Origin of the sequence: Streptomyces sp. NPDC003036, assembly GCF_040611175.1 — a bacterium.
In the GTDB taxonomy this organism is placed as follows: Bacteria; Actinomycetota; Actinomycetes; order Streptomycetales; family Streptomycetaceae; genus Streptomyces.
In genome coordinates, this window is sequence record NZ_JBEXNO010000007.1 from 113,988 (window position 1) to 170,227 (window position 56,240).

Here is a 56,240-nt window from a genome sequence, read left to right on the forward strand (position 1 = left end):
ATGGCGAGGACCAGGCCGTGGCGCAGCGGGAAGCCGCGGCCCGGGCGGCCCCGGTTGGGGACGTGCGGGTCCTCGTGCATGGTGCGGCCGATGCCGTGGCCACCGAAGTCCGCGGGCATGCCGCAGCGGGCCGCGCGGGCGACGGCGCCGATGGCGTGGCCGATGTCGCCGATGCGGTTGCCCGGGACGGCCGCGGCGATGCCGGCGTCGAGGGCGCGCCGGGTGGCGTCGATGAGGGCCACGTCGGCGGGGCGCGGCGTGCCGACGGTGAAGCTGATCGCGGCGTCGCCGGCCCAGCCGTCGAGGACCGCGCCGCAGTCGACGCTGACGAGGTCGCCGTCGCGCAGGCGGTAGTCGGTGGGTACGCCGTGGACGACGGCGTCGTTGACCGACGTGCAGATGACCGCCGGGAACGGCGTGGGGGCGAAGGACGGCTGGTAGCCGAGGAAGGGCGAGCGGGCGCCCGCCTTGTCGAGGACCGCGCGGGCCGCCTCGTCCAGTTCCCGCAGCGACACGCCGATGCCCGCCGCTTCTCGTACGGCGGCGAGGGCGTGCGCCACGACCCGCCCGGCCTCCCGCATCGCGTCCAGGGCCGCGTCACTCTTGATCTCCACCATGTTCCGGCGCCTCCCCTTCCCATTCTTATACCGGTATTAGTATCACGGGCATGGTGAGAACTCCTTTGACCCCGTGGGAACGGCAGCGCGGAGAGCGGTTCGGCGCGCTGCTGCGCGAGGCGCGCGGCGAGCGCAGCATGGTGGAGGTCGCGGCGGCGGCCGGGGTGTCCGCGGAGACGCTGCGGAAGATCGAGACGGGCCGGGCACCGACACCCGCGTTCTTCACGGTGGCGGCACTGGCGGGCGCGCTCGGGCTGTCCCTGGACGAGCTGGCGGTGGCGTGCGCGCCCGACGACCAGGGCGAGGGCGAGTGGCGCCAAGCGCTCTCCGCCTGACCGGACCGCCGGGCAGGCCGTCGGGCAGGCCGTCGGGCGGGCCGTGCCCTACTTCAGCTCGTGCCGCCCACCCTCCCGCTCCTCGATCGCGACCTCCGTCCTCAGCGCCCGCGCCAGCACCACCCCGATCACCATCAGCGCGATCGCGAACCACCTCGGCGCCGCGCCGAAGACCAGGACGAGGACGCCCATCGGGATCAGCAGCCCCACGAAGGGCATCAGGAGGCTGGACACGCGCGGCCTCGCCTCGGCGCCGGGGGCGAGGCGGGCGCGCACCAGGGCGGGGTACCACTCGGTGAAGCGCGCGGCGGTGACGAGCGCCCAGACCTGGACGATCCAGCCGGTCCACAGGTTCTCGGGGTTGCGCAGCAGCAGGTCGCCGACCCCGCCCGCGAGGGCCGCGGCCAGGAAGGCGAGGCCCCACGCCGCCGTGATGACGACGTTGGTGCGCAGGAAGTCCGGGGTCCGCCAGAACTCCCGGGGCACTTTCCTGCGCGCGTACGGAGTCGTCAGCGGCGCCCGCACCGCGAGGGAACCGGCCGCGAGGGCGACGAGGGTGAGGTCGGCGAGCTCGTCCGCGTACGTCTCCAGCCAGCGCAGCGTGGGCGGCAGGACGATCAGGCCGATGATGGTGAGGGCGGCGAAGAGGACGAGACCGGCCACTTCGAGGAACGCGGGCCGTTCTCGTACGAGGACGAGCGCGAGGGCCGCCGCGGCGGCGAGCGCGGCGGCCAGTCCGTACCGGCCGGGGCCGCTCAGCAGCGAGAAGAGCATCCACGGCGCCATGCCGGTGATGGAGCTGTTCATCAGTCTGGCGCCCCAGCCCGCTCCACCGTTCATACCTCCAGCGTGGCGCGATCCATACACGAAGGCGAGAGTCCCCATAAGCCCGGCTTATGGGGTCATAGGCGGGGGGCGGGTACCGAGGTGAGGTGAGCCTTACTTAGAGTGCGGTGAGCAGTGGTGTCGCAGCCACAGCTCAGACCACCCACCGCTCGAAGGGAATCCTCATGCCCCGCCCCCTGCGGGTCGCGATCGTCGGCGCCGGCCCCGCCGGTATCTACGCCGCGGACGCGCTGCTGAAGTCCGAGGCCGCCACCGACCCGGGCGTCTCCATCGACCTCTTCGAGCGGATGCCCGCGCCGTTCGGCCTGATCCGGTACGGCGTGGCCCCGGACCACCCGCGGATCAAGGGCATCATCACCGCCCTCCACCAGGTGCTCGACAAGCCGCAGATACGTCTCTTCGGCAATGTCGACTACCCCTCCGACATCACCCTCGACGACCTACGCGCCTTCTACGACGCGGTGATCTTCTCGACGGGCGCGACGGCGGACCGGGAGCTGAGGATCCCGGGCATCGATCTCGACGGCTCGTACGGCGCCGCCGACTTCGTCTCCTGGTACGACGGCCACCCGGACGTACCGCGCACCTGGCCGCTGGAGGCCGAGAAGGTCGCGGTCCTCGGCGTGGGCAACGTGGCGCTGGACGTGGCCCGCATCCTCGCCAAGACCGCCGACGAGCTGCTGCCGACCGAGATCCCGCCGAACGTCTACGACGGCCTCAAGGCGAACCGCGCCAAGGAGATCCACGTCTTCGGGCGGCGCGGCCCGGCACAGGCGAAGTTCAGCCCGATGGAACTGCGCGAGCTGGACCACTCCCCGAACATCGAGGTCATCGTCAACCCCGAGGACATCGACTACGACAGCGGCTCGATCGAGGCGCGGCGCTCCAACAAGCAGGTCGACATGGTCGCCAAGACGCTGGAGAACTGGGCGATCCGCGACATCGGCGACCGGCCGCACAAGCTGTTCCTGCACTTCTTCGAGTCACCGACCGAGATCGTCGGCGAGGACGGCAAGGTCACCGGCCTGCGCACCGAGCGCACCGAGCTGGACGGCACGGGCAACGTGAAGGGCACGGGCGAGTTCACCACCTGGGACGTCCAGGCGGTCTACCGCGCGGTCGGCTACCTCTCCGACGAACTGCCCAAGCTGCCGTGGGACGCCGTCTCCGGCACCGTCCCGGACGAGGGCGGCCGCGTGATGCAGGGCGACGAGCCGATGCCGTCGACGTACGTCACCGGCTGGATCCGCCGCGGCCCCATCGGCCTCATCGGCCACACCAAGGGTGACGCCAACGAGACGGTCTCCCACCTCCTGGAGGACCACCGCGAGGGCCGCCTGCTCACGCCGGAGGCGCCGGGCAAGGACGCCGTCGTCGACTTCCTGCGCGGCAAGGGCGTCGAGTACACGACGTGGGAGGGCTGGTACCGGCTGGACGCCGCCGAGCGCGCGCTGGGCGAGGCCGAGGGCCGCGAGCGCGTGAAGATCGTCGAGCGTGAGGGCATGCTGCGCGCGAGCGCCGAGCAGTAGGCGTACAGCCTGAGGCGTACGGCCCGTAGGCGTACGCCGGTGGCCCGGGTCCGTGGGGACCCGGGCCACCGGCGTGTTCACGCCTCCAGCAGCGGAATCAGCTGCTCCTCCTCGTACCGGAGGTGCTCCTCCAGTTCCTCGGTGAGCCGCTCGACCTCCGCGAGGACCCGCGGGCCGTCCGCCCCCTCGTCGGAGACGACGTCCCGCAACGCGCCGAGCAGGGCGGCTATCCGCTCGTGCTCCCGCTTGAGCCGGTCCATCACCGGGGCGAGGCCGGGATGGCGGTCGGCGAGCATCGGGAAGAGCATCGCGTCCTCCCCGGTGTGGTGGTTGTGCAGGCCCTGGCAGACGGTGAGGCAGTTGACGCGCAGCTGGGTGCCGAGGCCACCGGCGGTCCCGGACTCCGCTATCTCCTTGCGGATGAGGCCCAGTTCGCGCCGGAACGCGTCGTGGACGACCTTGATGGCCTCCCCGAAGGACTTCGCGTTGATGTTCGGCGGGCCGGGGACCTCCGTGAGGGCGACCACGGGAATGACGCGGGCCGTCTTGGCCTGGTAGTCGGCCCATCCGGAGTCGGCCTCGACGGCGCGGGCGAAGGCGCGGTCGCGTGCGTCGCCCGTCAGGACGGTGGCGTCGGCCTCGTACGTGAAGGCGCCGCTCTCGACGGTCACACGGGGGTTGGCCAGGAGGTTGTGGTACCAGGCGGGATGCCTGGGCGCGCCGCCGGCCGAGGCGATGACCAGGACGCGGCCGTCGCCGTCGGGGTAGTAGCCGACGGGGGTGGTGTGGGGCTTGCCGGACCGGGCGCCGGTCGTGGTCAGGAGGAGGAGCCGGGCTCCCTCGAACATCCCGCCGACGCGGCCGTGATGGGCGCGGAACTCGTCGATGACCGTCTGGTTGAAATCGTTGGGCAATTCTCTGCTTTCTGCTCCAGGGTGAAGGACTGCTCGTACGCGCAGAGCTCGTTCGCGCGTACGCGGAGAGAAAACAGAAGAAGGCGGGGCTCTGGCCCGCCCCGGCGTCACGCCGAGGCCGGGTGCCCTACTCGTGTGTGGCCCATGGCCGACCCGGCAGTCACCGCGTCAACGTACCGGCACGCTTTCACCCGTCGCAACGACGAAAACCGGCCAAGCGACCGGCCAGGTGACGACCGGCGAGACGGCCAGATGACCGCCGTCAGCCCAGGTCGATCCGTTCCCCGACCGACCGGTCCCGCGCCGCGCGCACCACGAGCGCCGCGGCCACCGCGTCCTGGACGGCGACGCCGACGGACTTGTAGAGGGTGATCTGGTCGGCGGAGGTACGCCCGGGCATGCTGCCCGCGACCAGCTCGCCGAGCTCGGCGTGGATGTGGTCCGGGGTGATGACGCCGTCCCGGATCGGGTAGAGCAGGTCGTTGCTCCCGGCGGGAAACGGCGCCAGCGCGGCCCGCCGGGACTCCACGCAGACGAGCGCGTCGGCGACGGTGGCGTCGTCGACCTCGCGGCCGCCCCGGCTGAAGCCGACGGACGCGATGTGCACGCCGGGGGTGAGCCAGGCCCGGCGTACCACCGGGTCGACGGGGTGGGTGGCGGCGACGACGAGGTCCGCGCCGTCGAGCGCGGCGGCGTAGTGGGGCGCCGCCACCGCGTCCACGCCGAGCTCCGCCGACAGCTCCTCGGCCAGCACTCCGGCCCGTACCGCGTCCCGCCCGGCCACCCGGATCTCCCGGACGGGCCGCACCCTGCACATCGCCCGGGCGTGGGTACGCGCCTGCACTCCGGTGCCGAGCAGCGCGAGGACCGCCGCGTCCTCCCGCGCCAGCAGCCGCGCCGACAGCGCCGAACCGGCGGCCGTGCGGGCGGCGGTGATGGCGGTCCCGTCCAGCAGCGCGGTCGGCTCGCCGGTCTTCGGGTCGAACACCACGATCAGCGCCTGGTGCGTCGGCAACGGCTGCCCGGCCGCACCGGTCACACCGGCCCGGCCGGCCTTGCCGTCCCTGCCCGGCTTCCCGGCCTTCCCTGTGTTGTGCGGGAACACCGACACCAGCTTGCTCAGCAGCACCCCTGCCGACGGCACGTACCCCGGCATGGCGGCGAGGAAGGCGTCCTGCTCGGACACGACGGCCGCCACCCGGTCGGGCACCGAGGCCCGCCCCTCGCTGAGGTCGACCATCGCCGGACCGAGCCCGTCGATCAGCGCGTCCATGTCGAGCAACGCCTCGACCTGCGACCGTCCCAGTAGCAGCATCCGTCCAGCGTCGGCCACGCCGTTCCGGCTCAGGGCACCGACACGCTAGAACGGCGCGCGCGCCGCCTCCATCAGGCGGACGGTGTCGTCCGCGCACAGCCGCAGCGCGTTGCCCACGGTCGTCAGGACCTCGCGCTCGGCCTGGGTGTACGCGCCGTCCGCGAGCGCGATCCGCGCGCCCTGGAGGAGGATCGACTCGCGGCCCGCCGGGGCGAGGTGCGGGGTGAGCGGTTCCAGCGCCTCGTGGAGTTCGATGGCGAGCGCGGCGCCGCAGGGCCCGTCGGTGTCGGTGACGAAGCGGCCCGTGTCGGCTTCGAGGGCCTCGATGAGCGAGGCGAGGCTGTCGGCGGTGCAGTCCTCGTACCCGGCCGCGCGGACCGTGGTGACGGCGGTCTGGAGGACCGTACGGGACGAGGCGCCGCCGGCCGCGAGGACGGCGAGGGCGACGGTGTGGACGGCGTCGCGCAGCATCGCCGAGAAGCGGGCGGTGGTCGGGTGGTCGAGGGCGTCCATGCCGAAGTGCGCGTGGCAGGCCGCGCATTCGACGACGGGCCCGGCGACGCCCCGCGGCAGCAGCGGGACACCGAAAAGAGTGAACCGGCGGCGGCCGGTGCGGCGCCGGTAGTTGCGGTCGCCGCCGCAGCCGGGGCAGAAGAACTCGCCGTCGCCGACGGTGTTCCACGTGGTGGAGATGGAGCAGATGCGCAATTTCCGGCCGCGTGATCCTCGTGCTGGCAGCACGTCGCACCTCCATCTAGCCTCGGCCACCTTGCCGCGTGGGCGTGATGTTAGCCACATCGGTGATGCCGCGTCAGCACCTCGTCCAGAGAACGCCACCAGACATGGCCGAACCCCGCCCGCGGGCGGCGGGCGGGGTTCGGCGTACGGAGATCAGCGCGCGGCGCGGTTCACGGCGGAGATGACCGCCTTCAGCGAGGCGCGGGTGGTGTTGGCGTCGATGCCGATACCCCACAGGACCTTGCCGTCAATGGCGCATTCGATGTACGAGGCGGCCTGCGCGGAGGCGCCCTCGCTCATCGTGTGCTCCTGGTAGTCCAGCAGGCGGACGTCGATGCCGATCGACTGGAGCGCGTCGAAGAAGGCCGAGATCGGACCGTTGCCGGAACCGGTCAGGACGACGTCCTGGCCGTCGACGACCGCCTCGACGGTCAGCGTGTCCGTGCCGTCCTTGTCGGTCGTGGTCTGGCCGGAACGCAGCTGGATGCGGCCCCAGCGCGCCGCGGCGTCGTCCGGGTGGGGCAGGTACTCGTCCTGGAAGACGGCCCAGATGTCCTTCGGCGTGACCTCTCCGCCCTCGGCGTCGGTCTTCGCCTGGATGATCTTCGAGAACTCGATCTGCATGCGGCGCGGCAGGTCCAGCTTGTGGTCGTTCTTCAGGACGTACGCGATGCCGCCCTTGCCCGACTGCGAGTTGACGCGGATGACCGCCTCGTACGACCGGCCGACGTCCTTGGGGTCGATCGGCAGGTACGGCACGGCCCACTCGATCTCGTCGACGGTCTTGCCGGCCGCGGCGGCGGTGGCCTCCATCGCGTCGAAGCCCTTCTTGATGGCGTCCTGGTGGGAGCCGGAGAAGGCGGTGTAGACCAGGTCGCCCGCGTAGGGGTGGCGGGGGTGGACCTCCATCTGGTTGCAGTACTCGGAGGTGCGGCGCACCTCGTCGATCTGCGAGAAGTCGATCTGCGGGTCGACACCCTGCGAGAACAGGTTCATGCCCAGGGTGACCAGGTCGACGTTGCCGGTGCGCTCGCCCTGCCCGAACAGGCAGCCCTCGATGCGGTCGGCGCCCGCCATGATGGCCAGCTCGGCCGCCGCCACCGCCGTACCGCGGTCGTTGTGCGGGTGGACGGAGAGGCAGACGAACTCGCGGCGCGACAGGTTGCGCGACATCCACTCGAACCGGTCCGCGTGCGTGGAGGGCGTGGAGCGCTCCACCGTGGCGGGCAGGTTCAGGATGATCTCGCGGCCCTCCTCGGGCTGCCAGACGTCCATGACCGCCTCGCAGACCTCCAGTGCGAAGTCCAGCTCGGTGTCGGTGAAGATCTCGGGGCTGTACTGGTAGCCGAAGGTGGTCTCGTCGCCCAGGATCTTGTCGGCGTACTCCATCACCAGACGGGTGCCGTCGACCGCGATCCGCTTGACGTCGTCCTTGGAGCCGCGGAAGACGACCCGGCGGAAGACCGGCGCGGTGGCGTTGTACAGGTGCACGGTGGCGCGGTGCGCGCCGCGCAGCGACTCGACGGTCCGCTCGATCAGGTCCTCGCGCGCCTGCGTCAGGACGGAGATCGTCACGTCCTCGGGGATCGCGCCCTCTTCGATGATGGAGCGTACGAACGCGAAGTCGGTCTCGCCGGAGGACGGGAAGCCGACCTCGATCTCCTTGTAGCCCATGCGTACGAGCAGGTCGAACATCTCGCGCTTGCGGGCGGGGGACATCGGGTCGATCAGCGCCTGGTTGCCGTCCCGCAGGTCGGTCGACAGCCAGCGCGGTGCCTTGGTGATGCGCTGGTCCGGCCAGGTGCGGTCGGGGATGTCGACGGCGTCGTACGGGCGGTACTTGTGGATGGGCATCCCGGACGCCTGCTGGGTGTGCGTCGCGTTGGTGATGGGCGTGGGACGGCCGATCCACTGGGACTGAGACATTGCGTAGGGCTCCTGGGATGTCCTGATCTGGGGGTCCCCCATGTCCGAAGGGCTATGGGGGAGGCCGACAGGGTCGAACGCAGCACCAGACTCCGCGGGGAGGGGGTCGGCCTACGACTACAGGCCCTCGCCGCGGCAGCTAAGGAGAAGCAGCCCGAAACGCATGATGCGAAGCAGCCTAGCCGAGGGGCGCGGTGGGCGGGGGGTCCGTTTCAGTATGCGGGATTCCGTGCCGTAACCACGAGACCGTGAGGAATCACTCCTTTTCAGGAATCGCCGTCGCTCCTCGTGACAGGTACGTAACGGGCTGCGACATTGCGGAACATGACCACCGCACCTGCCACGCGCACCTCCGCACCCCGCTCCTCCTCCGCACCCTGCTCGCCGGCGTTCTGCTCCGTCGTCCCGCCGCACCTGCTGGACCGGCTGACCCGCGCCGCCGACCCGCTGATCGCCGCGGCCGCCCGCCGGACCCTCGTCACGGACGCCGCCAACCGCACCGCCCGCCGCCTGACCACGGTCGCCGGCGCCGCCCCCGTACCGTCGCCGGACGACGGGGCAGCCGCCGGCGCACCGCGGCGCACGATCTACGACGCCGAGCACAAGACCGCCCTGCCGGGCAGAAAGGTGCGCGAGGAGGGCGGGCAGCCGACGGGTGACGCGACCGTCAACCGCGCGTACGCCGGTCTCGGCGCGACCTTCGAGCTGTTCCGGGACGCGTACGAGCGCGACTCGATCAACGGGTCCGGCCTGCCGCTGGACGCGACGGTCCACTACAGCCGGGAGTACAACAACGCCTTCTGGAACGGCGAGCAGATGGTCTTCGGCGACGGCGACGGCCGGATCTTCCTCGACTTCACCCTCGCGGTGGACGTCATCGGCCACGAGCTGGCGCACGGCGTCACGCAGTACACGGCGAACCTGGCGTACTTCGGCCAGCCGGGCGCGCTCAACGAGTCGATGTCGGACGTCTTCGGCTCGCTGGTCAAGCAGTACGCGCTGAAGCAGACGGCCGAGCAGGCGGACTGGCTCATCGGGGCCGGGCTGCTGGCCAAGGACGTCCAGGGCGTGGCGCTGCGCTCGATGAAGGCCCCCGGCACGGCGTACGACGACGATGTCCTCGGCAAGGACCCGCAACCCGCGACGATGGACGACTACGTCCACACGGGCGCGGACAACGGCGGCGTGCACATCAACTCCGGCATCCCGAACCACGCCTTCTACCTGGTGGCCACCCGGCTGGGCGGCAACGCGTGGGAGCGGGCCGGGCGCATCTGGTACGACGTGCTGACCGGCGGCGAGCTGGCGGTGGACGCGGAGTTCGCGGACTTCGCCAAGCTGACGGTGGCGGCGGCGAGCGAGCGGTACGGCGCGGGGGGCGCGGAGCACGACGCGGTGACCAAGGCGTGGTCGACGGTGGGGGTGCCGACGGAGTAGACATGGCCCATGCGGATTCGGGTGACACGCACGGGCGGTTTCGCCGGCATCGAGCGGCGGGCCGAGGTGGACACCTCGGGTCTCCCCGACGCCGACGAGTGGCACGCCCTGGCCGAGGCGGCGCTCGCCACGGGCCGGGACGCGCCGCCGCCCGGGGTGCCGGACGGCTTCCAGTACGAGATCAGCGTGGACGGCCGTACGGTGCGATGCGCGGACCCGCACCTGTCGGAGGCGCAGCGTGAGCTGGTGAGCCGGGTGCTCAGGGAAGGCGCCTGAGCCCGGTGGCGATGGAGCTCCGCGCAGCTTCCGGGCGGTCCCCGGCGGCCACGGCGAAGTCGCGCAGGGCGCCGGTGAGGATCTGGTCGGGGGTGTAGCCGCCCATGATGTAGCCCGCGCGGGTCAGGTGGGCGATGCCGTGCATCTGGGTGAAGAGCTGGCGGACCAGGAGGTCGGGGTCCGCGTCGGCGCGGAAGCGGCCGGCGGCGACGGCGCGGCGGATGGCGTCGCGCGGGAAGCGGAGCATGGACACGCCCATGCGGCGGTCGTCGTCGGTCAGCTCGAAGCCGGCGAGCTCGGAGCCGCCGAAGAGCACGGCGTAGACGTGCGGTTCGGCGGCGGCGAAGTCCTGGTAGCAGCGGCAGAGGGCTGCGATGTCGGCCACCGGGTCGGCAGGGTTCATGACAAGGGCTTCGGCGCGGGCGCGGAAGCGGTCGTAGCCCTCGCGCATCAGGGCACGGACGAGCTCCGGCATGGACCCGAAGTGGGTGTAGACGGCCATGGTCGAGGCGCCGACGGCCTTGACGAGCCGGCGGGCGCTGAGGGCCGCGGGGCCCTGTTCGGCGAGGACGCGGGCGGCTTCGTCGAGAAGTCGCCGACGGATGGACTCTCCCGCCTCGCCTGATTCCGGTGTTGACACGGCAGCAGCATAACGCTGTTATGGATATAACAGCGTTATGGCGAGCGGCGGGGGTACGGCATGCTGCTGACGAAGCGGGTGCTGCGCGCACGGGTGGTCCGGCTGCCGGAGGCGGAGGGCGACAGCCGTACGACGCGACCAGGACGCCGCGACCGGCGGTGACGGGCGGGGCGGGCGGGCCGGGCCGCCGGGACGGCGGTGCCGGCGCTGAACGCGCCGCGCATCGCCCCATGACACCCGGCCGGGCGGGTGTGGACGGGGGTCTCACCCGCCCGGCCGGGGCCCTTGGTCGTCTGCTGCGGTCGCCCTTGCGTCAGAAGCCGAGCTTGCGGAGCTGCTTGGGGTCGCGCTGCCAGTCCTTGGCGACCTTCACGTGCAGGTCGAGGAAGACCGGCGTACCGAGCAGCGCCTCGATGTGCTTGCGCGACTTGGTGCCGACTTCCTTCAGGCGCTGGCCCTTGGGGCCGATGATGATGCCCTTCTGGCTGGGGCGCTCGATGTAGACGTTGGCGTGGATGTCCAGCAGCGGCTTGTCCGCCGGGCGGTTCTCGCGCGGGATCATCTCCTCGACGACGACCGCGATGGAGTGCGGCAGCTCGTCCCGTACGCCTTCCAGCGCGGCCTCGCGGATCAGCTCGGCCACCATGACCTGCTCCGGCTCGTCCGTCAGGTCGCCCTCGGGGTAGAGCGGCGGGGACTCGGGCAGCAGCGGGACGAGCAGGTCCGCCACCAGCTGGACCTGCTTGCCGCCGACCGCCGACACCGGGACGATCTCCTGCCACTCCATGCCCAGCTCCGTGCCGAGCCGGTCGATCGCGATGAGCTGCTCGGCGAGGGTCTTGGAGTCGACGAGGTCGGTCTTGGTGACGATCGCCACCTTCGGGGTCTTCTTGATCCCGGCGAGCTCCTTGGCGATGAACCGGTCGCCGGGGCCGAGCTTCTCGTCCGCCGGGAGGCAGAAGCCGATGACGTCGACCTCGGCCCAGGTGGTGCGGACGACGTCGTTGAGCCGCTCGCCCAGCAGGGTGCGCGGCTTGTGCAGCCCGGGGGTGTCGACGAGCACGAGCTGTGCGTCCGGGCGGTGCACGATGCCGCGCACGGTGTGGCGGGTGGTCTGCGGCCGGTTGGAGGTGATCGCCACCTTCTGTCCGACCAGAGCGTTCGTGAGGGTGGACTTGCCCGCGTTGGGGCGGCCGACGAAGCAGGCGAAACCGGCCCTGTGGGCGGTTTCGGTTTCTGGATTACGAGCGCTCATAGGGGCCATTCTCCCCGATGCGGGCGCCCTCACGTACCGCTGCCCTTCCGCCGCCCTTCCGCACGGCCAGCGCGGAGGCCCCCGCCAGCGCGTAGAGGACGACGAGCACGCCCAGGATCAGGTCCAGCCAGTCGAACGGTTCGCCGCGTACAAGTGCGGCGGCGGCCGGGATGCCCACGGCGAGCCCGGCCGCGCAGAGCAGCACCGCGGCGGTCCCCCGCATGGCCCGCGCGGCGGCCGGCCGGGGCCTCTTCAGCAGGTCGCCCGCCGCCCACAGCACGAGCAGCAGCGGGAACACGTCGTACGGCTGCGGCCGGCCGTCGCCGACGAACCAGTCGGCGACGTTGATGACGACGCCGATGGCGCCGACCGCCAGCACGATCCGGGGGTAGGTCATGGCCCCCGTCTTCCGCCCGGTCTTCTCAGTCTTCACGGTCTTCCCGGGCTCCTGCCCGGTCTTCTCCCCCGTGTGCGCCATCAGCCGGCGCTCACCGTGGCGCGCAGCGCGCCGTCCGGGCCGACCACCAGCACGGGAGTGTCCGGGCCGCCCAGGTCGCGGACGGCGGCGCGGTCCGCGTCCGAGGCGGCGTCGGCCTCGGTGACGACGGCCGCGGCCTCCAGCGACTTCGCGCCGCTGGCCACGGCCATCGCGACCGCCGTCTGGAGCGCGCTGAGGTTCAGCGACTCCAGGGCGACGGTCCCGGCGACGTACGTACGCCCCGTCTCGTCCCGCACCGCCGCGCCCTCGGGCACACCGTTGCGGGCACGGGCGCTGCGCGCCAGCGTGATGATCTTGCGGTCCTCGGGGCCGAGGTCGGATGTCGTCTGCGTCATGCCCCGAGGATAAGTCCGCGATCAGCGTCAGCCCTGGGCGGCCTTGACGAACTTGTCACCGGCGCGCTGGGCGATGTCGTTCACGTTCTTCGCGGCGTCCGCAGAGCCGGGGACGTACACGACGCGGCTCACGCCCGCGCCCTGGCGGACGAGAACGATGTTGGCCGCGAACTCCATCGCGCCGCCGAGGTCCATGCTCAGGCGGACGCCCACGGACTCCTCGCCCTGCTTCGGCGTGTCCAGCTTCTGGACCTTGAGCGTCATCGGGGTGCCCTCCATGTCCGAGGAGAAGGAGGTGCACTTGTCCGCGGCGGTGATGACGGGCTTCATGAAGTCCGCGGCACCGGTGCCCGAGAAGCCCATGATCTGGTGGGTGAGCTGGTTCGCGCCGTCGCCGCCGACGAAGTCCTCCTCGGCACCCACCGTCGCGCCGGTGATCTTCTGCTGCAGCAGGCCGGCGAGCGGCTGGCACTCCGGCTTGTCCGCCTTGTACGTGTCGGTGCTCGGGGTGCCCGGAGCGTCGGCCCAGCCCTTGGGCAGGTCCGCGACGGCGAGGACGCCCGCCTTCATCTGCGCCTCGGTGAGCGGCTTCGCGGCGGCCTCCGCCGGCTTCTCCGCCGGCTTGCCGGGCGCCTCGGAGGTCTTGGCCTTGTCCGAGCCGCCCTTGTCGGCGGAGCCACCGCACGCGGCGGTGAAGGTGAGCGCGGAAACGGTGAGCGCGACGGCAGCGCCGCGACGTATGCGGGTACGCATGAAGATGTGTTCTCCCCTTGGGATGTGGATGTTCCTGGGGAGCACGGTTCCCCCCTCCCCGCCGGTGATCGGCCGGGCTGAGGATACACACAATGGAGGCACAGCCTCCGCGCATTTACGGCTGGTCGAGGCGCAGGCGGGCGGCGCGGGGCAGGCCCGCGACGACGAGGTCGTACGAATCCTCGACGAGTTCGCGCAGGAGGCGGTCGGGCAGGCCGGAGACCGTGACGGTGTTCCAGTGGCGCTTGTTCATGTGCCAGCCCGGCACGATCGCGGCGTGCTCCGCGCGCAGCCGCACCGCGATCTCCGGGTCGCACTTGAGGTTGACGGTCAGCGGGCGGGCGTCCAGGGCCGTGAGGGCGAACATCTTGCCCTCGACCTTGAAGACCGAGAACTCCGGGCCGAAGGGGAAGTCCTCCACCGCGGCGTTGAAGGAGAGGCAGAACGCCCGCAGCTGCTCCGCGTTCATGCGGCCTCCTGCTCCGCGTTCATGCGGCCTCCTGCTCGGGATCCGGCTCCGGGGCCGGTTCCGCGAGGACCGTGACGATCTTGTTGCGGCGGCCCGCCGGGGACTCGGCCGTCAGCCGCAGGGCGCGGCCGTCCGGCAGCTCGACCACGGCGCTCGCCCCGGCGATGGGGACCCGGCCGAGGGCCTTGGCGAGCAGTCCGCCGACGGTCTCGACGTCCTCGTCGTCGTACGCGTCGAGGCCGAAGAGCTCGCCGAGGTCGCCGATGTCGAGGCGGGCGGTGACGCGGTAGCGGCCGTCGCCGAGCGGTTCCACGGGCGGCAGTTCGCGGTCGTACTCGTCGGTGATCTCTCCGACGATCTCCTCCAGGATGTCCTCGATCGTGACGATCCCGGCGGTGCCGCCGTACTCGTCGATCACCACCGCGCAGTGGTTGCGGTCCTTCTGCATCTCGCGCAGCAGGTCGCCGGCGTTCTTGGTGTCGGGGACGAAGGCGGCGGGCCGCATCGCCGTGGAGACCAGGTCGCTCTCCGCGTCGCGGTTGATGTGGGTGCGGCGGACCAGGTCCTTCAGGTAGACGATGCCGACGATGTCGTCCTCGTTCTCCCCGGTCACCGGGATGCGGGAGAAGCCGGAGCGCAGCGCCAGCGTCAGGGCCTGGCGGATGGTCTTGAAGCGCTCGATGGAGACCAGGTCGGTGCGCGGGACCATCACCTCGCGTACGAGGGTGTCGCCGAGCTCGAAGACGGAGTGGACCATGCGCCGCTCGTCGTCCTCGATGAGGGACTCCTGCTCGGCGAGGTCGACCATCGCGCGCAGCTCGGCCTCGGAGGCGAAGGGGCCCTTGCGGAAGCCCTTGCCGGGGGTGAGGGCGTTGCCGATGAGGATCAGCAGCTGCGGGACCGGGCCCATGACCCGGGCCAGCGGCAGCAGGACGTACGCGGCGGCGGTGGCGGTGTTCAGCGGGTGCTGGCGGCCGATGGTGCGGGGCGACACGCCGACGGCGACGTACGACACGAGCACCATCACGCCTATCGCGACGAGCAGCGCGGACCAGGTCTCGGCGAACTCGTTCAGGCAGACGTACGTCACCAGGACGCCGGCCGCCATCTCGCAGGCGACGCGCACCAGCAGCGCCACGTTCAGGTACCGGACCGGGTCGGAGGCGACCTGCGCCAGCTTGGCCGCGCCGCGCCGCCCGGCCCGTACCGCCTCGGCGGCGCGGAAACTGGACACGCGCGCGATGCCGGCCTCCGCGCAGGCGGCGAGCCACGCGACCACGACCAGCGCGACCGCGCCGAGGAGCAGTTGGGCGGTCATGAGACGGTCGGCGCCGGGGACGGGCCGGTCAGGCCCTTCTCCGCCCGCCAGCCGTCGACGATCGCCGCCTGGAGCCCGAACATCTCCGCCTTCTCGTCCGGTTCCTCGTGGTCGTAACCGAGCAGGTGCAGCACTCCGTGGACGGTGAGCAGTTGGAGCTCCTCGTCCATGGAGTGCTGCGTGGGGGCGTCCTGGCCCTGCTGGGTGGCGACCTCGGGGCAGAGCACGATGTCGCCGAGGAGGCCCTGCGGGGGCTCCTCGTCGTCCTTGGACGGCGGGCGCAGCTCGTCCATCGGGAAGGACATGACATCCGTCGGGCCCGGCAGGTCCATCCACTGGAGGTGCAGCTGCTCCATCGCCTCGGCGTCCACCAGGATCACCGAGAGCTCGGAGAGCGGGTGGATGCGCATGCGCCCCAAGGCGTAGCGGGCGACGTCGAGGATCGCCTGCTCGTCGACCTCGGTGCCGGACTCGTTGTTGACGTCGATCGACATGGTGCTGGTGCGCTCTTCTTCCCGTTACGTGTCGCTACTTGCCGTTTTTGTTGTCGTACTTCTCGTACGCGTCGACGATACGGCCGACGAGCTTGTGCCGGACGACGTCGTTGGACGTGAGCATCGAGAAGTGGACGTCGTCGACGCCGTCCAGGATCTCGCGGACCTGGCGCAGACCGCTCTTGGTGCCGCCCGGCAGGTCGATCTGGGTGATGTCACCGGTGATGACGATCTTGGAGTCGAAGCCGAGCCGGGTGAGGAACATCTTCATCTGCTCGGGGTTCGTGTTCTGCGCCTCGTCCAGGATGATGAAGGCGTCGTTGAGCGTCCGGCCGCGCATGTACGCCAGCGGCGCGACCTCGATCGTGCCCGCCGCCATCAGGCGGGGGATCGAGTCGGGGTCGAGCATGTCGTGCAGCGCGTCGTACAGCGGCCGCAGGTACGGGTCGATCTTCTCGTAGAGCGTGCCGGGCAGGAAGCCGAGGCGCTCGCCCGCCTCCACGGCCGGCCGGGTCAGGATGATCCGGGTGACCTGCTTGGACTGCAGGGCCTGGACGGCCTTCGCCATGGCCAGGTACGTCTTGCCGGTGCCCGCCGGGCCGATGCCGAAGACCACCGTGTGCTTGTCGATGGCGTCGACGTACCGCTTCTGGTTGAGGGTCTTGGGGCGGATGGTGCGGCCACGGCTGGAGAGGATGTTCTGGGTGAGGACCTCCGACGGCGTCTCGACGCCCCGTCCCCCCGTCTCTTCCTTGAGCATGGCGATGGAGCGTTCCACTGCGTCCTCCGTCATCGGCTGCCCGGTGCGGAGCACCAGCATCATCTCGTCGAACAGGCGCTGGATGAGGGCGACTTCCGCCGCGTCACCGACCGCGCTGATCTGGTTGCCCCGGACGTGGATATCGGCCGCCGGGAACGCCTTCTCGATGACGCGCAGCAGCGCGTCTCCCGAGCCGAGCACCGTCACCATGGGGTGCTTGGCAGGCACGGTGAAGTGGGCTCGGACCTGGTCCTGGTCTGTGGGTGTGTGAGTCATGGGCCGGCTCTCTGGCCTGCACATACCTCCTGTTGCAGGGTTCTCGCCAGTCGAGACCCTCTGGACTGTCCAGCGTACGTCGTGCGACTGACAGGACCGAAGGCTTTTCCCGTACGCCCGGGTCAGTCCGGGCGGCGGAAGCCGATCGTCGGCACGGCCCGCCGCAGCGGCCAGGGCCGGATCGGGGCCGGCAGCAGGGCCTCCAGGAACGCGTACCGGCGCAGCGCCTCCGGGTCCTGGTCGCCGTACTCCTGCACGTACTCCCACCAGGCCGCCACCTCCACCCAGCCCGGTGCGGACAGCGACCCGCCGAACTCCTGCACCGACAGCGCGGCGGTCAGCCCGGCGAAGGCCAGCCGGTCGGCGAGCGGCCAGCCCGCGAGCGTGCCGGTCACGAACCCGGCCACGAAGACGTCTCCGGCGCCGGTCGGGTCGAGCGCCTCCACCTCGATGGCCGGGACCTCGGCGGTCTCCCCGGTGCGGGAGTCCACGGCGTACGCGCCCTCCGCGCCGAGCGTGACGACCGCCAGCGGCACCTTGTCGGCGAGCGCGCGGGCGGCGGCGCGGGGGCAGGAGGTCCGGGTGTAGCGCATCGCCTCCTCGGCGTTGGGCAGGAACGCCTCGCAGTGCTCCAGGTCCGGCAGCGCCGCCAGGTCCCAGAGGCCGGTCTCGTCCCAGCCGACGTCGGCGAAGATGCGGGTGGCGTGGCGGGCGGCGTCGGCGACCCACGGCTCGGGGCGGCCGGGGACGAGCGAGGCGACGGCGGCACGCGCGCGGGGCGGGTACTCCGGGAGGTGACCCAGGGCGGCTTCCGGGGGCGGGGCCTCGTGGCCGTGGGAGACCATGGTCCGTTCGCCGTCGTACGCCATGGAGACAGTGACCGGGGAGTGCCAGCCGGGGACGGTGCGCGACCGGGAGAGGTCGATGCCCTCGCCCTGCGCCAGGGCGTCCCAGCAGTAGTCGCCGTAGTGGTCGTCGCCGAAGGCGGCGGCGAGGGAGGTGCGCAGGCCGAGGCGGGCGAGGGCGGTGGCCATGTTGGCGACGCCGCCGGGGCTGGAGCCCATGCCGCGGGCCCAGGTCTCGGTGCCGCGCACGGGGGCGGAGTCGAGGCCGGTGAAGATGATGTCGAGGAAGACCGTGCCGGTGAGGAAGACGTCGCACTCCGGGTCGCCGGGGGCGCGCAGGGGGCTCAAGGGGTCGATGCCGGCGGTGTGTTGGAGCTGCTGCTGCTCTCCTCTGGGTGTGGTCACGGCGGGCTCCCCGGTCGCGGTGCGGATCTGGCCAGTGTGCCTGAACTCCGGCGCTCGGCGGGGGCGAACGGCGCACGGAGAGCCCCGGCTACCCGGTCTTCGCGCCGCCAAACGCTTTGTGATGCGGATCACATATTCTCGGCTTCTCGCCCGCCTCGCCCGCTTGATACAAATTGGCGCGCGTACCCGTGCGACCTCTCCGTACGACACCGGGCGCTTCCCCCTCCCCCTTTCTGTTCGCTGGAACGCCCATGCCCTCGCGCCCGCGCGCCCCGTGGCCCCTCGTCGCGCTCTTCACCGCCGGCTACCTCGCCTCGTACCTCCTGCCGACCGTCGTCGGCCGCCTCTCCGCCGGACTGGGCCTCTCCCCCTCCGAGGCCGGAGTCGTCGGCTCGACCCTGCTCCTGTGCTCCGCCACCGCCGGGTTCACGCTCGCGGCGCGCGTGGAGCGGTACGGGCCCCGGCGGCTCGCCCGGGCCGGCCTGGCGCTGGCCGTGGCCGGCTACGGCGGCGCGGCCCTCACCTCGTACGTCCCGCTCGTCGTGGCGGGCGCCGCGGTCGGCGGCTTCGGCTCGGGTACGGCGCTGGCGGTCGCGGCGGCCGGGATCGCGGGCCGCCCCGACCCGCACCGCACCTCCACGCTGGGCCTGCTGTCGGTCTCGGCGACCGCGGGGGCGCTGTACCTGACGCTGCCGCACCTGGGCGGCGGGCACGTGCTGCCGTTCGCGTCGCTGGCGCTCGCCGCGGCGGCGGTGTGGCCCGCGACCGCCCGGCTGGAGACCGGCCACGACACCGGTGAGGTACGCGAGAAGGGCGCGCCGCTGCCGCGCCTGCGCGCCGGGGTGGTGCTGGCCGGCGCGATGGTGTGCTGGTCCATGGCGCAGAACGCCCTGTGGGGCGTCAGCGGCCGCATCGGCCTCACCCAGGCCGGGCTGAGCGAGGTCACGGTCGGCGCGGTCTTCGCGGCCGCCCTCGGCGCCGGGCTGCTGGGCGTCACGACGGCCGGAGCCCTCGGTTCCCGGCTCGGCCGGGCGGTGCCGATCGGTCTCGGCACGGTCGCCATCGCGGGCTGCATCGCGCTGAGCTCCTCCGCCGAGGGGCTGGCGTCCTTCGCGACCGGCGAGATCCTCTGGAACGCCTGCTACCCGGTCGTCCTGTCGTACGTGATCGGCCTGGCCGCCTCGCTCGACCCGCGCGGCCGCTGGGCCGTGCTCGTCGGCTCGGCGTCCTCGCTGGGCACGGCCTGCGGCCCGGTCACTGGGAGCCTCCTGTCGGAGCGGGCGGGCTATCCGGCCATGGGCCTGGTCCTCGGCGGGCTCCTGCTGCTGCTCGCCGTGCCGATGACCGCCGTGGCCCTGCACACCTCGGGACGCCCGCTGGTGCCGGGCGCGATCCGGCGCCGGGGCGGCGCGCCCGCGGCCGTGGTCGCGGCCACCGCGGCGCCCACGGCCCTGGCGCCCCAGGTCGGCGCCCCGGAGCAGGCGGTCGCGGAGATCCCGGTCGCCGACCTCGCCGACCTGCGCGGGCCGGCCGCCGCGACGCGGCGGGCCTACGGCCTCGCCGAGTCGACCGCGTCAGCCGATTCGGGCGAGCCGAAGTCGTACGCCTCCACCTCGGCGAGGTAGCGCGCCCTGCGCTCCTCGTCGTGGTCGAGGAAGGACGCCGTGAAGGAGTTGCGGGCGAGCGCGCGCAGCTGCTCCTGGTCCAGGCCGAGGGCCTCGTGGACCGCGTGGAAGGTGTCGCCGACGTAGCCGCCGAAGTAGGCGGGGTCGTCGGAGTTGACGGTGACCAGGAGCCCGGCCTCCAGCATGGCCTTCAGCGGGTGCTGCTCCAGGATGTCGATGGCGCGCAGCCGTACGTTCGACAGGGGGCACAGCGTCAGCGGCACCCGCTCCCGCACCAGCCGCTCCACCAGCTCCGGGTCCTCCACCGCGCGCAGCCCGTGGTCGATCCGCTCGACGCCGAGCACGTCCAGGGCCTCGCGGATGTACGCCGGCGGGCCCTCCTCGCCCGCGTGGGCGACCTTCCGCAGCCCGAGCCGGGCCGCCGCCTCGTACACCTCGGCGAACTTCGACGGCGGGTTGCCCACCTCCGCCGAGTCCAGCCCGACGCCCGCGATCCGGTTCAGGTACGGCTTCGCCGTCCGGAGCGTCTCCATCGCCGACTCGGCCGACAAGTCGCGCAGGAAGCACATGATGAGCTGCGTGGAAATGCCGTGCCGCTCCACGCTGTGGTCCAGGGCCCTGGCCAGCCCCTCCACCACCGTGCCGAAGGGGATGCCGCGGCCGGTGTGCGCCTGGGGGTCGAAGAAGATCTCGGCGTGGCGCACGCCCTGCGCGGCGGCGCGCGCCAGGTAGGCGTCGGCGAGCTCGGCGAAGTCGTCGGCGGTGCGGAGCACCGCCATCAGCTCGTAGTACAGGTCCAGGAAGGACTGCAGGTCGCTGAAGAGGTACGCCTTGCGCAGCTCGTCGGTGTCGGCGTAGGGCAGCTTGACGCCGTTGCGGGCGGCGAGGGCGAAGGCGAGCTCGGGTTCGAGGGTGCCTTCGATGTGGAGGTGGAGTTCGGCTTTGGGGAGGGGTGCCATGGTGCGTGCCTCGATCACTTTCCGGGAGTCCGCGCAGCGTAACGCGCGACGTCACACGCTCAGCAGACCACACGCTCAGCAGACCACGCGCTGACCAGACCACGCGCTCAGCGGACCCCGCGCTTGGGCAGGGGCACCCGGACGAGGTCGTGGGCGACGGTCAGCTCGCCGTCGAAGCCGGCCGCGCGGGCCTGGGGTTCGAAGACGGCGGGGTCGCCGTAGCGCTGCGAGAAGTGCGTGAGCACCAGGTGCCGTACGCCCGCCTCGCGCGCCACCGAGGCCGCCTGGCCGACGGTGAGGTGGCCGTGTTCGAGGGCGAGGGACTCGTCCTCGTCGAGGAACGTCGACTCGATGACGAGCAGGTCGCTGCCCTCGGCGAGCGCGTGGACGCCGTCGCACAGCCGGGTGTCCATGATGAACGCGAACCTCTGCCCGCGCCGCACCTCGCTGACGTCCTCCAGGCGTACGCCGCCGACCTCGCCCTCGCGCTGCAGGCGGCCCACGTCCGGGCCCTTGATGCCGTGCTCGGCGAGCAGCTCGGGCAACATGCGGCGCCCGTCGGGCTCGGTCAGCCGGTAGCCGAAGGACTCGACGGGGTGCGAGAGCCGGCGCGCCTCCAGCGTGTAGGCCGGGGTCTGGGCGAGCACGCCGTCGTCGGCGACGGGGACCTGCTTCAGCCGCACGGTCTCGCGGTAGGCGGTGGCGTACCGCAGGCGGTCGAAGAAGCGCTGCCCGCTCCCCGGGTAGTGCGCGATGACGGGGTGCGGGACCTTGTCGAGGTTGATGCGCTGGATGACGCCGGCGAGGCCGAGGGAGTGGTCGCCGTGGAAGTGCGTGACGCAGATCCGGTTGATGTCGTGCGCGGCGACCCCGGCGCGCAGCATCTGGCGCTGCGTGCCCTCGCCGGGGTCGAAGAGCAGGCCCTCGCCGTCCCAGCGCAGGAAGTAGCCGTTGTGGTTGCGGTGGCGTGTGGGCACCTGGCTGGCGGTGCCCAGCACGACGAGTTCACGGACCGACATCGACGCCGATTACCCGGGGGGCCAGTTGAGGCCGCGGCCGCCGAGGACGTGGGCGTGCGCGTGCCAGACGGTCTGCCCGGCGCCGGTGCCGGTGTTGAAGACGATGCGGTAGCCGGTGGAGTCGACCTTCTCCTGCGCGGCGACCTCACCGGCCTCGCGCAGCACGTCGGCGGCGATCTCGGGCGCTGCGGCCGCGAGCGCGGCGGCGTCGCGGTGGTGCGCCTTGGGGATCACCAGGACGTGGGTGGGCGCCTGCGGGTTGATGTCGCGGAAGGCGACGGTGGTCTCGCTCTCACGCACGATCGTGGCCGGGACCTCCCCCGACACGATCTTGCAGAACAGACAGTCGCTCTGCGGCTCTCCGGCCATGCTCCGGCCCCTTCTCGAATCGGATCGTCACCATCGGATCATCACTATCGGATCGTCACTACGGACGCAGCTTATCCGCGACGATCACGACCAGCGGCCGGTCCTCCCCAGGAGCAGCGCCGTGGCGGCCGTCCCCGCGGTGGAGGTGCGCAGCACGCTGCGCCCCAGCCGGTACGGCCGCGCCCCCGCCTCCGCGAAGGCGGCCAGCTCGTCGGGCGACACACCGCCCTCGGGTCCGACCACGAGGACGATCTCGCCGGTCGCGGGCAGTTCCGCGGTGGCCAGCGGCTCGGCGCCCTCCTCGTGCAGGACGGCCGCGAAGGCGGCGGCGGCGAGCAGCTGCGCGACCTGCTTGGTCGACGCGGCTTCGGCCACCTCCGGGAAGCGCAGGCGGCGCGACTGCTTGCCGGCCTCCCGGGCGGTGGCGCGCCACTTGGCGAGGGACTTGGCGCCCCGCTCGCCCTTCCACTGGGTGATGCAGCGGGACGCGGCCCACGGGACGATCGCGTCGACGCCGGTCTCGGTCATGGTTTCGACGGCGAGCTCGCCGCGGTCGCCCTTGGGCAGGGCCTGTACGACGGTGATCCGAGGGCTCGGCTCGGGCTCGGCCCGTACCTCGCTCACCGCCACGTCGAGGCGGTCCTTGCCCTCGACGGCGGCGACGGTGCCGTACACGCCGGTACCGGCGCCGTCGGTCAGGACGATCTCCTCGCCGACGCGCAGGCGCCGTACGGAGACGGCGTGCCGCCCCTCGGGCCCGTCGAGGGTCACCGTCCCGCCGGTGGTCCGGTCCAGGTGCTCGACGACGAAGACGGGCGCGGTCATGCGGGCCCCCGCAGCGCGAGCATGGCCGCCGCGGCCTGGAGCTCGGTGTTGAGCACCTCGACCAGCTGGGCGGCGGGCAGCTCGCGGGCGAGCCGGTGGCCCTGGCCCGCCCACAGCGCCATGCCCTGCGGGTCGCCGGCGGCGGCCGCGGCCTTGCGCAGGCCGCTGGTCAGGTGGTGCACCTCGGGGTACGCGGCCGGGGCGTACGGCCCGTGCTCCCGCATGAACCGGTTCACCAGCCCGCGCGCGGGCCGCCCCGAGAAGGCCCGGGTCAGCTCGGTGCGGGTGAACAGCGGGTTCGTCATGGCCTGCTTGTGCAGGGCGTTCGCGCCCGACTCGGGGCAGACCAGGAACGCCGTGCCGAGCTGCGCGGCGGACGCGCCCGCCGCGAGGACGGCCGCGATCTGGCTGCCGCGCATCAGCCCGCCGGCGGCGATCATCGGTATCTGCACGGCCTCGCGGACCTGCGCGATCAGCGCGAGCAGCCCGGTCCCGCACGCGTCCGTCTCCGGATCGTCGCGGTGCGTCCCCTGGTGTCCGCCGGCTTCCACGCCCTGGACGCAGACGGCGTCGGCGCCCGCGTACTGCGCGGCCTGCGCCTCCTCGGGCGACGTCACGGTCACGACGGTGTACGTCCCGACGCGCGCGAACGCGTCGAGGGTCTCGCGGGTCGGGCACCCGAAGGTGAACGACACCACCGGCACCGGGTCGTCGAGCAGGATCGCCAGCTTGGCCTCGTAGCCGTCGTCACGCCCGGCGTCCGGGTCGCCGAGCGGCGTGTCGTACCAGTTGGCCTCCCCGGCCAGCTGGTGCCGGTACACGTCGACGGCGGCGGCGTCGGCGTGCCCGGGCTGCGGCATGAAGAGGTTCACCCCGAAGGCCCGCGAGGTCATCCCCCGGACCTGTGTGACCTCCTGGTACATGCCGTCGGCCGTTTTGTACCCGGCGGCGAGGAACCCGAGCCCGCCCGCCTCGGACACGGCGGCGACGAGCTGCGGGCAGGAGGCACCACCCGCCATGGGTGCCTGCACGATCGGGTACCGGCAGAGATCGGTCAGTGCGGAGGACATGCACGCATGGTGTCACGCCACCGGTCCGCCACCGAATCCCACCTGCCCCCGCATCCCCGCACCGGCCCGCCGGGGTGCCTTCCGGGGGCTGTCCCCCTCAAGAATGCCGAAACCGGGGGCGCGAGGCCCCCGGTTTCGGCAACGGCTCACCTACGGTTAGCGCCCGTTGAACGCGTCCTTCAGACGCGAGAACAGTCCCTGCTGCCCCGGCTGGAACTGGCCCGTCGGCCGCTCCTCGCCCCGCAGCTTCGCCAGCTCCCGCAGCAGCCGCTCCTGCTCCGCGTCGAGCTTCGACGGCGTCTGGACCTCGACGTGCACGATGAGGTCGCCGCGTCCGCCGCCGCGCAGGTGCGTGACGCCGCGTCCGTGCAGCGGGATCGACTGGCCCGACTGCGTACCGGGACGGATGTCGACCTCCTCCATCCCGTCCAGCGTCTCCAGCGGCACCTTGGTGCCGAGCGCGCCCGCCGTCATCGGGATCGTCACCGTGCAGTGCAGGTCGTCCCCGCGCCGCTGGAAGACCGCGTGCGGCAGCTCGTGGATCTCGACGTACAGGTCGCCGGCGGGGCCGCCGCCCGGGCCGACCTCGCCCTCGCCCGCCAGCTGGATGCGGGTGCCGTTGTCGACACCGGCCGGGATCTTGACCGTGAGCGTACGGCGGGACCGTACGCGCCCGTCGCCGGCGCACTCGGGGCACGGCGTCGGCACCACGGTGCCGAAGCCCTGGCACTGGGGGCACGGGCGGGACGTCATGACCTGGCCCAGGAAGGACCGGGTCACCTGGGAAACCTCACCGCGGCCGCGGCACATGTCACAGGTCTGCGCCGACGTACCGGGCGCGGCGCCCTCACCGGAGCACGTCGTGCAGACGACGGCGGTGTCGACCTGGATGTCCTTCGTCGTACCGAAGGCGGCCTCGTTGAGGTCGATCTCCAGCCGGATCATCGCGTCCTGGCCGCGCCGGGTCCGCGAGCGCGGGCCGCGCTGGGACGCCGTGCCGAAGAAGGCGTCCATGATGTCGGAGAAGTTGCCGAAGCCGCCCGCGCCGAAGCCGGCGCCCGCGCCCGCGCCGCCGGAGGCGGACAGGGGGTCGCCGCCGAGGTCGTAGACCTGCTTCTTCTGCGGGTCCGACAGCACCTCGTAGGCGGCGTTGATCTCCTTGAACCGCTCCTGCGTCTTCGGATCGGGATTGACGTCCGGGTGCAGCTCGCGCGCGAGCCGCCGGAACGCCTTCTTGATCTCGTCCTGGGACGCGTCGCGGCGTACGCCGAGTACGGCGTAATAGTCCGTGGCCACTACGACTCCGCCAGGATCTGTCCGACGTAACGTGCCACTGCGCGTACCGCTCCCATCGTTCCGGGGTAGTCCATGCGGGTCGGTCCGACCACGCCGAGTTTGGCGACTGCCTCGTCGCCCGAACCGTAGCCGACCGCGACGACGGACGTGGAGTTCAGCCCCTCATGGGCGTTCTCGTGCCCGATGCGTACGGTCATCGCCGAGTCCTTGGCCTCGCCGAGCAGCTTCAGGAGCACCACCTGCTCCTCCAGCGCCTCCAGCACCGGCCGGATCGTCAGCGGGAAGTCGTGCCCGAAGCGGGTCAGATTGGCGGTGCCGCCGATCATCAGCCGCTCCTCGGTCTCCTCCACCAGCGTCTCCAGCAGCGTGGCCAGCACCGTGGAGACGGTCCCGCGGTCCTCCACCTCGAAGGACTCGGGGAGGTCCTGCACCAGCTGGGGCACGTCGGTGAAGCGCCGTCCCACGACACGGCTGTTCAGCCGCGCCCGCAGGTCGGCCACGGACTGCTCGCCGAACGGCGCGGGGCAGTCCACCATGCGCTGCTCCACCCGGCCCGTGTCCGTGATCAGCACCAGCATCAACCGGGCCGGGGCCAGCGACAGCAGCTCCACGTGCCGCACGGTGGAGCGCGTGAGGGACGGGTACTGGACGACCGCGACCTGCCGGGTCAGCTGCGCCAGCAGCCGCACCGTACGGCCGACGACGTCGTCCAGGTCCACCGCGCCGTCCAGGAAGTTCTGGATCGCGCGGCGCTCGGGAGTCGACAGCGGCTTGACGCCCGCGAGCTTGTCCACGAAGAGCCGGTAGCCCTTGTCCGTGGGGATGCGGCCCGCGCTGGTGTGGGGCTGGGCGATGAAGCCCTCCTCCTCCAGCACCGCCATGTCGTTGCGCACGGTGGCCGGCGAGACGCCGAGGTTGTGGCGCTCCGTCAGCGCCTTGGAGCCGACGGGCTCCTCGGTGCCGACGTAGTCCTGGACGATGGCGCGCAGCACCTCGAGTCTGCGTTCGCTGAGCATCGCGCGCACCTCCAGCTGGCTTCGGTTACTCGGTGTCCATTGGCACTCGCCGGGTCCGAGTGCCAGGTACCACCCGGCCAGTGTACGGCGCCGGGGTACGCCCCTAGCAAGGGCGGCGGTCACCGTACCGCGCTAGCGTCGCGGTATGGACGTCGACTGGGAGGACCTGGGATGGGAGCGGCTCGCCGAGGGAGTGGGCCGTCGGCGGCTGCCCGTCTGGGACGCCACGACCGCCCTCGTGGCCGGTGATGACGCGGCGCTGCTCTTCGACACGGGCGCCACGCTCCGGGAGGGCGCGGAGATCCGGGCGCAGGCCCAGAAGCTGCTCGGGGGCGGGCGGAGGGTGACGCATATCGCACTCAGCCACCCCCATTTCGATCATGTGCTGGGGACGGCGGCGTTCGCGGGGGCGGAGGTGTTCGGCGCGGTGGGCGTCGACACGCTGCTGGCACGTGAACGGGACGATCTGCGGACGGACGCGATCCGCCACGGGGTGGCGGCCGGGGAGGCCGTCGAGGCGGTGGACGTGCTGGTCCTGCCGCATCACCTGGTGACCGGCGAGTGGACGCTCGACCTGGGCGGGAAGCAGGTGCTGCTGGCCAACGTGGGGCCCGGCCACACCGGCCACGATCTGGTGCTCCTGGTGCCCGGCGAGCCGGAGGTGGTCTTCTGCGGCGACCTCGTGGAGGAGTCGGGCGACCCGCAGGCCGGACCGGACGCCATCCCGTCGCGCTGGCCGGCCGCGCTGGACCGGCTCCTCGACCTGGGCGGCGAGGACGCGCTGTACGTACCGGGGCACGGCGCGGCGGTCGACGCCGCCTTCGTACGCGCCCAACGCGATGAGCTGGCCCGGCGGTTCGGGGTGTCGTAGCGTCTGCCGAATGCGCAGTTACGACCCTGATCTGACGCCCTCGTGGAAGCGGCCGCCCGCCCCGGTGCCGGAGGTGCCCGCCGAGCCGGATCTGGTGGTGGAGGAGGTGGGGACCGGTTTCTGCGGGGCGGTGATCCGCTGCGAGGCGGGGACGGTGACCCTGGAGGACCGGTTCGGCAAGGAGCGGGTGTTCCCGCTGGCCCCGCGCGGGTTCCTGCTGGAGGGCCGCCCGGTCACCCTGGTCCGCCCGTCCGCCGCCGCTCCGGTACGGCCCACCCGTACCGCCTCGGGCTCGATCGCCGTCCCCGGCGCACGCGCGCGCGTGGCCCGGGCGGGGCGCATCTACGTGGAGGGCCGCCACGACGCGGAGCTCGTGGAGCGGGTGTGGGGCGACGACCTGCGCATCGAGGGCGTGGTCGTCGAGTACCTGGAGGGTGTCGACGACCTGCCCGCGATCGTCCGCGACTTCGCCCCCGGCCCGGACGCCCGCCTCGGGGTGCTGGTGGACCACCTGGTTCCGGGCTCCAAGGAGTCCCGCATCGCGGCACAGGTCACGGACGCGCACACGCTGGTCGTGGGGCACCCGTACATCGACATCTGGGAGGCGGTGAAGCCGTCGGCGGTGGGCATCCCGGCGTGGCCCGCCGTCCCGCGGGGCCAGGACTGGAAGAAGGGCGTGTGCCGAGCCCTGGGGTGGCCGGACAACACGGGAGCGGCGTGGCAGCACATCCTGTCGCGGGTGCGGGGATGGAAGGACCTGGAGCCGGAGCTGCTGGGGCGGGTGGAGGAGCTGATCGATTTCGTGACGGCGCCGTAGGCCGCTGCGCGGGGCTTCTCCCCCGCCCCGCACCTTCCCGAACCCAGCGGGGGCTGGATCTCCGTCCGGCGTTTGAGGACACGCGCGAAGCGCGTACGGGGTCCGGGGCGAAGCCCCGGTGACGGGAAGGGGCGGGTAGGGGAAAGCTCAGTCCACCAGGTCCCGCACCACCGCGTCCGCCAGCAGCCGCCCGCGCAGCGTCAGCACGGCGCGCCCCTCGGCGTAAGGACCGGGGTCCAGGAGGCCGTCCCTTACCGCGCGGTCGGCGGCGCGCGCGCCCGCGGGTCGCAGCAGCTCCAGGGGGCACCCCTCCCGGAGCCGCAGCTCCAGCAGCACCCGCTCGACCCGCCGGTCCTCCTCCGAGAGGAGCTCGCGGCCCGCGCCCGGCGACCGCCCGGCGGCCAGCGCGGCGGCGTACGCGCCGGGGTGCTTGACGTTCCACCAGCGCACGCCGCCGACGTGGCTGTGCGCGCCGGGGCCCGCGCCCCACCAGTCGGCGCCGCGCCAGTACAGCTCGTTGTGCAGGCACCGCCCGGCCTCCGAGGTGGCCCAGTTCGACACCTCGTACCAGGCGAAGCCCGCCCCGGACAGGACGTCCTCGGCGATCAGGTACCGGTCGGCGTGGACGTCGTCGTCCGTCATCGGCACCTCGCCGCGCCGGATGCGCCGCGCCAGCTGCGTACCCTCCTCCACGATCAGGGCGTATGCCGAGACGTGGTCGGGGCCCGCGCCGATCGCCGCGTCGAGGGAGGCGCGCCAGTCGTCGTCGCTCTCGCCCGGCGTGCCGTAGATCAGGTCGAGGTTGACGTGCTCGAAGCCCGCCGCCCGCGCCTCCGCGACGCACGCCTCGGGCCGCCCCGGTGTGTGCGTACGGTCGAGTACCTTCAGGACGTGCTGCCGGGCGCTCTGCATGCCGAAGGAGATCCGGTTGAAGCCGCCCTCGCGCAGCTCCGCGAGGTACGCGGGGCCGACGGACTCCGGGTTGGCCTCCGTCGTGATCTCGGCGTCGTCCGCGAGCCCGAACTCGTCGCGGATGGCGCCCAGCATCGTCACGAGATCGGCGGCGGCCAGCAGCGTCGGCGTGCCGCCGCCGACGAAGACGGTCCGCACCGGGCGCGGGTCGTCGCCCAGCACCTTCCGCGCGAGGCGCACCTCGTCGACGAGGGTCTCGGCGTAGTTGTCGCGGGAGGCGAGCACACCACCGGAGCCGCGCAGCTCGGTGGCGGTGTACGTGTTGAAGTCGCAGTAGCCGCAGCGGGTCGCGCAGTACGGGACGTGCAGATAGAACCCGAGCGGCCGCTCACCGGCCCCGAGCAGGGCGGACGCGGGCAGCGCGCCGTCCTCGGGCATGGGCTCGCCATCGGGCAGTACGGAAGGCATACCGCCCATTGTCCGTCACTCGCGGGATTCCCGAGCCGGCCCGGCCTGCAGGACGAGGAGCGCGAGGTCGTCGGAGACCGGCCCCTCTCCGAAGGTGTGCACGGCCTGCCGGATCCGGTCGGCGACGCCCTGGGCGGAGAGCCCGGCGCAGCAGGCGAGGGTCCGGGCGAGCCCGTCCTCGTCGTCGAACATCCGCCCGGCGCGGGAGCGCCGCTCGGTCACGCCGTCGGTGACGCACAGCAGGGTGTCGCCGGGCGCGAGGTGGAAGGTGTGCGTCTCGTACGCGACGTCGTCGATGACGCCGAGCAGGACCTGCGGCAGGGCGACGGGCGACACCGTGCCGCCGGGGCGCAGGAGCAGCGGGAGCGGGTGGCCCGCGCAGGCGAGGGTGCAGCGCGCGCCGCCGCCCTCCTCCGGCGGGAGCGGCGTGAGCTCCCCGTACAGGAGGGACAGGAACCGCGACTGGGTGGGGCTGACCGGCTGGGCGTCGGGGCCTCCGGCGGCGGCGACGACCAGTGCGGCGGCCTCGGCGGCCTCCGTGGCGTCGTCGAGGAGGAGCCGGTTGAGCCGGTCGAGGACCTCGCCGACGCGGTGCCCCTCGCGGGCGAGCAGCCGCAGCCAGGGGCGGGCCAGGCCGGTGACGACGGCCGCTTCGGGTCCGCTGCCCTGGACGTCGCCGAGCATGAAGCACCACCGGCCCGCCGCCTGGAAGACGTCGTAGAAGTCGCCGCCCGCGAGGCCGTCGTCGCTGGGCTCGTACACGACATGGCTGGCGACGCCCGGGATCTGCGCGACCTTGCTGGGCAGCAGTCCGCGCTGGAGGACGCGGCTGATGGTGGCCTGGCGCGTGTACCGGCGGGCTGCGCCGATGGCGAGCGCCACACGGCGCGCGAAGTCCTCGAGGAGGGCGGTGACCGCGTCCGGGATGCGGCTGGTGCCGCGCCGCCCGATCATCAGGGTGCCGAGCCCGCGGCCGCCCACGACGAGGCGGAGGGCGAGCGCGGTGCCGTGGCCGTCGCCGGACGGGTCGGGCCACGGAACGGGGACCGGGCCGGTGTGGGCGGGGCCGGGGAGCCGTGGCGGTTCCTTCTGGAGGACGTCGCGCAGGGGCTCGATGGCGGACTCGTCGGCGTGCCAGACGCGCGCGAGGCGGGGCGCGGTGGCGGTGCCGCTCTCGCCGCCGTCGCCCTCCAGCCAGAAGGCGCACCAGTCCGCGAGCCGCGGTACCAGCAGCTGTCCGGCGAGCGCGGCGACGAGATCCTCGTCGAGCTGGCCCGCGAGCAGGTCGGAGGCCTCGGCGAGGAAGGTCAGCGCGCCGCTGCCGGCCCACTCCTGGTCGTCGCGGACGGGGCGGCGGGGCGCGGGGGCGAGGATCTCGGCGGCGCGCAGGCCGCGCTGGATGGCGGGCTCCGCGCCGGGCACGGGGCAGGTGTTCCAGCCGTCGAGCGGCAGGCGGGCCCAGACGGTCTTGAGGCCGGGGCGGTAGGTGATGCCCCAGCACTCGGCGAGGGCGGCGACGAGCTGGAGCCCGCGGCCGTACTCCTCCGGCCCGCCCTCTTCGTGGGCGGGGTGGTCGTTGCGGACGGTGCGCGTGGGGTGGTGGTCGGAGACTTCGAGGACCAGGGCGGCGGGCTGGTCGGCGTCGGGCTCCTCCAGCCGGAAGAGGAGCTCGACGGTGGTGCCCGCGTGGACGACGGCGTTGGTGACGAGTTCGGCGACGACGAGCACGGCGTCGTCCGCGACGCGGTCGGTGATCGCGGCGGTGGCGGGGAGCGCGAGACCGGTCCAGTCGGCGAGCGCGGCCCGTACGAAGCGGCGTGCGGCGCCGGGGGCGAGCGGGTTGCCGGGCAGGCTGGTGCGGGCCACGGAGTGGTGGGGCGGTGGCGGCTGGGGCGGCAGGTGGTCCTTCGGCTCCGTGGATGCCATGGGTGTCGTGGGTGTCGTGGTCGCCATGGACGGGTCCATGGGCTCGAGTGGATCCATGGGCTGGAGCGCCTGCGGCCGCTGTGCCCGCTGTGCTGGAAAGGACCCCACGTGCTCTCCTCGTCGGCTCCCGGTTCGGACACCGACAGAGTGACAGATCGAGCTCGCTCATAAGCGCCGAGTCATCGAAGTGGGCGCGGGAAGGACACGAAAAGCGGCGGAACCCGCCTCGCAGGGCGGCTCTACCCGGGGGTGGCGCCGAGGGCGGCCCAGGAGTCCAGGAGGAGTTCGACCGCGTCGACGACCACCTCGGCGCCGATCCGGTCGGGGGTCAGGAGGGACCCGGCACGGACGCCCGGGGGCACCAGCGGAGGCGACGGGGTCGCGGTCGCCACCGGCATGGCGCCGCTCGGGCTCGGCAACGACTCGGGCGGATCGATCTGCGTTCCGGCGGCGTTCAACGGCGTGGCCGCGCTGAAGCCCTCGTACGGCAGGTTCGCGCTCGACCACCGGATCGGTCCGCAGGATACGACGCTGTCCTCCCAGCTCTTCCCCGTCGACGCCCCGCTCGCGCGCTCGGTCGCGGACCTGCGGCTGGTGTACGAGGTCCTCGCCGGCGCCGATCCGCAGGACCCGCGCGCGGTGCCGGTTCCGCTCGACGGGCCGCCCCCGGCGCCCGGCCGCCCGGTCCCGGTCGGCGTCGTCACCGACCCGGGCGGGGACGGCGTCCACCCGCATGTGCGCGCGGGTGTGGAGGCGGCGGCCGCGGCCCTGGAGGACGCCGGGTACGCGGTGGAGGAGGCCGAGGTGCCGAGGCTGGGCGAGGCCGTCGACGCCTACCACGGGCTGATCTTCACGGAGTTCGCCCTGATGTGGCCGGCGGTGCGGGACCTGCTCACCGAGGAGAGCCGGCGGCACGTCGAGTACACCCTTCAGGAGCACCCGCCCGTCGACCTCGCGGAGTACCTCCGGCTCACCGGTGTGCGCCTGAGCGTCCAGCGCGACTGGGCCCGGCTCTTCGAGCGGTTCCCGCTCGTGCTCGGGCCGGTGTCGACCGAGCCGGCGCCCTTCCCCGACACCATGCACGGCACCGCGGAGGACAACGCCCGCACGATGGCGGCGCTCCGGCTGTGCCGGGCGAACACGTTCGTCGGCACGCCGTCGGTGACGGTGCCCGTGGGCGTCGCCGACGGGCTGCCGCAGGGGGTGCAGATCATCGGCGGGATGTACCGGGAGGACCTGTGCCTGCGGGCCGCGGCGGCGATCGAGCGAAGGCGGGGGAGGTTCACACCGGTCACGCCGGTCACGCCGGTCACGTCGATCACCCCCGCCGCGCCCACCGCGCCCGCGGCGCCGGTCACGCCTCCCTGACGCCCTCGTACATCTCCTCGATCAGGTGCTTGTACTCGCGCTCCACGACGGGCCGCTTCAGCTTGAGGCTCGGGGTGAGCTCGCCGTGCTCGATGTCCAGGTCGCGAGGGAGCAGCCGGAACTTCTTGATGGTCTGCCAGCGCTGCAGCCCCTCGTTGAGCCGGTCCACATAGCCCTGGACGAGCTGGTTCACCTCGGGCCTGGCCACCAGGTCGGCGTACGGCGTGCCGCCCAGGCCCTGCTCCTCGGCCCAGCCGAGCAGGGCGGGCCCGTCGAGGGCGATCAGCGCCGTGCAGTAGTTCCGGTCGGCGCCGTGGACGAGGATGTTCGAGACGTACGGGCAGACCGCCTTGAACTGGCCCTCCACCTCGGCGGGCGCGATGTACTTGCCGCCGGACGTCTTGATGAGGTCCTTCTTGCGGTCGGTGATGCGCAGGTAGCCGTCGACCGACAGCTCGCCGATGTCGCCGGTGTGCAGCCAGCCGTCCGGCTCCAGCACCTCGGCGGTCTTCTCCGGCAGCCCGTGGTAACCCGCCATGATGCCGGGGCCGCGCAGCAGGATCTCGCCGTCGTCGGCGATGCGGACCTCGGTGCCGGGCAGCGGCTTGCCGACCGTACCGGTGCGGTACGCCTCGCCGGGGTTGACGAAGCTGGCGGCGCTGGACTCCGTCAGGCCGTACCCCTCCAGGATGTGGATGCCGGCGCCCGAGAAGAAGTAGCCGATCTCGGGCGCGAGGGCGGCCGAGCCGGAGATGGCGGCGCGCAGCCGGCCGCCGAAGGCGTCGCGGAGCTTGGTGTAGACGAGCGCGTCGGCGACCTTGTGCTTGGTGGTGAGGCCGAAGGGGGCACTGGCGGTGCCGGTGCGGCGGAAGTTGTCCTGGGTGACCTTGGCGTACTCGCGCGCGACCTCGGCCGCCCACTTGAAGATCTTGTACTTGGCGCCGCCGCCGGCCCGCGCCTTGGCCGCGACCCCGTTGTAGACCTTCTCGAAGATGCGGGGCACGGCGGCCATGTACGTGGGCTGGACGACCGGCAGGTTCTCGATGATCTTGTCGACGCGGCCGTCGACGGCGGTGACGTGCCCGACCTCGATCTGGCCGGAGGTCAGCACCTTGCCGAAGACGTGCGCGAGCGGCAGCCACAGGTACTGCACGTCGTCCGCCGTGATCAGGCCGGTCGCGGCGATGGCCTTGGCCATGTACGACCAGTTGTCGTGCGGCAGCCGTACGCCCTTGGGGCGGCCGGTGGTGCCGGAGGTGTAGATGAGGGTGGCGAGCTGGTCGGGAGTGATCGCCGCGACCCGCTCCGCGACGGCGTCCGGGTGCTTGTCGAGGTACGCCTTGCCGCGCTTTTCGAGGTCGGCGAGGGAGAGCACCCAGCCCTCGGGGTCGGCCTCGTCCGCCTCCACCCCGGCGGCGTCGATGACGACGACGTGGGCGAGCTGGGGCAGGTCGGCGCGCTTGGCGCGGGCCTTGGCGAGCTGGGCGGCGTCCTCGGCGATCAGGACCCGGCTGTCGGAGTCGGCGAGGATGTACGCGGACTCGTCGGCGTTCGTCTGCGGGTAGACGGTGGTCGTCGCCGCGCCGGCGCACATCACGCCGAGGTCGGCGAGGATCCACTCGACACGGGTGGCGGAGGCGAGCGCGACGCGCTCCTCCGGCTGGACGCCGAGGTCGATGAGGCCGGCGGCGATGGCGTACACGCGGTCGGCGGCCTGCTGCCAGCTGAGGGACTTCCAGTCGTCGGGGCCCTGTCCGGAGGCGGCGGGGACGGGGTAGCGGTAGGCCTCGGCGTCCGGGGTCTGCGCGACGCGCTCCAGGAAGAGCGTCGCCACGGAGGGCGGCCGGTTCTCGATCAGGGTCTTTGTGTCGCTCACGGCGTCCTCCGGGCGGCGGCTTGCGGCAGGGCTGCACGACGGGATGGTTGTTTAACTGACGAGTAACCCTCGGGCGGGATCAGGTTAGAGCGCAGTCGTCCGCCATGTAAGGGGCTGCGGCCTGGCGCTTCATACCCGGTTCATAACGACTGTGCAGTACCTGTGCGATCCCCGGGCACGCAAAAGCGCCCGTCCGTGAACCGAACGGGCGCTTTGGCGCACGTACCCGCGCAGGGCAGCTTCCGGTTACTTCTTGGTCTTGCCGCCCGCGGACTCGTCGCTCGACAGCACCGCGATGAAGGCCTCCTGCGGCACCTCGACGGAGCCGACCATCTTCATCCGCTTCTTGCCTTCCTTCTGCTTCTCCAGCAGCTTCCGCTTACGGGAGATGTCACCGCCGTAGCACTTGGCGAGGACGTCCTTGCGGATGGCGCGGATCGTCTCGCGGGCGATGACGCGGGAGCCGATGGCCGCCTGGATCGGCACCTCGAAGGCCTGCCGCGGGATGAGCTCGCGCAGCTTGGCGACGAGCCGCACGCCGTACGCGTACGCCGCGTCCTTGTGCGTGATGGCGGAGAAGGCGTCGACCTTGTCGCCGTGCAGCAGGATGTCGACCTTGACGAGGCTGGAGGCCTGCTCGCCGGTGGGCTCGTAGTCGAGGGAGGCGTACCCGCGCGTCTTGGACTTCAGCTGGTCGAAGAAGTCGAAGACGATCTCGGCGAGGGGGAGGGTGTAGCGGATCTCGACCCGGTCCTCCGAGAGGTAGTCCATGCCGAGGAGCGTGCCGCGGCGGGTCTGGCACAGCTCCATGATCGAGCCGATGAACTCGCTGGGGGCGAGGATCGTGGCGCGGACGACCGGCTCGTACACCTCGCTGATCTTGCCCTCGGGGAACTCGCTCGGGTTGGTGACCGTGTGCTCGGTGCCGTCCTCCATGAGGACGCGGTAGACCACGTTGGGCGCGGTGGCGATGAGGTCGAGGCCGAACTCGCGTTCCAGCCGCTCGCGGATCACGTCGAGGTGGAGCAGGCCCAGGAAGCCGACGCGGAAGCCGAAGCCGAGCGCGGCGGAGGTCTCCGGCTCGTAGACGAGCGCGGCGTCGTTGAGCTGGAGCTTGTCGAGGGCGTCGCGCAGCTCGGGGTAGTCGGAGCCGTCGAGCGGATACAGACCCGAGAAGACCATGGGCTTCGGGTCCTTGTAGCCGCCGAGGGCCTCGGTCGCGCCCTTGTGCAGGGTGGTGATGGTGTCACCGACCTTGGACTGCCGGACGTCCTTCACACCCGTGATCAGGTACCCGACCTCGCCGACGCCGAGCCCGTCCGCCGGGAGCATCTCGGGCGAGTTGGTGCCGATCTCCAGCAGCTCGTGGGTCGCGCCGGTGGACATCATGCGGATGCGCTCGCGCTTGTTGAGCTGTCCGTCGATGACACGGACGTACGTCACGACACCGCGGTACGAGTCGTAGACCGAGTCGAAGATCATCGCGCGGGCGGGGGCGTCGGCGACGCCGACCGGCGCCGGAACGTCCTTGACCACGCGGTCGAGCAGCGCCTCGACGCCGAGACCGGTCTTGGCGGACACCCGCAGGACGTCGTCGGGCTCGCAGCCGACCAGGTTCGCCAGCTCCTCGGCGAACTTCTCCGGCTGGGCGGCCGGGAGGTCGATCTTGTTGAGCACCGGGACGATGGTGAGGTCGTTCTCCATCGCGAGGTAGAGGTTGGCGAGGGTCTGCGCCTCGATGCCCTGGGCGGCGTCGACGAGCAGGATGGTGCCCTCACAGGCGGCCAGGGACCGCGACACCTCGTACGTGAAGTCGACGTGGCCGGGGGTGTCGATCATGTTGAGGATGTGGGTGCTGCCCTCACCGGGACCCGTGGTCGGGGCCCACGGCAGACGCACAGCCTGGGACTTGATCGTGATGCCGCGCTCGCGCTCGATGTCCATGCGGTCGAGGTACTGAGCGCGCATCTGCCGCTGCTCGACCACACCGGTCAGCTGGAGCATCCGGTCGGCGAGGGTCGACTTGCCGTGGTCGATGTGCGCGATGATGCAGAAGTTGCGGATCAGCGCCGGGTCGGTACGGCTCGGCTCGGGCACGTGGGTAGGGGTCGCGGGCACGCAGGGTCCTGATTCTCGAGACGCTGGCGTCTCTGCTCGGGTCGACGTCGGATCGATACGTAGGTTCCATGGTCCCACGGACGGGGACGGGCGCTCGGTTTGGGCCGCTCGGAGCGCGACTGGTACCGTGGGCAGCTGTGTCTCATAGCCCTCTCAGCATTGAGGCACACCTCTAAGAAATCCTTACGAACCTGAAAAGGCTCTTTCGTGGCGAACATCAAGTCCCAGATCAAGCGGAACAAGACCAACGAGAAGGCGCGCCTGCGCAACAAGGCCGTCAAGTCGTCGCTCAAGACCGCGATCCGCAAGGCCCGTGAGGCTGCCGCCGCGGGCGACGTCGAGAAGGCCACCGTGGCCGCTCGCGAGGCCGCCCGCAAGCTGGACAAGGCCGTCTCCAAGGGTGTCATCCACAAGAACGCCGCCGCCAACAAGAAGTCGGCGCTGGCCGCCAAGGTTGCCTCCCTCCAGGGCTGAGCTCTCTGCTCTTGATTCCATCTGATCCCACGGGATCAGCCGCCGGAAGGGACCCAAGCGGGCCCTCTCATCCGCTCCCGACCGGCACCCCGGGACCGTACGCGGCCTGCGTTCGCCACGCGGGTACGGCCCCAGCATCGTGATTCGAAGGCCCCGGCCTCGGTCCTTCCCCAGGACCGCGGCCGGGGCCTTCGGCGTACCGGGGGCACGGGGGTCAGCCCGTCGGCGTGACGGAGACAGGGGGCGGGGGGCTTCGCCTGAGCCTCAGCCTCGGCGGGAGCAGGCCGCGCGGGCGATGGTGACGACCGCTTTCTCGAGGGCGTACTCCGGGTCGTCGCCGCCGCCCTTGACCCCCGCGTCCGCCTCCGCGATCGCGCGCAGCGCCACGGCCACGCCGTCCGGCGTCCAGCCGCGCATCTGCTGCCGCACGCGGTCGATCTTCCACGGCGGCATGCCGAGCTCGCGGGCGAGGTCGGCGGGCCGGCCGCCCCGCGCCGAGGACAGCTTGCCGATGGCGCGCACGCCCTGGGCCAGCGCGCTGGTGATCAGCACGGGTGCGACGCCCGTCGCGAGCGACCAGCGCAGGGCCTCCAGGGCCTCGGCCGCCCGGCCCTCCACCGCCCGGTCGGCGACGTTGAAGCTGGAGGCCTCCGCACGGCCGGTGTAGTACCGCCCGACGACCGCCTCGTCGATCGTGCCCTCGACGTCCGCGGTGAGCTGCGACACCGCGGAGGCGAGCTCCCGCAGATCGCTGCCGATCGCGTCGACGAGCGCCTGGCACGCCTCGGGCGTCGCCGACCTGCCCAGCGCGCGGAACTCGCCGCGTACGAACGTCAGGCGCTCCGCGGGCTTGGTGGTCTTCGGGCAGGCGACTTCCCGTGCTCCGGCCTTGCGAGCCGCGTCGAGCAGGCCCTTGCCCTTGGCCCCGCCGGCGTGGACCAGCACAAGGGTGATGTCCTCCTCGGCGGGCGCCCCGAGGTAGGTCTTGACGTCCTTGACCGACTCGGCGGAGAGGTCGTGCGCGTTCCGCACGATCAGCACCTTGCGCTCCGCGAAGAGCGACGGGCTCGTCAGCTCGGCGAGCATGCCCGGCTGGAGCTGGTCGGCGGCGAGGTCGCGGACGTCCGTGTCGGCGTCGGCGGCGCGGGCGGCCGCCACCACCTGCTGCACCGCGCGGTCCAGGAGCAGCTCCTCCTGGCCCACGGCGAGGGTGACGGGGGCGAGGGGATCGTCGGTCGTGTTCTTTCTGGTGGCCATCGCGAACCAGCATCGCACGCGCCACCGACAACCCGTTCCCGCCCGGCTCTCCCCACGGCCGGTCCACGGCCCCGGCCACGGGCGCCGTCGACGGTTCCGCCCACGGCGCCGTCTACGGCTCCTCGCGCCAGCCGTCCCACTCCGCCGCGAACGCGTCCAGCTCGGCCGCCGGGAACCGCCCGTCCGGGTCCTCGACGACCACCAGCCACTGCGCGTCCTCGGCGTCGTCCTCGCCGGCCAGGGCGTCCCGCACCAACTGCGGCTCCTCGTCGAGTCCGAACCGGTCGCCGAGCGCCTCGGCCGCCTCCTCCGCGGCATCCCGGTCGGGCAGCACCAGCACATGTCTCACATCGTTCACGGGACCATTGTTCAATGCCGGTTCCGGGCCGTGGCCCGCAGGTCCCGCCCTGTGCCGGTGACCGCGATCGGGCCGTCCCGGTCGGTGCGCAGCACCACCGCTCCCCCGTCCCGCAGGGCGGCGACCGTACGCGGTGAGGGATGGCCGTAGTCGTTGTCCCGGCCGGCCGACACCAGGGCGAGCCGGGGCCGGACGCGGTCCAGCAGGCGTGGCTCCTGCCGGGACGAGCCATGGTGGGCCACCTTGAGCACGTCGACGGGCGGCAGGTCGGGATGGGCCCGCAACAGGCCCCGCTGCGCGGGCGGTTCCAGGTCGCCGAGGAGCAGCAGGGTCACGCCGGAACCCCGGGCCCCGGTGCGGACGAGCAGCGTCACACTGGCATCGTTCGGTTCCCCGGGGTCCGGACCCGGGAGGGCGTCCGGCCACAGCACGCGCCACTCCAGGGCGCCGGTCCGGCGCCGCTCCCCCGGGGCCGCCGGTATGACGGGCACCCCGGCGGCGCCGGCCGTCCGGTACACGAACGCGGCCTGGCCCGCGGGTTCCCGGAGGATCGTCGTCTGTACGGCGCCGACCTCGCGGCCCCGCAGCACCCCGGGGAGCCCGGCGACATGGTCGGCGTGGAAGTGGGTGAGCACCACGAGCGGCACCCGGCTCACGCCCAGGTCGCTCAGGCACCGGTCCACGGGCCGCGGGTCGGGTCCCGCGTCCACGACCACGGCCGCGCCCGGACCCGCCGCGAGGACCGTCGCGTCGCCTTGCCCCACGTCGCACATCGCGTAGAGCCAGCCCGGCGGTGGCCATCCGGTGACGAGCCGGGTCAGCGGGGGCGGCCGCACGACCGCGAGCAGCAGCAGCGCGGCGCAGGCTGCGGCCACGGGCGAGCGGTACGGAATCCGCCGGGCCAGCAGCAGGGCCGCTCCGGTGGCGGCGGCGAGCAGCAGTCCGCCCCGCCAGCCGCCCGGCCAGCCGGCCTCCGCGCCGGGCAGCGCGGCCCCGGCGCGGGCGACGGAGGCGATCCATCCGGCCGGCCACCCCGCGCACTCGGCGAGCAGCCGGGCCACGGGCATCGCCACGGGCGCCGCGGCGAGCGCGGCGAAGCCGAGGACGGTCGCCGGGGCCACGGCGAGTTCGGCGAGGAGGTTGCAGGGGATCGCCACCAGGCTGACCCGGGCCGCGAAGACCGCCACCACGGGCGCGCACACGGCCTGGGCCGCCGCGGTCGCGGCGAGCGCCTCCGCGATCCTCGGCGGCACGCGGCGCCGCCGCAGCGCCGAGCTCCACCGCGGCGCGAGGGTGAGCAGGGCCCCGGTCGCCAGCACGGAGAGCAGGAATCCGTAACTGCGCGCCAGCCACGGGTCGTACAGCACCAGCAGCAGCACGGCGGCGGCCAGCGCGGGGATGAGGGATCTGCGGCGCCCGGTGCCGATGGCGAGCAGCGTGATCAGTCCGCAGGCGGCGGCGCGCAGCACGCTCGGGTCGGGCCGGCAGACCACGACGAAGGCGAGCGTGAGCGCCCCGCCGATGAGCGCGGTCGACCGCAACCCGAGCCCCAGCCGGGGCGCCAGCCCGCCGCGTTCCGCGCGCAGCGCCGAGCCCGGCCTGCCGATGAGCAGCAGCAGCGCCACGCTGAGGTTGCTGCCGGACACGGCGAGCAGGTGTGTGAGGTCGGTCGCCCGGAACGCGTCGTACAGCTCGGGCGGGATGCGGGAGGTGTCCCCGACGACCAGTCCGGGCAGCAGCGCGCGGGCGTCGGGCGCCAGCCCGTCCGTCGCCGTGCGCAGCCCTGCGCGCAGCTTCCCGGCGGTGCGCTGGAGCGCGCTCGGCGGTCCGGTCACGTGCGGTGGCCCGGTGCCGACGCGGACGACGGCCGCGAACCGGTCCGCCGTGCGCTGCGGCGGGGCCAGCCGCGCGGCCACGCGCGCTGTGGTGGAGGGCAGCAGCCGCTGCCACCCGGCTTCGAGGGGCGCGATCAGCAGCACGGGCGTGCGGATCCTGGTGACGCCCCCGCCGGTCACCGCGACGCGGGTCGCCTCGCCGTCCAGGACGACCCAGCGCGCGCCGGCCGGGCCGCCGTCGTGCCGCACCGGGCGGGGGTCGGAGGCGACCGTGACGTCGAGGGTGACGCGCGCGTACTCCCGCGCCAGCCCCGGCAGTGGGCCCCGCCGCAGATCGGCCCCGTGGAACCCGGCCGATGCCGCGCCGGCGGCGCCGCACAGCAGGACGGCGGCGCACGCGGTGACGTTCGCCCGCCTCCGCCCGCCCTGCGACCGGCGGGTGGGCCGCAGCCGACGTACCGTCACGGTCGCGAGCAGCCCCAGCGCCGCCGCGACTCCGACGGCCACGCCCGTGAGGGTCCACCACCCCGGCGCACCGACCGTGAGGGCGGCCGCCACCCACGCGGCCAGGGCCGGAGGCACGAGTCGTAGGTCGGCAGGCTCCTCCTGGCGCGGGTCGGCGGCCCCGAGAGGATGCCCGGACGCGGCGTGGACCGGCGCACGGGCCGGGGCGGTCGCGCACGTCATGGCCGTACCAGGGACTGGAGGTCCGCGAACCGGCGGTCGCCGATCCCGTTGACCTCGCGGAGCTCACCGACCGACCGGAAGCCGCCGTGCCGGGTGCGGTAGTCGACGATGTGCCGGGCCAGTACGGGCCCGACGCCGGGCAGCGCGTCCAGCTGTTCGACGGTGGCGGTGTTGAGGCTGAGGGGGCCAGCGCCCGCCGCACCCGCTTGACCGGCGGGGCCGGCCGGGCCACCGAGACCCGCGGGGCCGGGCCCGGGTACCGAACCGGGTGCCGGGGTGATTCCCACGAGCACCTGCTCGCCGTCCATCAGCACGCGCGCCCGGTTGAGTCCGGAGACGTCCGTGCCCGGCCGGACACCGCCCGCAGCGTGCAGCGCGTCCGCGACCCGGGACCCGGCGGGCAGCCGGAGCACGCCGGGCCGGCGCACCTTCCCGCTCACATCGACGACCACGGGCGGGGACGACGCCGTCGGCATCGGCGGACCGGTCGCTCCCGGCGTCGCGGCGGCCGCCGGTTCCGCCGCCCCGACGACCTCGGGAGCGTGCACGGCCTCCGGCCGTCCGAGCCAGAAGTACCGCCCGGCCACGAGCGCCGCCACGACCAGGACCACCGCGAGCGCGGCGAGCGCCCTGGGCTCCACCCCGCACCGCAGGTGCAGCCACAGCGGTAACCGGTCCCGCAGCGCCGGCCACCATCGCTCGCGGAGTCCCCGCCGTTCCGCGTCCGGCGGTTCCGCCGGACGCGCCTCCGGGGGCGGGGGCGTCGCGTACGCCGCCGCGCCGTCGAAGAGCGCGTCCGCACGCCGCCGCGGCGCCGCGTTCGTATGCCCGCCGCGGACCCGCCGCCGTACCTGCACGCGGGCACGAGCGCGGGCACGGGAGCGGGCACGGGTCCGCCCGTCGGATCCCGGCAACCGCCCGGGCCCGCTTGTCGCCGGTGCCGAGAACGGTGCCGAGAGAGATGCCGACACAGGCGCCGACACCGATGCAGGATTCGTCACTGTGCGTGTTCGGTTCGTCATGTCGCTCACGGTACGCACATACGCCCGAACCCGCCGAGCAGCCTCAAAACTGGTGGATAACCCAGGAGTTGTGGAAAAACCGGCCACCCGAACGAGCGATGGTCGCGGCCACCCCCGTCACCAGGACGAGACGACCACGCCCAGCAGCCCCGGCCCGGTGTGCGCTCCGATCACCGCGCCCACCTCGCTGACGTGCAGCTCGGCGAGGTCGGGGACGCGCCGGCGCAGCCGGTCCGCCAGCGCGGCGGCCCGCTCCGGGGCCGCCAGGTGGTGCACGGCGATGTCCACCCGGCTCGTGCCCGCCCGGTCGGCGGCGATCTCCTCCAGCCTGGCGATGGCCTTCGACGCCGTGCGCACCTTCTCGCGCAGCTCGATCCGGCCGCCCTCCAGCTCCAGCAGCGGCTTGACGGCGAGCGCCGAGCCCAGCAGCGCCTGGGCCGCGCCGATGCGGCCGCCCCGGCGCAGGTAGTCGAGGGTGTCGACGTAGAAGTAGGCGGAGGTCCCGGCGGCCCGCTTCTCGGCGGCCGCGACGGCGTCGTCCAGCGTGCCGCCCGCCTCCGCCGACTCGGCGGCGGCCAGGGCGCAGAAACCGAGCGCCATGGCGACCATGCCGGTGTCGACCACCCGCACCGGCACCGGCGCGTCCTTCGCGGCCAGGACGGCCGCGTCGTACGTGCCCGAGAACTCGGCCGACAGGTGCAGCGACACGATCCCGTCGGCGCCGCGCTCGGCGGCCGCCCTGTACGCCGCCGCGAACGTCTCGGGGCTCGGGCGTGACGTGGTCACGGAGCGCCGTTTCTGCAGGGCGAGGGCGAGGGAGCGGGCCGAGATCTCGGTGCCCTCCTCGAGGGCCTGGTCACCGAGCACGACGGTCAGCGGCACCGCGGTGATGCCGTGCCGCTCCATCGTCTGCGGCGGCAGGTAGGCCGTGGAATCGGTGACGATAGCGACATGGCGGGACATGAGCGGGAGGTTACCCGCAGGCGGCACCGCACGGCAGTCCGCCCCCGCCGCCATGCTCGGTTCGGGTCAGTTCGTGGTCTCGGGCCGGGACGTCTTCTGCCATGAGTAGACGTGCGACTGCCGGGGATCGGGCGCCGTGATAGCCGGCCGCTCGCCCTGCGACGACGCGCCGCCGCGGTCCGCCTCCGCCGGCCAACCCTGCTCCGCCCGCCCCGCCGACGCGTCCGATGAGGCCGATGAGGCCGATGAGGCCGACGACGCGTCCGACGGCTCGGCCGACCAGTGCCGCAGCGCGCCCGCCTCGATGTCGATCTGGGCGCTCAGCGTCTCCAGCTCGTCGTCCGCGAACCTCCGCGCCCGGTCCCGGGCCGCCCACCGCAGGGAGTCCGCCGAGTGCGTGATCCGCTGCGTACGCTCCCGCAGGGTCGGCAGCTGCTCGGCGACCCTCGCCCGGTCCGGGTCCCGCTCCATGCGCCGCAGGTCGTCGTCCAGCTCGTGCCCGTGCGCGCTGAGCCGGCGGAACAGCTCCAGCGACTCCTTGAGCGAGGCGTCCTCGCGCGCGCCCGCCTCGAGCGCCTCCTGGGTGGCCCGCATCGAGGTACGCAGCGACAGCCGCAGCTGCGCCAGCTCGGCCACGACGCCGCCCGGTCCGTAGCTCTTGGCGCGCAGGGTGGTGTCCTCGACGGTGCGCCGCGCCTGGGTGAGCGTGCGGTCGACGCCGCGTTTGACGCCCTTGACCACCTTGACGGTCACGTACACGCCCAGCGCGACGAAGGCGACGAAGAGCAGCGCCAGGATCAGGATCGCGGCTTCCATGAAGTCCCCTTGGTGTCGGTGCCGGACGCTCGCGCCCGTGGTTCCTCCACGGTAAACGGAAGAGGCAGGTCGGGGGTTCCATCGAAACCCCCAACCTGCCCGTAAGGGAATCCCCCAGGCGCCGTGCCCGGGATCGCCCTCGGGCCGGGACGGCTACGCCGGGACGGCTACGCCGGGACGATGTTCACCAGCTTCGGCGCCCGCGCGATCACCTTGCGGATGTCCGCGCCGCCCAGCGCCGCGACGACCGCCGGGTCGGCCAGGGCCAGCGCCTCCAGCTCGGCGTCCGTGATGGACGGGGAGACCTCCAGCCGCGCCTTGACCTTGCCCTTGATCTGGACAACGCAGGTCACGGTCTCGTCCACGACGTACGCCGGGTCGGCCACCGGGAAGTCCTGGTGGACCACCGAGTCGGTGTGGCCCAGCCGGTGCCACAGTTCCTCGGCGATGTGCGGCGCCAGCGGCGCGATCAGCAGCACCAGCCGCTCGGCGACGGAACGCGACACCGGGGTGCCCGACTTGGTCAGGTGGTTGTTCAGCTCGGTGACCTTCGCGATCGCCGTGTTGAACCGCATCGCGGCCATGTCCTGGGACACGCCGTCGATCGCCTTGTGCAGGGCGCGCAGCGTGTCCTCGTCGGGCTCGGCGTCGACGACGGTGACCTCGCCGGTCGCCTCGTCCACGATGTTGCGCCACAGGCGCTGCAGCAGCCGGTACTGGCCCACCACCGCGCGCGTGTCCCAGGGGCGGGAAACGTCCAGCGGGCCCATGGCCATCTCGTACAGGCGCAGGGTGTCGGCGCCGTACTCGGCGCAGATCTCGTCCGGTGTGACGGCGTTCTTCAGGGACTTGCCCATCTTGCCCAGGACGCGGCTGACCTTCTCGCCCTGGTACCAGAAGGCGCCGTCGCGCTCCTCGACCTCGGCGGCCGGCACGGCGATGCCGCGCGCGTCCCGGTAGACGAAGGCCTGGATCATGCCCTGGTTGTACAGCTTGTGGAAGGGCTCGGCCGACGAGATGTGGCCCAGGTCGTACAGCACCTTGGACCAGAACCGCGCGTACAGCAGGTGCAGTACGGCGTGCTCGGCGCCGCCCACGTACAGGTCGACGCCGCCGTGCGGCTGACCCTCGCGGGGCCCCATCCAGTACTGCTCGATCGCCGGGTCGACCAGCGCGGAGTCGTTGTGCGGGTCCAGGTAGCGCAGCTCGTACCAGCAGGAACCGGCCCAGTTGGGCATGGTGTTGGTCTCGCGCCGGTACTTCTTCGGGCCGTCGCCCAGGTCCAGGGTGACGTTGACCCAGTCCTCGTTGCGCGACAGCGGCGTCTCGGGCTGGGTGTCGGCGTCGTCCGGGTCGAAGGTGCGCGGCGAGTAGTCCTCGACCTCGGGCAGCTCCAGCGGCAGCATCGACTCGGGCAGCGCGTGGGCCACGCCGTCCTCGTCGTAGACGATCGGGAAGGGCTCGCCCCAGTACCGCTGGCGGCTGAACAGCCAGTCCCGCAGCCGGAAGTTGACGGTGCCTTCGCCGATGCCCTTCTCGGACAGCCACTCGGTGATGCGGGCCTTGGCCTCGACGACGCCCAGCCCGTCCAGCGAGACGTCGGCGTTCGACGAGTTGACGATCTTCGCGTCGTACGAGTCGAAGGCGTCGTCCCACGTGGAGGGATCGGTGCCGCGCTCGTCGGAGGGCTGGACGACACAGCGCATGGGCAGGTCGAAGGCGCGCGCGAAGGCGAAGTCACGGCTGTCGTGCGCCGGGACGGCCATGATGGCGCCGGTTCCGTAGCCCATCAGGACGTAGTCGGCGATGAAGACGGGGACCCGCTCGCCGCTGACCGGGTTGGTGGCGTACGCGCCGGTGAAGACGCCGGTCTTCTCCTTGGCCTCGGCCTGGCGCTCGACGTCCGACTTGGCGGCGGCCTGCTTGCGGTAGGCGTCGACGGCCAGGGCCGGGGTCGCGTGACCGCCCGTCCACAGGGCATGGGTGCCTGCGGGCCACGCGTCCGGGACGATCTTGCCGACCAGCTCGTGCTCGGGCGCCAGCACCATGTAGGTGGCCCCGAACAGGGTGTCCGGGCGGGTGGTGAAGACGGTGATGGCGTCCTCGCCGACGGCGAAGTCGACGCGCGCGCCCTCGGAGCGGCCGATCCAGTTGCGCTGCTGCAGCTTGATGGCCTCGGGCCAGTCCAGCGCGTCCAGGTCGTCCAGCAGCCGGTCGGCGTAGGCGGTGATGCGCATGTTCCACTGGCGCAGCTTCGCCTTGAAGACGGGGTAGTTGCCGCGCTCGGAGCGGCCGTCGGCCGTCACCTCTTCATTGGCCAGGACGGTGCCCAGGCCGGGGCACCAGTTGACCGGCGCGTCGGAGGCGTACGCCAGCCGGTAGCCGCTCAGGACGTCGGCGCGCTCGGCGGCGGTCAGCTCGCTCCACGCGCGCGTGGAGCCCGGTACGGCGCGCTCGCCGCTCTCGAACTGGGCGACCAGGTCGGCGATCGGACGGGCCTTCTTCGCCTCCTCGTCGTACCAGGAGTTGAAGATCTGCAGGAAGATCCACTGGGTCCACTTGTAGTAGTCCGGGTCGATCGTCGCGAACGAACGGCGCTTGTCGTGGCCCAGGCCCAGCCGGCGCAGCTGGACCTTCATGTTCTCGATGTTCGCCTCGGTCGACACACGCGGGTGCGTGCCGGTCTGGACGGCGTACTGCTCGGCGGGCAGGCCGAAGGCGTCGAAGCCCAGCGTGTGCAGGACGTTGTGGCCGGTCATGCGCTGGTGGCGGGCGTAGACGTCGGTGGCGATGTAGCCCAGGGGGTGCCCGACGTGCAGGCCCGCACCCGAGGGGTACGGGAACATGTCCATGATGAACTTCTTGGGGCGGGCGACGACGGCCTGGTCGCCGGCCAGGTCCCCGCTCGGGTTCAGCGCCTCGTACGTGCCCTCGGCGTCCCAGAAGTCCTGCCAGCGTGCCTCGATGTCGGCGGCCATGGCCGCCGTGTAACGATGCGGGGCTGCTGCCTCGGCAGCAGAATTCGTCTCGCTCATGATCCTTAAAGCTCCATCGATCGTCTCTGCCACGAAATGAAAAATCCCCTCGCACAGGAGGGGACGCCGCGCCGATTCCGACCGGATTCATCAACCGTCGGGACTGATCAGCGCGGCTCGCTAAGCAGAAGGCGTACGGCACGCATGGCGCCAGGGTACCGCAGGGCCCGGACGGGCCGCACCGAGGTTCCACCGTGTGGGCGCGTGCCGCGAGCGTCCCCCGCGCCTGCCGCGTGCGCGCCGCGCGCGTCCCGGAAATACCGCGCCCCGGCCACGGGAGCCGCTCTGGTTACTCCGCGTATCAACCCTATCCAGGGCAACCCCAGAGTCAGTTGCCGATGTTCCGAGCCATAAAGCCCCAAACCTCGTACTGGTGGGTATGCGTCGACCTAGCATGCGGCTCCGGGACCTCTTTTCCGCACCACTGGAGTCGCTCCCCATGAACCCTCATCGCAAGATCCGCTCATCGCCGCCCACACTGAAGGGCGGCATGAGCCGGCCGGTGCAGGGCGGGTTGTCCGTGGCGGCCGTGGTGCTCATACCCCTGCTGGCGGTGGGCGGGAGCGACAGTTTCCGCGCCGCCCTGGACTTCACCACGGGCGTGCTGTCCCTGGTGTCGCTCACCGCGTCCGTCGCATGGGGTCTGATCGCCACCGACCGGCTGCTCCTCTCCACCCGTCACCGGCTGATCGCCCAGGCCGTCCACCGGAGCACGGCGGCCGCCTCCCTGGGTTTCCTCCTCCTGCACGCCACCGTCAAGGTCTCCCTGGGCCACACGCAGCTCATCGGGGCCCTCATCCCCTTCGGGCTCGGGTTCTCCGGCTCGGACGGGCTCATCGGCTTCGGGTCCTTGGCGGGCCTGCTGATGGTGATCGCCGCGTCGACCGGCGCCGCGCGGAGCGCCCTCGCGGGACGGGGCAGCATCGCGGCCCGCTGGCGGCCGCTGCACATGCTGGCGTACCCGGCCTGGTGCGCGGCGCTGATCCACGGCCTGTACGCGGGCCGCCCGGCGGCCACCTGGGTGGTCACGATGTACTGCCTGGCGCTCGCGGGCGTCGCCGCGGCCGTGTCCGTACGGATGCTGCCCCGGCCCGTACAGGACCGCCTGGCGGCACGTCTGCTGGCGTTGATCGGGCCGGGCGCCGCGCAGGCGGACGCGGAACCCTCCCGGCGTGACCTGTCGGTGTCGCCACTGCCCGGCGCGGCAGCCGCTCCCGCTCCCGAACCGTCCCCCTCCCCATCTTTCTCGCCGTCCGGACGACCCTCCGGGCGTCACTCCGAGCGGCCCTTCGGCCGGCGCCGCCGCGCCCAGCCGTCACGCTCCTTCGACCCGCCGTCCCCGGCTCCTGCCTACGACCCGCTCGCCGCGGAACGGCCGGCCGCGGGGGCCGGTCTCTCCGCCGGGTACCGCGCGGTCTCCCTCGGCAACGCGAGCACCCAGGGCTTCCCCACCCAGGAGATCCCGTTCGCCGAGCGCGTCCCCATGACGGAGGAGCTGCCCGTCGTCTCCGACGAGCCCGCGACCCGGCCCGGGTACTGGCCGACCCCGTCCCCTCCGCCGCCCGCCCAGTCCCCCGCACCGCCCTCGTATCCCTCCCCCTCGTACCCCTCCTCCTCGTACCCGTCCTCCTCGTACCCGTCCCCCTCCTCTGTCTCGTACCCCTCCTCCCCCTCCCCCTCGTACAGCAGCTCCACCGAGCCCGCTCCCGGCCCGTTCCAGTACCCGACGGCCGGTGAACCGTGGACCGCACCCGCAGGAGACCGCCCGTGAACACCCCGCTCCCCGACGTCCCCGAAGTCCGCGTCGTCGGCCTCCCGCACCTGACCCAGGGCTTCGACCTGGTCGAGCGGCTGGACCTGCAGATGCACCTCAAGGTGCACGGCCCGCTCGAACCGATACCCGGGGAGCGGCTGGCCCAGCTCGCCGAGGAGATCTCCCTGCGCGGCCGAGGCGGCGCGGGCTTCCCGTTCGGCAAGAAGCTGCGTGCGGTCGCCAAGGCGGCGATACGGCGCGGGGTGCGGCCCGTCGTGGTGGTGAACGGCAGCGAGGGCGAACCGGCCTGCCGCAAGGACACGGTCCTGCTCAACCGCGCCCCGCACCTCATCCTGGACGGCGCCCTGCTGGCCGCCGAGGCGCTCGGCGCGCGCACCCTGATCGTCGCCGTGACCCGCAACTCCACGGAGATCTCCATCCGGGCCGCGCTGGCGGAGCGGGGTCTGTCCGACCGGCGCGGACAGCAGCTGCGCGCCCGGGTGGTGCGTACTCCGGAACGGATGGTCTCCGGCGAGGCGTCCTCCGTGATCCGCGCGGCGGGCGGCGGTCCGGCGATCCCGCCGGGCCGCCGCGAGCGGGCCGCCGAGTCCGGGGTGGGCGGCGCGCCGACGCTGCTGTCGAACGCGGAGACGTTCGCGCAGCTGGCTGTCGCGGGGAGGATCGGTGCCCGCCGCTACGGCCACACCGGCCTGGAGAGCGAGCCCGGCACGGTGATGCTGACGATCTCCGGCGCGGTCGCCCGACCCATGGTGGTGGAGGTCCCGACGGGCGTTCCGCTGCGGTACGTCCTCCAGCTGGCCGGCGCCCCTCCGCAGCCGCAGGGCGTCCTCACGGGTGGCTACCACGGCAACTGGATCGACGCCATGGCCGTGCACAACGCCGTGGTCTCACGCGAGTCCCTGGCGGCCGTGGGCGGGTCCCTGGGGGCGGGAGCGATCCTGCCGATCGGCCCGGAGACGTGTCCGCTCGGCGAGGCGCAGCGGGTGGCGAACTGGCTGGCGGCGGAGACGGCCGGTCAGTGCGGCCCGTGCCGGCTGGGTCTGCCGGCCGCGGCGGGGGGCCTGTCGGACGTGCTGAACGGCGGCGGACCGGCCGCGCTGGAGGCGCTGCGCGAGGTGACGCAGGCCGTGAAGGGGCGGGGCGTGTGCAAGCACCCCGACGGCTCGGCCCGCTTCTTCGGCTCGACGCTGTCGGCGTTCACGGACGATCTCGCCGCGCACGTGCTGCACGGCGGCTGCGGGCGTCCGACGATCGGCGTGCTGCCGCTGCCTGAGCCGGGCTACCAGGAGGCCGAGGAGTCCATCCCGAGCGGCGAGAAGCTGGCCGTGGACTGGACCCTGTGCAAGGGGCACGGGCTGTGCGCGGACATCGTGCCGGAGCTGATCCGGATGGGCCGGGACGGCTACCCGGTGCTGGCGGACGCGTCCGTGCCCGTGCACCTGCGCACGCGCGCGCAGCTGGCCGTACGCCGCTGCCCCGAACTGGCGCTGCGCCTGGAGCGTTCCGAGGACGAGCGCCCGGGCCGTCAGGGTCGTCCGGCGCTGCCGAGCGCGGCCCGCAAGGCCCTGGGCAGCGGGCGGGGTTGACCGGACACAGAGAAGCGGGCCATCCGGATCGGATGGCCCGCCTCTTATCTTGTGGAGCTAAGGAGAATTGAACTCCTGACCTCCTGCATGCCATGCAGGCGCTCTACCAACTGAGCTATAGCCCCTTGCGGTGTGTCATTCGCTCGGTTTCCCTTGCGGGCTTCCCTCGCGGCGACACAGAGAACATTACACGGTCCCCCCGGTGGTTCACCAAATCCGTTTACGGCCGGGAGGGCACCGGCCGGTAGCGTCCCCCCTCGTGACCGTGACCCTGAACATGCGCGCCCGCCTGCGGAGCCTGCCCCTCCCCGCCGCGGTGGCGGCCTGCCTGCTGTCCTTCGTGGCCTTCTGGATGGCGCAGCGCGCCGCCAACGTCACGATGCTGGACCTGTCGGTCTACCGGGCGGAGGGGGAGACCGTACTGGCGGGCGGCGATCTCTATGCGATGCGCGCCACATCGGCGAACCTGCCGACGACGTACCCGCCCTTCGCGGCGCTGCTGTTCACGCCGCTGACACTGCTCGGCGTGCCGGAGATGCGCACCCTGGCCACCGCGGGGAACCTGCTCCTGCTGCTGGCCCTGGTGCGGCTGTCGCTGCGCCTGGTGGGCCGGGAGCGGCCGGAGACGGCGCTCTGGGCGGCCGCGGTGCTGGTGTGGTGCGAGCCGGTATGGACGACCCTGCGGTACGGGCAGATCAACCTGCTCATCGCGGTGGCGGTGCTGTGGGACCTGACCCGGCGGGAGAACAACCGGTGGGCGGGTGTGGGCATAGGCCTGGCCACGGCCGTCAAGCTGACGCCCGGGCTCTTCGTGGTCTTCCTGCTGCTGGTGGGGGTGGCACGCGCGCGTACGCACGGCTGGGCGTGGAACGCGTGGCTGCGGCAGGCGGCGACGGCGACGGGGGTGTTCGCCGTGGTGACCGTGGCGTCCGCCGTGATCCTCCCGTACGACTCGCGCCGCTTCTGGACGGAAATGATCTTCGAGACCAGCCGGGTGGGGCGCAAGGAGGAGACGGCCAACCAGTCGCTGAGCGGGGTGCTGGCCCGGCTGCTGCACACCACGGACCCCGGGCACTGGTGGCTGGCCGCCGCGGTCCTGGTGGGGGTCGCCGGCCTGGCCGTCGCGGTGCTGGCCGCGCTGCGCGGGGACCGGCCGGTGGCGGTGGTGGCGTGTGCGACGACGGCGCTGCTGGTGAGCCCGATCTCCTGGTCGCACCACTGGGTGTGGTGCGTGCCGATGCTGATCCTGCTGGCGACCCGCGTGAGTGCGGCGTGGACGGCGGCCATAGCGCTGGTCTTCGCGTCCTTCGCCCTGTGGTGGGTGCCTCACCAGCCCGCCCCCGTACGGCTGGAACTGCACCAGAACGCCGGGCAGATGCTGCTGTCCGGGCTCTACACCCTGGTGGGGCTGGGGCTGTTGACGGCCTTCGCGGTACGCCTGGGTATCGGCCGCCGCCGTCAGGCCGTGGCGAACGAGTAGAAGCGCTTGAGGGTGCAGTGCTCGTCGAGCAGGCGCCCGTAGATGGGCTCCCCCTCGAGCTCCCGGTAAGTCTCGATGGGGTCGCCTTTTATGATCAGCGCCCGCGCGCACTCCTCGCACCAGTACTGGTACTCGGGGTTGACCGGGTCCATGTCGCGGACGATCGGCGTACCGCTGCCGCACCAGTCGCATTTCCGCCTGTGCGCACCCATCACTCAGCTCCAGCTGTGGCCGCAGGACGTGCACACATAGGACACCCCGCCGTTGTCGCCGAGCATTTGGGCGACGTGCGAGGAGCCGCACGAGGGGCAACTGAGACCGGCGTTCGTCTGCGACGCCGCGGCGAGCCGGGCAGCCGGTTCCTCGAAACTGCTAGCGGCCATCGCGCACTCCCTCCCATCCGGACGTCGTCCCCCTCCGGCCGTCCGATTCTGCCATGGCCCCGCAAGAGGGTCAGCGGAGTCGGCGGACCGGGCCGGCCGCCCTCCCCCGATCGACGCGGCGGGCGGCGCCGGGCCGCGCGGGCACACGGGCGGGAAACCCCGGAAACGCCGGATCCCGCCCCCTTGCGGGGACGGGATCCGGTGATTGTGGAGCTAAGGAGAATTGAACTCCTGACCTCCTGCATGCCATGCAGGCGCTCTACCAACTGAGCTATAGCCCCTCGTGTTCTTCGCGCTCCGCGCTGCGAACAAGAAGAACTTTAGCCTGCCACCTGCCGGAAAGTGAAATCCGGGTCCGTGATCGCCGTCGGGTCCGCGTCGGCCGTCGTCAGTCGTCGTCGCCGAGGACCGGTTCGGGGAGGGTTCCGGCGTTGTGCTCCAGGAGCCGCCAGCCGCGGGCCCCCTCGCCCAGAACCGACCAGCAGCAGTTGGAGAGTCCGCCGAAGCTCTCCCAGTGGCGCGCCTCCAGGCCGAGGAGCCGGCCGATGGTCGTGCGGATCGTGCCGCCGTGGCTGACCACGACGAGGGTGCCGTCCGCGGGCAGCTTGTCGACGTGCTGCAGCACCACCGGAGCGGCCCGGTCGGCGACCTCGGTCTCGAGCTCGCCGCCGCCGCGCCGCACCGGCTCGCCGCGCTTCCACGCGGCGTACTGCTCGCCGTACCGCTCGATGATCTCGTCGTGGGTCAGGCCCTGCCACTCGCCCGCGTACGTCTCGCGGAGCTCGGAGTAGTGGTTGACCTGGTGGCCCGTGATCGCGGACAGCTCGTCGGCCGTGGCCGACGCGCGCTTCAGGTCGGAGGCGATGATCGCGTCCGGCTTCAGCGCGGCGAGCAGCCTGGCGGCCCGGCGCGCCTGGGCGACGCCGGTCCCGGTGAGCTCGATGTCCGTGGAGCCCTGGAAGCGGCGCTCCAGGTTCCACGAGGTCTGGCCGTGGCGCCAGAGGACTACGCGGCGGCCCTTGCCGCCCTTGGTGCCGCTCAGCTCAGCTCACCGTCCGCGCCCTCGGCGCCCATGAGCCGGGCGTGCTCCTCGGCCTTGCCGCGGGTCTTCATGGCGTCCTCGGGCAGCGGCAGCTCGGGGCAGTCCTTCCACAGCCGCTCCAGGGCGTAGAAGACCCGCTCCTCGCTGTGCTGCACGTGGACGACGATGTCGACGTAGTCGAGCAGGACCCAGCGGGCCTCGCGGTCGCCCTCGCGGCGGACCGGCTTGGCGCCGAGCTCCTTGTTGAGCCGCTCCTCGATCTCGTCCACGATCGACTTGACCTGGCGGTCGTTGGGCGCGGAGGCGAGCAGGAAGGCGTCGGTGATCGACAGGACGTCGCTGACGTCGTAGGCGATGATGTCGTGCGCGAGCCGGTCGGCCGCCGCCTGGGCGGCGGTCGTCACAAGCTCGATGGAACGGTCAGTGGCGGTCACAAGCAGGCTTTCGTCGGCGGTCGGGAACACCCCCAGGGTCTCACGTACCGCCGACAGCCCGGCAAACGATTAGCTCACTCGCTCACTCGTAGTCCCGGCCCAGGACGACCGTGACGTCCGCGTTCGCGGCGGCCGTGCCCTTCTCGACCGCGTCGGCGGGCAGGCCCAGGGTCTTGGCGACCTCCACGGCCCTCGCCTTCTGGGCCGCGTCACCGTAGATGACCTGCGAGGACGACACGGAGTCGGCCTTGCCGCCGTCGATGACGGCGTAGCCGCCGTTGACCAGGGCGATCCGGGCGCTCTCGGCGGCGTCCTGGTCGCCCGAGGCGTTCTTGACGCCCACGCGTACGGCGGACCCCTGCGCGGGTGCGGTGACCGAACCGCCGAGGATGTCCTTGACCACGCTCCGCGCGGCCTCCTCGCTGAGGGTGCCGTCCTGCTGGACGGGGAGGAGCGCCGTCTTGTAGTCGCCGCCCTTGGCGTGCTCGGCGAGCTTGGCGAGCGAGGCGCCCAGGTCCTTCTCGGGGAGGGACGGGTCGAGGATCTGCGCGAGCGTCTCCACGGTGACCGTGGCGGCCTGCGGGTCGTCCGACATCTTGCGCAGGACCCCGTACATGACCTGGCCGAACCGCTGGAGCTGCGCCGCCTCGGCCTCGCCCGGGCCTCGGTGGGTGGCGTACGCGACGGCCATGCGCCCGTTGAGCGTCTGGTTCTCGCCCTTCGGCACCAGAGGGGCCTCGCCCTTCTGGGCTGCGGGCACCTCGGTGTCGGTGGTGAGGTCGACGCCGCCGACGAGTTCGACGAGGTTCTCCAGGTAGGGCGTGTCGAGCCGCCACGTCCCGGTGATCTCCGTGCCGAGCAGCGCGCCGATGGCCTCGCGGGTGCCGGCCGAGCCGTCTTCGTCGACGGACTTCGCGAGCGTGGTGGTGGTGCCGTCGTCGTGGGCCACGGAGAGGGCGTTCGGCAGCAGGACCGTGGTCCCCTGCTTGGTGGTGGCGTTGTCGACCAGCAGCGCGGTGGAGGTGTCGTCGCTCTTGGTGTTGTGCAGGTGGACGACGATCACGTCCCGCTTCTGCGGGCCGCCGGCGGCGGTGCCGCCCTGCTTGGCCTCCTCGTCCGCGAGGCCGGGGAGGTTGCCCGAGGCCCAGAGGTAGCCGACGCCGCCGATGAGGGCGACGACCAGCACGACGACGAGCGCGATGATCCGGTTGCGGCCCCGGCGGCGGGCCTCCTCGCGCCGCTCCGAGCGGCTCTCGGTGAACTTGAGCCAGTCGATGACGTCTTCGGACTCCTCGTCCGGGTCCTCGACGAAGGAGAACTGCTCGGTGCGGTACTCGCGGTCGTCTTCCCCCTTGCCCTGCCGGTTGGACGCGGGCCCGGGCGCCGCCGGCCGGCGCGGGCCGGGTACGGAGGAGCCCGCGGGCGCCGCGCGCTCCGGCTCGGGCTGCGGCTCGGGCGGGGAAACCGGCTGGGACACCGGCTGGGGCTGCTGGGGGATCCACCGCTGACCGGCGTCGTAACCGGTGCCCGCGTAGCCGTCGTACCCGTATCCCTGGGCCGCCTGGCTCTGCTGAGGAGGGTAGGCGGCGTCGTAGGACTCGTAGCCGTAGCCCTGCCCCTGCCCCTGCTGCGGGGCCTGCTGCTGGTACTGCTGCGGCTGCTGCTGGGCGTAGGGGTCGTACTGCTGCTGGGCCTGCTGGTACACCGGCTGCCCGTACTCGTCGTAGCCGACGATCTGCGGCTGCGGCGGGTAGTACGGGTCGTACGGGTGCTGCTGGTCGTTCACCGGTGCCCCTCTCCGTGGCTCACTTGCCGCGGTACAACTGGCGCTTGTCGATGTAGCGCACCACGCCGTCCGGCACCAGGTACCAGACCGGATCGCCCGCCGCGACCCTCGCCCGGCAGTCCGACGACGAGATGGCCAGCGCCGGCACCTCGACCAGGGTCACGCCGCCCTCGGGCAGCCCGTCGTCCGACAGGTCGTGGCCCGGGCGCGTCACCCCGATGAAGTGGGCGAGGGAGAAGAGCTCCTCGGCGTTGCGCCATCCCGGCATGATCTGGGAGAGCGCGTCCGCGCCGGTGATGAAGAAGAGGTCGGTGTCCTCGTTGAGGGCACGCAGTTCCCGCAGGGTGTCGATGGTGTACGTCGGTCCCGCCCGGTCGATGTCGAGGCGGCTGACCGAGAACTGCGGGTTGGACGCCGTGGCGATGACCGTCATCAGATAGCGGTCCTCAGCCGGGGACACCGTCTTGTGGGTCTTCTGCCACGGCTGTCCGGTCGGTACGAACACCACCTCGTCCAGGTGGAACAGCGCGGCCACCTCGCTGGCGGCCACCAGGTGTCCGTGATGGATCGGGTCGAACGTCCCACCCATCACGCCGAGTCGGCGTTTGCCGGGACTGGTAGGCACTTCCTGGTCTCCCATGCGTGCAGAGCCTACTGGCACGGCGGCGCACCCGGTCCCGGCGGTCCGGGGCTCAGCGGTCGCGGTTGAAACGCGTGGTGATCCACAGCAGCAGGAGGAGCGCGACGAGGGCACCGATACCGGTGAGGTACGGGCTGAGGCTTTCGTGGTT

General features: G+C 72.5%; 53 protein-coding genes, 2 tRNA genes and 1 pseudogene (2 of these 56 cut by a window edge). 12 read left to right on the forward strand and 44 right to left on the reverse strand.

Translation table 11 applies throughout. The features are described from left to right. Window positions 1-617, reverse strand: the 5' portion of a protein-coding gene (map, locus tag ABZX67_RS07540; protein WP_355355874.1) for a type I methionyl aminopeptidase. It extends 151 nt beyond the left edge of the window; the window shows 617 of its 768 coding nt (coding positions 1-617); it begins with the start codon at window positions 615-617; the stop codon falls past the left edge of the window. Window positions 618-667: 50 nt separating this feature from the next. On the opposite strand from map, the gene ABZX67_RS07545 reads away from it, so the two are divergent. Next, a complete protein-coding gene (locus ABZX67_RS07545; RefSeq protein ID WP_355355876.1) occupies window positions 668-952 on the forward strand; it encodes a helix-turn-helix transcriptional regulator in 285 nt (94 codons plus the stop codon). A gap of 48 nt (window positions 953-1,000) precedes the next feature. Here ABZX67_RS07545 and ABZX67_RS07550 read toward each other — a convergent pair whose 3' ends face one another. Next, window positions 1,001-1,792: a hypothetical protein gene (locus ABZX67_RS07550; RefSeq protein WP_355355878.1), complete on the reverse strand. Its 792-nt coding sequence runs from the start codon at window positions 1,790-1,792 to the stop codon at window positions 1,001-1,003. A 170-nt stretch (window positions 1,793-1,962) separates the two neighbouring features. On the opposite strand from ABZX67_RS07550, the gene ABZX67_RS07555 reads away from it, so the two are divergent. Beyond that, window positions 1,963-3,327: an FAD-dependent oxidoreductase gene (locus tag ABZX67_RS07555; protein WP_355355880.1), complete on the forward strand. Its 1,365-nt coding sequence runs from the start codon at window positions 1,963-1,965 to the stop codon at window positions 3,325-3,327. 77 nt (window positions 3,328-3,404) lie between these two features. Here ABZX67_RS07555 and ABZX67_RS07560 read toward each other — a convergent pair whose 3' ends face one another. The 4 genes from ABZX67_RS07560 to leuA all read right to left on the reverse strand — a co-directional run bounded on the left by ABZX67_RS07560 (window position 3,405) and on the right by leuA (window position 8,220). Further along, window positions 3,405-4,241 (reverse strand): nitroreductase/quinone reductase family protein, encoded by an 837-nt coding sequence (locus ABZX67_RS07560; protein WP_355355882.1) that lies wholly within the window; start codon window positions 4,239-4,241, stop codon window positions 3,405-3,407. Window positions 4,242-4,503: 262 nt separating this feature from the next. Beyond that, window positions 4,504-5,556: an ornithine cyclodeaminase family protein gene (locus tag ABZX67_RS07565; protein WP_355355884.1), complete on the reverse strand. Its 1,053-nt coding sequence runs from the start codon at window positions 5,554-5,556 to the stop codon at window positions 4,504-4,506. A 45-nt stretch (window positions 5,557-5,601) separates the two neighbouring features. Next, window positions 5,602-6,297, reverse strand: coding sequence for a TerB family tellurite resistance protein (locus tag ABZX67_RS07570; protein WP_355355886.1), 696 nt, complete (start codon window positions 6,295-6,297; stop codon window positions 5,602-5,604). Between the two features lie 150 nt (window positions 6,298-6,447). After that, window positions 6,448-8,220, reverse strand: a complete 1,773-nt coding sequence (gene leuA / locus ABZX67_RS07575; protein ID WP_355355888.1) for a 2-isopropylmalate synthase — start codon at window positions 8,218-8,220, stop codon at window positions 6,448-6,450. 324 nt (window positions 8,221-8,544) lie between these two features. Here leuA and ABZX67_RS07580 point away from each other — a divergent pair, with 324 nt between their 5' ends. Beyond that, window positions 8,545-9,657 carry a M4 family metallopeptidase gene (locus ABZX67_RS07580; protein WP_355355890.1) on the forward strand — a complete coding sequence of 371 codons (1,113 nt, stop codon included), beginning with the start codon at window positions 8,545-8,547 and terminating at the stop codon, window positions 9,655-9,657. Window positions 9,658-9,666: 9 nt separating this feature from the next. Next, window positions 9,667-9,933, forward strand: coding sequence for a protealysin inhibitor emfourin (locus ABZX67_RS07585; RefSeq protein ID WP_355355892.1), 267 nt, complete (start codon window positions 9,667-9,669; stop codon window positions 9,931-9,933). Here the strand turns inward: ABZX67_RS07585 and ABZX67_RS07590 are convergent. The 10 genes from ABZX67_RS07590 to ABZX67_RS07635 form a co-directional block, all read right to left on the reverse strand. Further along, on the reverse strand, window positions 9,917-10,573 hold the full coding sequence (locus ABZX67_RS07590) for a TetR/AcrR family transcriptional regulator (protein ID WP_355355894.1): 657 nt from the start codon (window positions 10,571-10,573) through the stop codon (window positions 9,917-9,919). The genes ABZX67_RS07585 and ABZX67_RS07590 overlap by 17 nt on opposite strands. Before the next feature lie 313 nt (window positions 10,574-10,886). Next, on the reverse strand, window positions 10,887-11,837 hold the full coding sequence (gene era / locus ABZX67_RS07595) for a GTPase Era (RefSeq protein WP_355355896.1): 951 nt from the start codon (window positions 11,835-11,837) through the stop codon (window positions 10,887-10,889). Further along, complete coding sequence (locus tag ABZX67_RS07600) at window positions 11,815-12,261, reverse strand: hypothetical protein (RefSeq protein WP_355355898.1); 447 nt, start codon at window positions 12,259-12,261, stop codon at window positions 11,815-11,817. The genes era and ABZX67_RS07600 overlap by 23 nt, the downstream gene beginning before the upstream one ends. 44 nt (window positions 12,262-12,305) lie before the next feature. After that, window positions 12,306-12,662: a cytidine deaminase gene (locus ABZX67_RS07605; protein ID WP_355355900.1), complete on the reverse strand. Its 357-nt coding sequence runs from the start codon at window positions 12,660-12,662 to the stop codon at window positions 12,306-12,308. A gap of 27 nt (window positions 12,663-12,689) precedes the next feature. Continuing rightward, entirely contained in the window at window positions 12,690-13,415 is a 726-nt protein-coding gene (locus ABZX67_RS07610; protein ID WP_355355902.1) for a hypothetical protein, read from the reverse strand. A gap of 115 nt (window positions 13,416-13,530) precedes the next feature. Then, window positions 13,531-13,884, reverse strand: a complete 354-nt coding sequence (locus ABZX67_RS07615) for an MmcQ/YjbR family DNA-binding protein (RefSeq protein ID WP_355355904.1) — start codon at window positions 13,882-13,884, stop codon at window positions 13,531-13,533. Between the two features lie 19 nt (window positions 13,885-13,903). Beyond that, window positions 13,904-15,202, reverse strand: a complete 1,299-nt coding sequence (locus ABZX67_RS07620; RefSeq protein WP_355355906.1) for a hemolysin family protein — start codon at window positions 15,200-15,202, stop codon at window positions 13,904-13,906. Then, window positions 15,199-15,696 carry an rRNA maturation RNase YbeY gene (gene ybeY / locus ABZX67_RS07625; RefSeq protein ID WP_355355908.1) on the reverse strand — a complete coding sequence of 166 codons (498 nt, stop codon included), beginning with the start codon at window positions 15,694-15,696 and terminating at the stop codon, window positions 15,199-15,201. Before ybeY ends, ABZX67_RS07620 begins: the two co-directional genes overlap by 4 nt. Window positions 15,697-15,730: 34 nt before the next feature. Next, window positions 15,731-16,732: a PhoH family protein gene (locus ABZX67_RS07630; protein WP_355355911.1), complete on the reverse strand. Its 1,002-nt coding sequence runs from the start codon at window positions 16,730-16,732 to the stop codon at window positions 15,731-15,733. Between the two features lie 122 nt (window positions 16,733-16,854). Further along, a complete protein-coding gene (locus ABZX67_RS07635) occupies window positions 16,855-17,982 on the reverse strand; it encodes a PfkB family carbohydrate kinase (RefSeq protein WP_355355913.1) in 1,128 nt (375 codons plus the stop codon). A gap of 251 nt (window positions 17,983-18,233) precedes the next feature. Here ABZX67_RS07635 and ABZX67_RS07640 point away from each other — a divergent pair, with 251 nt between their 5' ends. Next, complete coding sequence (locus ABZX67_RS07640; protein ID WP_355355915.1) at window positions 18,234-19,607, forward strand: MFS transporter; 1,374 nt, start codon at window positions 18,234-18,236, stop codon at window positions 19,605-19,607. Here the strand turns inward: ABZX67_RS07640 and ABZX67_RS07645 are convergent. The 7 genes from ABZX67_RS07645 to hrcA all read right to left on the reverse strand — a co-directional run bounded on the left by ABZX67_RS07645 (window position 19,532) and on the right by hrcA (window position 26,161). Continuing rightward, window positions 19,532-20,566: an adenosine deaminase gene (locus tag ABZX67_RS07645; protein ID WP_355355917.1), complete on the reverse strand. Its 1,035-nt coding sequence runs from the start codon at window positions 20,564-20,566 to the stop codon at window positions 19,532-19,534. The genes ABZX67_RS07640 and ABZX67_RS07645 overlap by 76 nt on opposite strands. Window positions 20,567-20,673: 107 nt before the next feature. After that, window positions 20,674-21,585 (reverse strand): ribonuclease Z, encoded by a 912-nt coding sequence (locus ABZX67_RS07650; RefSeq protein ID WP_355355919.1) that lies wholly within the window; start codon window positions 21,583-21,585, stop codon window positions 20,674-20,676. Window positions 21,586-21,594: 9 nt separating this feature from the next. After that, window positions 21,595-21,954 carry a histidine triad nucleotide-binding protein gene (locus tag ABZX67_RS07655; protein ID WP_355355921.1) on the reverse strand — a complete coding sequence of 120 codons (360 nt, stop codon included), beginning with the start codon at window positions 21,952-21,954 and terminating at the stop codon, window positions 21,595-21,597. Between the two features lie 84 nt (window positions 21,955-22,038). Then, a complete protein-coding gene (locus tag ABZX67_RS07660; protein WP_355355923.1) occupies window positions 22,039-22,779 on the reverse strand; it encodes a 16S rRNA (uracil(1498)-N(3))-methyltransferase in 741 nt (246 codons plus the stop codon). Then, window positions 22,776-23,849 (reverse strand): nitronate monooxygenase, encoded by a 1,074-nt coding sequence (locus tag ABZX67_RS07665; protein ID WP_355355925.1) that lies wholly within the window; start codon window positions 23,847-23,849, stop codon window positions 22,776-22,778. The genes ABZX67_RS07660 and ABZX67_RS07665 overlap by 4 nt, the downstream gene beginning before the upstream one ends. A 156-nt stretch (window positions 23,850-24,005) precedes the next feature. Then, window positions 24,006-25,145, reverse strand: a complete 1,140-nt coding sequence (dnaJ, locus tag ABZX67_RS07670) for a molecular chaperone DnaJ (RefSeq protein WP_355355927.1) — start codon at window positions 25,143-25,145, stop codon at window positions 24,006-24,008. Continuing rightward, window positions 25,145-26,161 carry a heat-inducible transcriptional repressor HrcA gene (gene hrcA / locus ABZX67_RS07675; RefSeq protein ID WP_355355929.1) on the reverse strand — a complete coding sequence of 339 codons (1,017 nt, stop codon included), beginning with the start codon at window positions 26,159-26,161 and terminating at the stop codon, window positions 25,145-25,147. The genes dnaJ and hrcA overlap by 1 nt, the downstream gene beginning before the upstream one ends. Window positions 26,162-26,306: 145 nt before the next feature. Here hrcA and ABZX67_RS07680 point away from each other — a divergent pair, with 145 nt between their 5' ends. Then, the gene (locus ABZX67_RS07680; protein ID WP_355355931.1) at window positions 26,307-27,032 is read left to right on the forward strand and encodes an MBL fold metallo-hydrolase; all 726 of its coding nucleotides are present in this window, start codon (window positions 26,307-26,309) and stop codon (window positions 27,030-27,032) included. A gap of 10 nt (window positions 27,033-27,042) precedes the next feature. Then, window positions 27,043-27,849: a DUF3097 domain-containing protein gene (locus ABZX67_RS07685; RefSeq protein ID WP_355355933.1), complete on the forward strand. Its 807-nt coding sequence runs from the start codon at window positions 27,043-27,045 to the stop codon at window positions 27,847-27,849. Between the two features lie 147 nt (window positions 27,850-27,996). On the opposite strand, the gene hemW is transcribed toward ABZX67_RS07685, so the two are convergent. The 3 genes from hemW to ABZX67_RS07700 form a co-directional block, all read right to left on the reverse strand. Beyond that, a complete protein-coding gene (gene hemW / locus ABZX67_RS07690) occupies window positions 27,997-29,229 on the reverse strand; it encodes a radical SAM family heme chaperone HemW (protein ID WP_355355935.1) in 1,233 nt (410 codons plus the stop codon). A gap of 15 nt (window positions 29,230-29,244) precedes the next feature. After that, a complete protein-coding gene (locus ABZX67_RS07695; protein ID WP_355355937.1) occupies window positions 29,245-31,155 on the reverse strand; it encodes a SpoIIE family protein phosphatase in 1,911 nt (636 codons plus the stop codon). Between the two features lie 239 nt (window positions 31,156-31,394). Further along, window positions 31,395-31,547: a hypothetical protein gene (locus ABZX67_RS07700; protein WP_355356020.1), complete on the reverse strand. Its 153-nt coding sequence runs from the start codon at window positions 31,545-31,547 to the stop codon at window positions 31,395-31,397. Window position 31,548: 1 nt separating this feature from the next. Between ABZX67_RS07700 and ABZX67_RS07705 the strand changes: the two are divergent. Beyond that, window positions 31,549-32,523, forward strand: a pseudogene (locus tag ABZX67_RS07705) (amidase family protein); the annotation flags it as partial. Here ABZX67_RS07705 and ABZX67_RS07710 read toward each other — a convergent pair. Further along, window positions 32,510-34,399 (reverse strand): long-chain fatty acid--CoA ligase, encoded by a 1,890-nt coding sequence (locus ABZX67_RS07710; protein ID WP_355355939.1) that lies wholly within the window; start codon window positions 34,397-34,399, stop codon window positions 32,510-32,512. The pseudogene ABZX67_RS07705 and the gene ABZX67_RS07710 overlap by 14 nt on opposite strands. 246 nt (window positions 34,400-34,645) lie before the next feature. After that, entirely contained in the window at window positions 34,646-36,517 is a 1,872-nt protein-coding gene (gene lepA, locus ABZX67_RS07715) for a translation elongation factor 4 (RefSeq protein WP_355355941.1), read from the reverse strand. Window positions 36,518-36,724: 207 nt separating this feature from the next. Here lepA and rpsT point away from each other — a divergent pair, with 207 nt between their 5' ends. Further along, entirely contained in the window at window positions 36,725-36,991 is a 267-nt protein-coding gene (gene rpsT / locus ABZX67_RS07720) for a 30S ribosomal protein S20 (protein ID WP_355355943.1), read from the forward strand. Window positions 36,992-37,255: 264 nt separating this feature from the next. Here rpsT and holA read toward each other — a convergent pair whose 3' ends face one another. The 7 genes from holA to leuS form a co-directional block, all read right to left on the reverse strand. Further along, window positions 37,256-38,248, reverse strand: coding sequence for a DNA polymerase III subunit delta (holA, locus tag ABZX67_RS07725; protein WP_355355945.1), 993 nt, complete (start codon window positions 38,246-38,248; stop codon window positions 37,256-37,258). Between the two features lie 112 nt (window positions 38,249-38,360). After that, the gene (locus tag ABZX67_RS07730; protein WP_355355947.1) at window positions 38,361-38,606 is read right to left on the reverse strand and encodes a hypothetical protein; all 246 of its coding nucleotides are present in this window, start codon (window positions 38,604-38,606) and stop codon (window positions 38,361-38,363) included. 11 nt (window positions 38,607-38,617) lie between these two features. Then, window positions 38,618-41,128, reverse strand: a complete 2,511-nt coding sequence (locus tag ABZX67_RS07735; RefSeq protein WP_355355949.1) for a ComEC/Rec2 family competence protein — start codon at window positions 41,126-41,128, stop codon at window positions 38,618-38,620. Next, a complete protein-coding gene (locus ABZX67_RS07740) occupies window positions 41,125-41,985 on the reverse strand; it encodes a ComEA family DNA-binding protein (RefSeq protein ID WP_355355951.1) in 861 nt (286 codons plus the stop codon). Before ABZX67_RS07740 ends, ABZX67_RS07735 begins: the two co-directional genes overlap by 4 nt. Before the next feature lie 282 nt (window positions 41,986-42,267). Further along, window positions 42,268-43,113, reverse strand: coding sequence for a DegV family protein (locus tag ABZX67_RS07745; protein ID WP_355355953.1), 846 nt, complete (start codon window positions 43,111-43,113; stop codon window positions 42,268-42,270). 66 nt (window positions 43,114-43,179) lie between these two features. Beyond that, entirely contained in the window at window positions 43,180-43,929 is a 750-nt protein-coding gene (locus ABZX67_RS07750; protein ID WP_355355955.1) for a hypothetical protein, read from the reverse strand. 167 nt (window positions 43,930-44,096) lie between these two features. Beyond that, the gene (leuS, locus tag ABZX67_RS07755; RefSeq protein ID WP_355355957.1) at window positions 44,097-46,964 is read right to left on the reverse strand and encodes a leucine--tRNA ligase; all 2,868 of its coding nucleotides are present in this window, start codon (window positions 46,962-46,964) and stop codon (window positions 44,097-44,099) included. A 490-nt stretch (window positions 46,965-47,454) separates the two neighbouring features. Between leuS and ABZX67_RS07760 the strand changes: the two genes are divergently transcribed. Beyond that, a complete protein-coding gene (locus ABZX67_RS07760; protein ID WP_355356014.1) occupies window positions 47,455-48,735 on the forward strand; it encodes a hypothetical protein in 1,281 nt (426 codons plus the stop codon). Next, complete coding sequence (locus ABZX67_RS07765; RefSeq protein ID WP_355355959.1) at window positions 48,732-50,324, forward strand: NADH-ubiquinone oxidoreductase-F iron-sulfur binding region domain-containing protein; 1,593 nt, start codon at window positions 48,732-48,734, stop codon at window positions 50,322-50,324. Before ABZX67_RS07760 ends, ABZX67_RS07765 begins: the two co-directional genes overlap by 4 nt. A gap of 52 nt (window positions 50,325-50,376) precedes the next feature. Here the strand turns inward: ABZX67_RS07765 and ABZX67_RS07770 are convergent. After that, a tRNA-Ala gene (locus ABZX67_RS07770) sits at window positions 50,377-50,449 on the reverse strand. A gap of 134 nt (window positions 50,450-50,583) precedes the next feature. Here ABZX67_RS07770 and ABZX67_RS07775 point away from each other — a divergent pair. Then, window positions 50,584-51,804, forward strand: coding sequence for a glycosyltransferase 87 family protein (locus ABZX67_RS07775; RefSeq protein WP_355355961.1), 1,221 nt, complete (start codon window positions 50,584-50,586; stop codon window positions 51,802-51,804). Here the strand turns inward: ABZX67_RS07775 and ABZX67_RS07780 are convergent. The 8 genes from ABZX67_RS07780 to ABZX67_RS07815 all read right to left on the reverse strand — a co-directional run. After that, complete coding sequence (locus tag ABZX67_RS07780; protein WP_026277450.1) at window positions 51,783-52,016, reverse strand: hypothetical protein; 234 nt, start codon at window positions 52,014-52,016, stop codon at window positions 51,783-51,785. The genes ABZX67_RS07775 and ABZX67_RS07780 overlap by 22 nt on opposite strands. Before the next feature lie 3 nt (window positions 52,017-52,019). Next, window positions 52,020-52,187: a hypothetical protein gene (locus tag ABZX67_RS07785; protein ID WP_355355963.1), complete on the reverse strand. Its 168-nt coding sequence runs from the start codon at window positions 52,185-52,187 to the stop codon at window positions 52,020-52,022. A gap of 208 nt (window positions 52,188-52,395) precedes the next feature. Continuing rightward, window positions 52,396-52,468, reverse strand: a tRNA-Ala gene (locus ABZX67_RS07790). Between the two features lie 107 nt (window positions 52,469-52,575). Next, entirely contained in the window at window positions 52,576-53,229 is a 654-nt protein-coding gene (locus ABZX67_RS07795; RefSeq protein ID WP_355356016.1) for a histidine phosphatase family protein, read from the reverse strand. Further along, a complete protein-coding gene (gene rsfS / locus ABZX67_RS07800; RefSeq protein WP_355355965.1) occupies window positions 53,226-53,693 on the reverse strand; it encodes a ribosome silencing factor in 468 nt (155 codons plus the stop codon). Before rsfS ends, ABZX67_RS07795 begins: the two co-directional genes overlap by 4 nt. A 52-nt stretch (window positions 53,694-53,745) precedes the next feature. After that, window positions 53,746-55,449: an LCP family protein gene (locus ABZX67_RS07805; RefSeq protein WP_355355967.1), complete on the reverse strand. Its 1,704-nt coding sequence runs from the start codon at window positions 55,447-55,449 to the stop codon at window positions 53,746-53,748. Window positions 55,450-55,468: 19 nt separating this feature from the next. Continuing rightward, the gene (gene nadD, locus ABZX67_RS07810; RefSeq protein ID WP_355355968.1) at window positions 55,469-56,089 is read right to left on the reverse strand and encodes a nicotinate-nucleotide adenylyltransferase; all 621 of its coding nucleotides are present in this window, start codon (window positions 56,087-56,089) and stop codon (window positions 55,469-55,471) included. A 52-nt stretch (window positions 56,090-56,141) separates the two neighbouring features. Further along, window positions 56,142-56,240: the 3' portion of a hypothetical protein gene (locus tag ABZX67_RS07815; RefSeq protein WP_355355970.1), read on the reverse strand. It continues 63 nt past the right edge of the window; the window shows 99 of its 162 coding nt (coding positions 64-162); the start codon falls outside the window, past its right edge; it ends in the stop codon at window positions 56,142-56,144.

Coding starts and splice junctions, on each gene's coding strand:
- ABZX67_RS07780 (WP_026277450.1), bottom strand. CDS start 52,016: ATGGGTGCGCACAGGCGGAAATGCGACTGGTGCGGCAGCGGTACGCCG.
- ABZX67_RS07580 (WP_355355890.1), top strand. CDS start 8,545: ATGACCACCGCACCTGCCACGCGCACCTCCGCACCCCGCTCCTCCTCC.
- ABZX67_RS07555 (WP_355355880.1), top strand. CDS start 1,963: ATGCCCCGCCCCCTGCGGGTCGCGATCGTCGGCGCCGGCCCCGCCGGT.
- holA (WP_355355945.1), bottom strand. CDS start 38,248: ATGGCCACCAGAAAGAACACGACCGACGATCCCCTCGCCCCCGTCACC.
- ABZX67_RS07745 (WP_355355953.1), bottom strand. CDS start 43,113: ATGTCCCGCCATGTCGCTATCGTCACCGATTCCACGGCCTACCTGCCG.
- ABZX67_RS07615 (WP_355355904.1), bottom strand. CDS start 13,884: ATGAACGCGGAGCAGCTGCGGGCGTTCTGCCTCTCCTTCAACGCCGCG.
- leuA (WP_355355888.1), bottom strand. CDS start 8,220: ATGTCTCAGTCCCAGTGGATCGGCCGTCCCACGCCCATCACCAACGCG.
- ABZX67_RS07605 (WP_355355900.1), bottom strand. CDS start 12,662: ATGACGCAGACGACATCCGACCTCGGCCCCGAGGACCGCAAGATCATC.
- era (WP_355355896.1), bottom strand. CDS start 11,837: ATGGCCCCTATGAGCGCTCGTAATCCAGAAACCGAAACCGCCCACAGG.
- ABZX67_RS07545 (WP_355355876.1), top strand. CDS start 668: ATGGTGAGAACTCCTTTGACCCCGTGGGAACGGCAGCGCGGAGAGCGG.
- ABZX67_RS07750 (WP_355355955.1), bottom strand. CDS start 43,929: ATGGAAGCCGCGATCCTGATCCTGGCGCTGCTCTTCGTCGCCTTCGTC.
- ABZX67_RS07785 (WP_355355963.1), bottom strand. CDS start 52,187: ATGGCCGCTAGCAGTTTCGAGGAACCGGCTGCCCGGCTCGCCGCGGCG.
- ABZX67_RS07650 (WP_355355919.1), bottom strand. CDS start 21,585: ATGTCGGTCCGTGAACTCGTCGTGCTGGGCACCGCCAGCCAGGTGCCC.
- ABZX67_RS07680 (WP_355355931.1), top strand. CDS start 26,307: ATGGACGTCGACTGGGAGGACCTGGGATGGGAGCGGCTCGCCGAGGGA.
- nadD (WP_355355968.1), bottom strand. CDS start 56,089: ATGGGAGACCAGGAAGTGCCTACCAGTCCCGGCAAACGCCGACTCGGC.
- ABZX67_RS07630 (WP_355355911.1), bottom strand. CDS start 16,732: ATGACTCACACACCCACAGACCAGGACCAGGTCCGAGCCCACTTCACC.
- ABZX67_RS07655 (WP_355355921.1), bottom strand. CDS start 21,954: ATGGCCGGAGAGCCGCAGAGCGACTGTCTGTTCTGCAAGATCGTGTCG.
- ABZX67_RS07565 (WP_355355884.1), bottom strand. CDS start 5,556: ATGCTGCTACTGGGACGGTCGCAGGTCGAGGCGTTGCTCGACATGGAC.
- ABZX67_RS07660 (WP_355355923.1), bottom strand. CDS start 22,779: ATGACCGCGCCCGTCTTCGTCGTCGAGCACCTGGACCGGACCACCGGC.
- ABZX67_RS07695 (WP_355355937.1), bottom strand. CDS start 31,155: ATGGCATCCACGGAGCCGAAGGACCACCTGCCGCCCCAGCCGCCACCG.
- ABZX67_RS07620 (WP_355355906.1), bottom strand. CDS start 15,202: ATGACCGCCCAACTGCTCCTCGGCGCGGTCGCGCTGGTCGTGGTCGCG.
- ABZX67_RS07665 (WP_355355925.1), bottom strand. CDS start 23,849: ATGTCCTCCGCACTGACCGATCTCTGCCGGTACCCGATCGTGCAGGCA.
- ABZX67_RS07685 (WP_355355933.1), top strand. CDS start 27,043: ATGCGCAGTTACGACCCTGATCTGACGCCCTCGTGGAAGCGGCCGCCC.
- ABZX67_RS07735 (WP_355355949.1), bottom strand. CDS start 41,128: ATGACGTGCGCGACCGCCCCGGCCCGTGCGCCGGTCCACGCCGCGTCC.
- leuS (WP_355355957.1), bottom strand. CDS start 46,964: ATGAGCGAGACGAATTCTGCTGCCGAGGCAGCAGCCCCGCATCGTTAC.
- ABZX67_RS07640 (WP_355355915.1), top strand. CDS start 18,234: ATGCCCTCGCGCCCGCGCGCCCCGTGGCCCCTCGTCGCGCTCTTCACC.
- ybeY (WP_355355908.1), bottom strand. CDS start 15,696: ATGTCGATCGACGTCAACAACGAGTCCGGCACCGAGGTCGACGAGCAG.
- ABZX67_RS07585 (WP_355355892.1), top strand. CDS start 9,667: ATGCGGATTCGGGTGACACGCACGGGCGGTTTCGCCGGCATCGAGCGG.
- ABZX67_RS07760 (WP_355356014.1), top strand. CDS start 47,455: ATGAGCCGGCCGGTGCAGGGCGGGTTGTCCGTGGCGGCCGTGGTGCTC.
- hemW (WP_355355935.1), bottom strand. CDS start 29,229: ATGCCTTCCGTACTGCCCGATGGCGAGCCCATGCCCGAGGACGGCGCG.
- ABZX67_RS07610 (WP_355355902.1), bottom strand. CDS start 13,415: ATGCGTACCCGCATACGTCGCGGCGCTGCCGTCGCGCTCACCGTTTCC.
- ABZX67_RS07645 (WP_355355917.1), bottom strand. CDS start 20,566: ATGGCACCCCTCCCCAAAGCCGAACTCCACCTCCACATCGAAGGCACC.
- ABZX67_RS07550 (WP_355355878.1), bottom strand. CDS start 1,792: ATGAACGGTGGAGCGGGCTGGGGCGCCAGACTGATGAACAGCTCCATC.
- hrcA (WP_355355929.1), bottom strand. CDS start 26,161: ATGCTCAGCGAACGCAGACTCGAGGTGCTGCGCGCCATCGTCCAGGAC.